This is a genomic window from Leclercia sp. Marseille-Q4284 (assembly GCF_916618945.1).
GTDB classification, from domain to species: Bacteria; Pseudomonadota; Gammaproteobacteria; order Enterobacterales; family Enterobacteriaceae; genus Enterobacter; species Enterobacter tamurae.
Window position 1 is genome coordinate 805,798 of record NZ_CAKAKG010000001.1, and the last position, 57,671, is coordinate 863,468.

A 57,671-nucleotide genomic window follows, 5' to 3' on the forward strand; every position below is an offset into this window, starting at 1 on the left:
AGGCACCGAGATGCTGAACGCGTTCTTCCGTAGCGGGCTGAACTGCACCGTGCTGGCGTTAACGCTGAACACCTGCGCCTATACCACCGAGATCTTTGCCGGGGCGATCCGCTCCGTGCCACACGGTGAAATTGAGGCGGCGCGGGCCTACGGCTTCTCCTCCGTGAAGCTCTACCGCTGCATTATCCTGCCGTCGGCGCTGCGCATTGCGCTGCCTGCCTACAGCAATGAAGTAATTTTAATGCTGCACTCCACCGCGCTGGCCTTTACCGCCACCGTGCCGGATCTGCTGAAAATTGCCCGCGACATTAACTCGGCGACCTATCAGCCGTTTACCGCCTTCGGCATCGCGGCGGTGCTCTATTTAATCATTTCTTACGTCCTGATTAGCCTGTTCCGCAAAGCGGAAAAACGCTGGTTGCAGCATGTCAAACCTTCGACGCACTGAGAATTAAGATGGCTGAGAACAAATTAAACGTTATCGATTTGCACAAACGCTACGGCGAACATGAAGTGCTGAAAGGGGTGTCGCTGCAGGCAAATGCGGGCGATGTGATCAGTATTATCGGCTCGTCGGGGTCGGGTAAAAGTACCTTCCTGCGCTGCATCAACTTCCTCGAAAAGCCGAGCGCCGGCAAGATTGTGGTCAGCGGCGAGAACATCAACCTGGTGCAGGACAAAGACGGTCAGCTGAAGGTAGCGGACAAGCACCAGCTGCGGATGTTGCGTACCCGACTGACGATGGTGTTCCAGCACTTCAACCTCTGGAGCCACATGACGGTGCTGGAGAACGTGATGGAAGCGCCAGTGCAGGTGCTGGGCTTAAGCAAGCAGGAAGCCCGTGCCCGTGCGGAGAAATACCTGGCGAAAGTGGGTATCGACGCGCGCCAGCAGATTAAGTATCCGGTGCATCTCTCCGGCGGTCAGCAGCAGCGTGTCTCCATCGCCCGTGCGCTGGCGATGGAGCCGGAAGTGCTGCTGTTCGACGAACCCACCTCCGCGCTCGATCCTGAGCTGGTAGGCGAAGTGCTGCGCATCATGCAGCAGCTGGCCGAAGAGGGGAAAACGATGGTGGTGGTGACTCACGAGATGGGCTTCGCCCGTAACGTCTCCAACCACGTGATTTTCCTGCATCAGGGCGTAATCGAAGAGCAGGGCCACCCGGATGAGGTGCTGGCGAATCCGAAGAGCCCGCGTTTGCAGCAGTTCCTGAAGGGATCGTTGAAGTAGTTTTTGATGTTTATTCCCTCTCCCTTCGGGAGAGGGTCAGGGTGAGGGGATCAGGCCGCACCGTACTCCAGCCGGTAAACCCAGTCGTCATACCGCACGCCGTTAATCTCATACGCCTGTTCCAGCACCTGGGTACGTACAAAGCCCGCTTTCTCTAACACCCGCACCGAACCACCATTATCCGCCAGCACATACGCGTTAACCGCCTTTACGCCCACCCGAATAAAAGCATATTTACAGACGGCCTGCAGCGCCTCGCTGGCAATGCCCCGGCCCTGCGCGGCGGCGATCACCGTATAACCAATATCGGCTTCTTCAGGATATTTAGCGCTGATTTGCAGCCCAATATCCCCCAGCGGGGTGTCGTCATCCTGGGCTCGAATGACAAAGGTGTGCGGAGCCCTCAGGCGGGCAGCAAACAGGCGACGGGTCTCTTTTTCTGCGGCAATAGCGGCCATATAGCGCATGATTTCAGGCGATTCGCGAAGCCGCAGGAAGAAGGGCCAGTCAGCGGGCTCAAAAGGGGAAAGTGTCAGCCTGGGAGTGGTAATTGTGGCCATCGTAACGCCTTACTATGAGAACGGGCGGACCAATTTAACACAGCCGATCGGATAGATTTAACCTACCACATCTCCCAGGGCTTCTTCTAAGTCGTACCACCTGAAGGCAAACCCGGCCGCCTCCAGACGCTTCGGCAGCGCGCGCTGACCGCCCAGCACCAGCACCGAGGATTCTCCCATCAGCAGGCGGATAGCGGAGGCCGGAGCGCGAACCACGGCCGGGCGATGTACCGCATGCCCCAGGGCATGGGCGAACTGCTCGTTGCGAACCGGGTAGGGGGAGACCATATTGAACGGGCCGCGCAGATCGTTATCCAGCAGCCAGAGAATACCATTCACCATATCGTCGATATGGATCCACGCCAGATACTGACGACCATTGCCCATCGGGCCGCCGAGACCCAGCTTAAACACCGGCAGCATCTTCGCCAGAATCCCGCCTTTTGGTGCCAGCACTACGCCGGTGCGCAGCAGGCAAACACGGGTCTGCTCGCTCTGCGCCCCGCAGGCGATCTGCTCCCAGCGGGCGCACAGCTTATGGGTAAATTCGTTGTGCGGCGGCTCCTCTTCGGTGACCACCACTTCGCCTAAATCGCCGTAATAACCCGATGCTGAACCGGAGATAAACACCGACGGCGGCGTTTCGCTGGCCTTGAACATATCCACCAGTCGCTGGGTGATGTTCCAGCGGCTGTTGCACAGCCGCTGCTTATGTTCTTTCGTCCAGCGTTTGTCGGCGATGGGTTCCCCCGCCAGATTGATGACGGCATCAAAGCCGTTCAGATCCTGATGCTCGGTGAGCCCTTTCCAGATATCGATGCCGGAGCCGAGGGCCTGACGCGCTTTCTCGGGACTGCGCGTCACCACCGTAAGCTCATGGCCGAGCGTCTGCAAACGAGGGATCAGATGCCGGCCTATCAGGCCAGTACCACCGGTTATCAGGATCTTCATACAACCTCCAGGGTTACGCCTGGCGTTGCCAGCTTAACGCCATTGAGACGGAGTCGGCATAGCGCAGGGCGTGAAGTTTATCGATCTCTACTTCAGCATAGGTGACCCAGTGATGTTCACGTGCGATATCCAGCACATCCTGAGTTAATTTTTCCAGTAAAGAGAAGCGGTTACTCTCGACATGTTGAATGATGCTTTTGGTGACGGTGCGATAGTTCAGGGCGTCATTGATATCTTCACTGTCCCGGGCCTTGTCGGCCGGGTAGTGGATCACCACATTAACGACGATATCCTGACGGTTGGCACGCTCCTCCTCTTTGATGCCGATATAGGTGCGCAGGCGTAAATTTTTAATACGAATAATCGCGTCGTGCTGGGACATTGCAGGCTTCCTCGGTGTCATTATTGCCACCATGATACATGAGGAAACCGTTTATATCTGCTGCACTTTTTGCATCGCGCGCTCGGTTGCCGGACGGGTGCGGATGCGCTCAAACCAGTTGTTCACCGCAGGCCACGACGCCAGGTCGACGCGATGGTTTTCATGGGTATTGACCCACGGCCAGCAGGCGATATCCGCGATGCTGTAGTGCTCCCCTCCCAGCCACGGCGATCTCTCCAGACGTTTATTCAGCACGTTATAGAGCCGCTGCGTCTCAACCTGAAAACGTTCGATGGCGTAGGGGATGGGCTGCGGTGCAAAGTGGTTAAAATGATAGTTCTGACCAATCATCGGCCCCAGCCCGCCCACCTGCCAGAAGAGCCACTGCAGGGTGACGTGGCGTTCCCGTAATTCGCCGCTCAGCAGCTTGCCGCTTTTTTCCGCCAGGTAGAGCAGGATCTCACCGGACTCAAACAGGCTCAGCGGGGCACCGCCATCGTCCGGGTCATGATCGACGATGGCCGGGATTTTATTGTTAGGCGAAATGGCGAGAAACTCAGGGCGGAACTGTTCGCCTTTGCTGATATCAACCGGCAGGATGCGGTAATCCAGCTGGGCCTCCTCCAGAAAAAGCGTGATCTTATGCCCGTTGGGGGTGGGGGCGTAGTAAAGGTCAATCATCGCAACTCCTGTCATAACGATTATTGCGGCATAAGATCGATTATAGGTGGTGATGATAAATCGTGAGTTTTCATCAAGTGACAGCCGGGGCAGGAGGTTATATTTTGGATAGATACCCACCTTCCGAAGCGTTACGAGGATTTTATGAGCCAACCTGCGATTACCCTGTGGTCAGATGCCGATTATTACTCCCCTTACGTCATGAGCGTGTATGTCGCGCTGGCCGAGAAGGGATTGCCTTTTACCCTGAAGACCGTGGATCTCAGCCGGGGTGAAAATCGACAGCCGCAGTGGCGAGGCTATGCCCTGACCCGCCGCGTGCCGGTGCTGGAGATCGACGGCTTTGAACTCAGTGAATCCTCGGCCATTGCCGAATATCTGGAGGAGCATTTTGCCCCGCCGGAGTGGGAGCGGATCTTCCCTCACGATCGGCAAAAACGCGCTCGCGCACGCCAGATCCAGGCGTGGCTGCGCAGCGATCTGATGCCGATCCGTGAGGAGCGCTCTACCGACGTAGTGTTTGGCGGGGTGAAAAAACCGGCCCTCAGCGAAAATGCGCAGCGGGCGGCAAACCAGCTCTACGATGTTGCCTCGTCGCTGCTTGCCCACGGCCAGCAAAACCTCTTCGGAGAGTGGTGTATTGCCGATGCGGATCTGGCCCTGATGCTCAACCGTCTGGTGCTCAATGGCGACGACGTGCCCCAGCAGCTGGTGGATTACGCTAATTTCCAGTGGCAGCGGGCGTCCGTGCAGCGGTACGTGGCGTTGTCAGCGAAGCGGGCGGGCTAATATTCCGGTATAATGGGGCAGCTTTTCGACACAAGGAATTACTGATGAAGCTGATGTTTGCATCGGACATCCACGGCTCGCTGCCGGCGACCGAACGGGTGCTTTCGCTGTTTAACCAGAGCGGGGCGCAATGGCTGGTGATCCTCGGGGATGTACTGAACCACGGCCCGCGCAACCCGCTGCCCGAAGGCTACGCGCCTGCTGAGGTCGCCGATCGACTCAACGCCTACGCGTCGCGGATTATCGCCGTGCGCGGTAACTGCGACAGCGAAGTTGACCAGATGCTGCTGCACTTTCCCATCACCGCCCCCTGGCAGCAGATCCTGCTGGAGAACTGTCGGCTGTTTGTGACCCACGGTCATCTGTTTGGTCCGGATAACCTGCCCGCGCTGAATGCTGGCGATGTGCTGGTTTACGGCCATACTCATATTCCGGTAGCCGGGAAACAGGGCGACCTCATACACTTTAATCCTGGCTCGGTCAGCCTGCCCAAAGGCGGTTTTTCCCCCAGCTACGGCATGCTGGATGGAAACCATTTGTGCGTTATGACGCTGAATGATGGCCAGGTTATTGCGCAGTCAGAGATTAATCCGTAATTTACTCCTCAACAGTAAACGCGCCGCGAGAGCGCTTTAAAGAGAAGGTTTCCCGATGGTGGAGCAGAGTCATTTGGCAAGTACGGAATGGGTGGATATTGTCAACGAAGACAATGAGGTAATCGCACAGGCGAGCCGCGAGCAGATGCGGGCGCAGCGCCTTCGTCATCGCGCGACCTATATCGTCGTGCACGATGGGATGGGCAATATTCTGGTTCAGCGCCGTACCGAAACGAAAGACTTTATGCCCGGCATGCTCGATGCTACCGCCGGTGGCGTGGTGCAGGCCGATGAGCAGTTACTTGATTCCGCTCGCCGCGAAGCGGAAGAGGAGCTGGGGATTGCCGGCGTGCCGTTTGCCGAACATGGCCAGTTCTACTTTGAAGATAGCCACTGCCGCGTCTGGGGAGGCCTTTTCAGCTGTGTCTCCCACGGTCCGTTTGCGCTGCAGGAGGAAGAGGTGAGTGAAGTCTGCTGGATGACCCCGGCGGAGATCACTGCGCGTTGCGATGACTTCACGCCAGATTCGCTGAAAGCGCTGGCCCTGTGGATGAGCCGCAATGCCAGCAACGAGCCGGTTAAGCACGAAGAAGCTTAATCGCAACCATAAAAAAAGGCGACCCGCGGGTCGCCTTTTTACGTTGGGGTGTTGCTTACTGCTGGGAAGACTGGATCGCGGTCAGGGCGATGGTGTAGACGATATCGTCTACCAGCGCGCCACGAGACAGGTCGTTCACCGGCTTGCGCATACCCTGCAGCATCGGCCCGATAGAGATCAGGTCGGCTGAACGCTGTACCGCTTTGTAGGTGGTGTTACCGGTGTTCAGATCCGGGAAGATGAACACGGTAGCGCGACCCGCAACCGGCGAGTTCGGCGCTTTGGATTTCGCTACGTCAGCCATAACTGCGGCGTCATACTGCAGCGGGCCATCGATAACCAGATCCGGGCGTTTTTCCTGAGCAATACGGGTCGCTTCACGTACTTTCTCTACGTCGCTACCTGCACCAGAGGTACCGGTGGAGTAGGAGAGCATCGCTACGCGCGGTTCAATACCGAAGGCAATCGCGGAGTCAGCAGACTGGATTGCAATCTCGGCCAGCTGTTCAGCAGTTGGATCCGGGTTGATCGCACAGTCACCGTACACGTAAACCTGTTCCGGCAGCAGCATGAAGAACACGGACGAGACCAGCGAGCTGCCTGGTGCAGTTTTGATCAGCTGCAGCGGCGGACGGATGGTGTTCGCAGTAGTGTGAACCGCACCGGAAACCAGACCGTCAACTTCGTCCTGCTCCAGCATCAGCGTACCGAGAACCACGTTGTCTTCCAGCTGTTCGCGGGCAACGGCTTCAGTCATGCCCTTGCTCTTACGCAGCTCGACCAGACGGGCAACGTAGCTTTCGCGCACCACTTCCGGGTCCACGATTTCGATACCAGAACCCAGCTCAACGCCCTGAGAAGCAGCAACGCGGGTGATCTCATCCGGGTTACCCAGCAGCACGCAGGTAGCGATACCGCGCTCGGCACAGATGGCTGCGGCTTTAACGGTACGCGGTTCGTCGCCTTCTGGCAGCACAACGCGTTTGCCCGCTTTACGCGCCAGCTCGGTGAGCTGATAACGGAAGGCTGGTGGAGAGAGACGACGGCTGCGCTCGGAGGTCGCGGTCAGGGATTCAATCCAGTCGGCATTGATGCAACCGGCAACGTATTCCTGCACTTTCTCGATACGCTGATGGTCATCAACCGGTACTTCCAGGTTGAAGCTCTGCAGGCTCAGAGAGGTCTGCCAGGTGTTGGTGTCTACCATGAAGACCGGCAGGCCGGTGGCAAATGCGCGTTCGCACAGTTTGCTGACGCGTGGGTCCATTTCATAGGCACCAGTCAGCAGGATCGCACCGATTTCCACGCCGTTCATCGCCGCCAGGCAGGCTGCAACCAGCACGTCAGGACGGTCAGCGGAGGTCACCAGCAGGGAACCTGCACGGAAGTGTTCCAGCATGTGCGGAATGCTACGCGCACAGAAGGTCACGGACTTCACGCGACGGGTGTTGATATCGCCTTCGTTAACGATGGTGGCGTTCAGGTGACGCGCCATATCGATTGCACGGGTGGCGATCAGATCGAAGCTCCACTGCACCGCGCCCAGCACTGGCAGGGAGCTATACTCCTGCAGTTTAGCCGGATCGATTTTCACGACTTTCGCTTTGGACGAGTCGTCGAAAATTTCAGACAGGTCAGGGCGAGTACGGCCTTGCTCATCAACCGGGGCGTTCAGTTTGTTAACGATAACGCCGGTGATGTTGGCGTTTTTCGCGCCGCCGAAGCTGCTGCGGGTCAGCTCAATACGCTCTTTCAGCTGTTCCGGGGTATCGGTACCCTGGGACATGACGAACACGATTTCCGCGTTCAGCGTTTTGGCGATTTCGAAGTTCAGGGACTGAGCAAACTGATGCTTGCGCGTCGGAACCAGGCCTTCTACCAGCACCACTTCCGCATCCTGGGCGTTAGCGTGATAGTTAGCGATGATCTCTTCCATCAGCACGTCTTTCTGGTTGCTGGAGAGCAGAGACTCAACGTGGCTCATCTTCAGCGGTTCAGCGGCTGGCAGGTTAGAGTTCGCACGAACGATAGTGGTGGTCTGGTCTGGGGCATCGCCACCAGCACGTGGTTGAGCGATTGGCTTAAACACGCTCAGACGAACGCCTTTGCGTTCCATCGCACGGATCACACCGAGGCTGACGCTGGTCAGGCCTACGCTGGTTCCGGTCGGGATCAGCATAATAGTACGGGACACGATTTATCCTCTTTCGTTACCGCCGAAATCAGGCGGGCTACAAAACAGCACCGCCAGCATTGCTGGCGGTGTGGAATCAGGCAGTCAGACGGTTCGCGTCTTGCGCGATAACCAGCTCTTCGTTGGTTGGGATAACCATTGCCAGAGTGGTGCCTTCTTTGTTGATGAAGCCAGACTTACCGAAGCGCGCAGCAAGGTTACGTTCATGGTCAACGTCAAAGCCCAGCACGCCCAGTTTGCCCAGGGACAGCTCGCGCACCATTGCTGCGTTCTCACCGATACCACCGGTGAAGACCACGCCATCCAGACGACCGTCCATCAGTGCAGTGTAAGAACCGATGTACTTGGCCAGACGGTGGCAGTAAACGTCCATTGCACGTTTAGCGTCTTCTTTCTCGGCGTAGTTGTCTTCAACGTAGCGGCAGTCGCTGGTGACTTCGGTCAGACCCAGCAGGCCAGACTCTTTAGTCAGCATTTTGTTGATATCTTCAACGCTCATGCCCAGGGTATCGTGCAGATGGAAGATGATTGCCGGATCGATATCACCGGAGCGAGTACCCATCACCAGGCCTTCCAGCGGGGTCAGACCCATAGAGGTATCAACGCATTTGCCGTTACGGATAGCAGAAACGGAACCGCCGTTGCCCAGGTGGCAAGTAATGATGTTCACTTCTTCAACCGGCTTGTTCAGCATTTTCGCAGCTTCTTGCGTCACGTAGAAATGGCTGGTGCCGTGCGCGCCGTAGCGACGAACGCCGTGCTCTTTGTACAGTTTGTACGGCAGGGCATAGAGGTAAGACTCTTCCGGCATGGTCTGATGGAACGCGGTGTCGAATACGGCCACGTTTTTGTCTTTCAGATGCGGGAAGGATTTCAGTGCTTCAGCGATACCGATCAGGTGAGCCGGGTTATGCAGCGGTGCAAAAGAGGCGGAGTCTTTGATGCCCTGAATAACGGAGTCGTCGATGATTACAGACCTGGTGTACTTCTCGCCACCATGAACGATACGGTGACCGATAGCAGTCAGCTGAGCGGACAGTTCTGGTTTTTGTGCCAGAATAGTGTTAACGATAAAGTTCAGCGCTTCGCTGTGAGCGGCGCCTGCACCTAAAGCCGCTTCCTGTTTGCTGCCGTCCATTTTCCACTTAAGACGTGCTTCAGGAAGATGGAAACATTCGGCCAAACCAGAAAGGTACTCTTCACCGTTGATCGCATCGATGATAGCGAATTTAAGTGAGGAGCTACCGCAGTTCAGAACCAGTACTAACTTACTCGACATGGAAGTACCTATTATTGATACGTGGCTAAAAAAACGTCAGTGAGTCAAGGATCGTAGCGCAAGATATCGCTGACATTTATGATTAACATCATGCCCGAAGTACATTTCGGCATGACGAAAGGAATACATATGATTTTATGCCATTTTGCGCATTTTTCCGGCAATGGCATAATGTGCGATAATTTGACGAGTGAACATTCCTCGTCTAAGGCCTTTGCAGGCCGGCACAGGATACCCGATACTGGGTAGCGCTGACAAAAGTTTTTGAACGATGTCATGACCAGTTGTGGTTTTGCACGAATTTTTTAATCTTTATATGTGAAGTTGAGGTAAGCCATGTCGACACCCGTGAACCCTTCCGTGAGCTTTTTTAGCCTGTTTCGCCGGGGACAGCATTATTCGAAGACGTGGCCACTGGAAAAGCGGCTGGCACCCGTCTTCATTGAGAACCGCGTGATCCGCGCGACCCGCCACGCTATTCGGTTGATGCCGCCCCTCGCCGTTTTTACCCTGTGCTGGCAGATTGCACTGGGTGGGCAACTCGGACCTGCGGTGGCTACCGCGCTGTTCGCCCTGAGCCTGCCGATGCAGGGATTGTGGTGGCTGGGTAAACGCTCGGTAACGCCATTGCCGCCATCAGTGTTGTCCTGGTTCTATGAAGTTCGCGGCAAGTTGCAGGATGCCGGTCAGGCGCTGGCTCCGGTCGAGGGTAAACCCGACTATCAGGCGCTGGCCGATACCCTGAAGCGGGCATTCAAGCAACTTGATAAAACATTCCTCGATGACTTGTGATTGATCATCGAAACGATCGCTAAAAGAAGGCACAGTAACCCACCGTTACCGTGTCTTTTTTTTACGCTGCCATGTGCAACAGGAGTCGAAAGATGGAAATGACCCACGCTCAACGTCTGATTTTATCTAACCAGTACAAAATGATGACGATGCTTGATCCCGACAACGCCGAGCGCTATCGCCGCTTGCAGACTATCGTCGAACGTGGTTTCGGTTTACAGATGCGCGAGCTGGATCGCGAGTTTGGCGAACTTAAGGAAGAGACCTGTCGTACCGTTATCGACATCATGGAGATGTACCACGCCCTGCATGTTTCATGGACTAACCTGAAAGATGCCCAGACCATCGACGAACGTCGTGTCACCTTCCTGGGCTTTGATGCGGCCACCGAATCCCGTTACCTGAGCTATGTCCGCTTTATGGTTAATGTGGAAGGGCGCTACACCCATTTCGATGCCGGTACCCATGGCTTTAACGCCCAGACCCCGATGTGGGAAAAGTATCAGCGGATGCTCAGCGTATGGCACGCCTGCCCGCGTCAGTACCATCTGAGCAGCAATGAGATTCAACAAATTATTAACGCCTGACGGAGGTTGATGTGCAGTGTAAAGGTTTTCTGTTTGATCTGGACGGTACGCTGGTCGATTCGTTACCGGTGGTGGAGCGCTCCTGGTGTCGCTGGGCCGACCGGCATGGCATCGACCATCAGGAGGTGCTGAATTTTATCCATGGCAAACAGGCCATAACCTCTTTACGGCACTTTCTCCAGGGGAGAAGCGAAGCAGAGATCCAGGCGGAGTTTACCTGGCTTGAGCAGGTTGAAGCCACCGATACCGAGGGTATCACCGCGCTGCCGGGGGCGCTTGCGCTGCTCAAACACCTGAATGAAGCGGGGATCCCGTGGGCTATCGTCACCTCCGGCTCGGTTCCTGTGGCCCATGCCCGGCACAGAGCGGCAGGGTTGCCGGTACCGGAGGTGTTTATCACCGCAGAGCGGGTGACGCGCGGCAAGCCGGAGCCCGATGCCTTTTTACTCGGCGCGAAGCTGCTGGGGCTGGCGCCAGAAGCGTGCGTGGTGGTGGAAGATGCCGCCGCTGGTGTGCTGGCAGGTCTTAATGCCGGCTGCCATGTCATCGCCGTCAATGTTCCCGCCAACTCGCCGCGTCTGCAGGAGGCCGACCTCGTGCTCAGCACGCTGGAGGCCGTCGCCGTCAGCCGTACAGCCGACGGGAATGTAACCGTCTCCCAAAAAATGTAATCCCATGATATAGCCCCACATTGTTGGGGCTTTTTTATGGCACTATCGGCGTCACTCTCTTCTGACAAGGATCTGTTTTGAACGGTGAACTTATTTGGGTCTTAAGCCTGCTTCTTATCGCGATTATTCTGTTTGCGACCGGCAAAGTCCGCATGGATGCCGTGGCCCTGCTGGTGATCGTGGCCTTTGTGCTCAGCGGCACCTTAACCCTCCCGGAAGCCTTCTCTGGCTTTAGCGATCCCAACGTTATTTTAATTGCCGCTCTGTTTATCATCGGCGACGGCCTGGTGCGCACCGGCGTGGCGACCAGTATGGGCTCATGGCTGGTCAGCGTGGCGGGCAACAGCGAAACCAAAATGCTGATCTTTTTGATGCTTACCGTCGCCGGGCTGGGGGCGTTTATGAGCTCCACCGGGGTGGTGGCAATCTTTATTCCGGTGGTGCTGAGCGTCTCGATGCGCATGCAGATCTCGCCCTCGCGCCTGATGATGCCGCTCAGCTTCGCCGGGCTTATCAGCGGCATGATGACGCTGGTGGCCACGCCGCCGAACCTGGTGGTCAACAGTGAACTGCTGCGTGAGGGGCTGGAAGGCTTTGGCTTCTTTAGCGTGACGCCGCTGGGGCTGGTGATCCTTGTGCTGGGTATTATCTATATGCTGCTGACCCGCTTTGCCCTGAAGAGCGACAAGCAGGATAAACCTCGCGACGGCTGGAAGCGCCGCACCTTCCGCGATCTGATCAAAGAGTATCGCCTCACCGGACGGGCGCGTCGTCTGGCGATCCGCCCCGGCTCACCGCTGATCGGTCAGCGTCTGGACGATCTCAAACTTCGCGAACGCTACGGGGCCAACGTTATTGGTGTGGAACGCTGGCGTCGTTTTCGCCGGGTGATTGTGAACGTTAACGGCGTATCGGAGTTTCGCGCCCGGGACGTGCTGCTGATTGATATGTCCTCCGCGGATGTCGATCTGCGCGACTTTTGCAGCGAACAGTTGCTGGAGCCGATGGTTCTTCGCGGGGAGTACTTCTCCGATCAGGCGCTGGACGTGGGGATGGCGGAGGTGTCGCTGATCCCCGAGTCGGAGCTGCTCGGCAAAACCATCCGCGAAATAGGCTTTCGTACCCGTTACGGTCTGAACGTGGTGGGGTTAAAACGCGACGGTGTAGCGATGGACGGCTCGGTGGTGGACGAGCCGCTGGAACTGGGGGATATCTTCCTGGTGGTGGGCAACTGGAAGCTGATCACCCAGTTGGGTCAGAGAGGTCGCGATTTTGTGGTGCTCAATTTACCTATCGAAGTGAGCGATGCCTCTCCCGCCCACAGCCAGGCGCCGCACGCCATTTTCTGTCTGGTGTTGATGGTCGCCCTGATGCTGACCGACGAAATTCCTAATCCGGTGGCAGCGATCGTGGCCTGCCTGCTGATGGGCAAATTCCGCTGTATCGACGCTGAAAGCGCTTACAAAGCAATTCACTGGCCGAGCATCATTTTGATTGTCGGCATGATGCCCTTTGCGCTGGCGCTGCAAAAAACCGGTGGGGTCGATTTGGTGGTGAAAGGGTTGATGGAGCTGGGGGGCGGCTACGGCCCTTACATGATGCTGATGTGTCTGTTTGTCATGTGCGCCACCATCGGGCTGTTTATCTCCAACACCGCAACCGCGGTCCTGATGGCACCCATTGCGCTGGCGATGGCGAAATCAATGGGGGTATCGCCTTATCCCTTTGCGATGATGGTGGCGATGGCCGCGTCAGCCGCCTTTATGACGCCGGTCTCGTCACCGGTTAACACCCTGGTGCTGGGACCCGGCAAATACAGCTTCAGCGACTTCGTGAAGCTCGGCGTGCCCTTTACCATTCTGGTGATGGTGGTGTGTGTGGTGATGATCCCGGTGTTGTTCCCGTTTTAAAGCAGCGGGATACGGTTTTGTAGGCCGGGTAAGGCGCAGCCGCCACCCGGCAACACATTACAACGGCGAATCCTGGCTGATCTCATCCAACGACAGCTGGAAGCTCGGAACAAACACCTGCATAAAGTAGTCCATCTCCTGACTGCGGCGCGCCTCAAGGGTCTTTTCGAGGCGGGTTTTCGCCAGTAAAAACTCATGATTGCCGGCTGAAAGCTCTTCCAGACATTTCAGGTAGGCGCAGAGCGCGTCCGCCTGCTTGACGATCGACCGATCCTCTTCGCTGTAGCTCTGCTCGTCAATCAGCGGTTCGAAGATATCCCGCAGCTCTTCCGGCACCATATCGACCAGTTTTTGCTGAGCGATTTTCTCGATCGCTTTGTACTCCTGGGCAATTTGCGAATTGAAGTACTTCACCGGGGTCGGCAGATCGCCCGTCAGTACCTCAGAGGCATCATGGTACATCGCCAGCAGGGCGATACGTTCGGCATTGACCTGGCCGTTAAACTTGCGGTTTTTGATGGCTGCCAGCGCGTGGGCCACCATGGCAACCTGCAGACTATGCTCGGAGACGTTCTCGGTACGCACGTTACGCATCAGCGGCCAGCGATTAATCAGTTTCAGGCGGGAAAGATGGGCGAAGAAATGACTCTGACTCATAAGTTACCTTTGGTCTTGCACAGCGACAGGTTTCATTGTGAGGGGAGGGGCGGTGAGATGCAAATCGGGCTGCCAGTGGCAGCCCGAGGGTCATATTACTGATGGTATCCGCCGAGGAATCGCCCGAAGCGGCTGATGGCCATCTCCAGTTCATCCTCACGCGGCAGGGTAACGATGCGCACATGGTCCGGCCACGGCCAGTTAAATGCGGTGCCCTGCACCAGTAACACCTTTTCCTGCAGCAGGAAATCGAGGACCATCTTCTGATCGTCAAAGATGTTGAAGCGTTTGATATCAATTTTCGGGAACATATAGAGCGCGCCGTTTGGCTTCACGCAGGAGACGCCCGGAATATCGTTAATCAGCTCCCAGGCGCGTTGACGCTGCTCATACAGACGCCCGCCAGGCACGATAAATTCACTGATGCTCTGATAGCCGCCGAGTGCCGTCTGGATCGCATGCTGGGCCGGTACGTTGGCGCACAGACGCATGGAGGCCAGCATCTCCAGACCTTCGATATAGCCTTTGGCATGTTTCTTCGGCCCGTTCAGCACCATCCAGCCCTGACGGAAACCGGCGACGCGGTAGGTTTTGGACAGCCCGTTAAAGGTGACGGTCAACAGATCCGGCGCCAGCGCCGCAATGGAGTGGTGCTGCGCCGCGTCGTACAGGATTTTGTCGTAAATCTCGTCCGCGAAGATGATCAGGTTATGCTGGCGGGCCAGCTCGACAATCTCCAGCAGTAGCTCTTTAGAATAAACGGCACCGGTTGGGTTGTTCGGGTTGATGATGACGATCCCGCGGGTGCGCGGGGTGATTTTGGCTCGAATGTCATCCAGGTCCGGGAACCAGTCAGCGGATTCATCACACAGGTAGTGCACCGCTTTACCGCTGGAGAGCGACACCGCCGCGGTCCACAGCGGATAATCCGGTGCCGGAACCAGCATTTCGTCACCGCTGTTCAACAGGGCCTGCATCGCCTGGACGATCAGCTCGGAAACACCGTTACCAATATAGATATCTTCTACGGTGACATCGCGCATGCCCTGCGCCTGATAGTGCTGCATGATGGCTTTACGCGCAGAGTAAAGGCCTTTGGAGTCGCTGTAGCCTTGCGCCGTCGGCAGGTTGCGGATCACATCAACCAGAATTTCATCCGGTGCATCAAAACCAAATGGCGCCGGGTTGCCGATATTGAGCTTAAGTACTTTATTACCTTCTTCTTCGAGACGTTTTGCCTCTTTAAGAACCGGGCCACGAATGTCGTAACAAACGTTATCTAACTTGCTGGATTTTTCGATGGGTGACATGAATCTTTAACCTTTTCGCTGTTATTGCTACTTCCTGCCGTGGAAGTTAGCACGGAACAATGTACTCCTCGCTTGGCCGATTTTGAAGCGTTGGCAGAAGAAGATTTTGTCCATTCCCCGAAAGTGATATTGAAATTTTTAACTGTTTTTTAACTTTGCTTACATTTTATGGGCCATATTTTTATTGTTATTTGGTGATTTATTTTGGTTGTAGCGTATTAAAATGGATTTTACGCTGTAAAAAAGCCGCGTATTGAGCGACTTAGGCTGGCAGTGCTACAGTTTCCTACAGGAACATTTCGTAAAAGCTGAATGAAATGCAGTAGCGTTTACTTCCCTGCCTTTTTATATAAAGGTTGCCCGTGTGAATTTAATGTTAAGTATTATTAATCATTAAGTCTTGATCGAATTATTAGTTATTTCCAAATAAAGGCGAAATCGCAACTTTCGTTAATATAAATAAAATTAGTTTAGCGAGTTATCAATCAGGTTAAATCACTGGAAACGCAATAAGGCTTATAAATAAAAAGGTTTTAGGGTAAGATGTCACTGAGTTTAGCGAAGAAAGATAACAGGTCACTCCAGGCCTTGATACGTTAGCCTTTAATAGTTTATTGTTATTGTTAGAATTATCTCTGCCTTGAGAAGTTAAGTGACACCATTGCTGCTTAACCTGTACTGCGATAAAGTTGACGTTGGAAATGCATCTTCTTTTATGGAATTTACATCATCCGGCAAACATCTATATATCTCGAACGTTGTTGAGAATAAAAATATCGTCAGATAAGTTGTTTCTGACCACTGATATACCCAGCACAATTACATTACGCAGGCACAATGCCAGACCGGGACGTCAGAGGATTTTTTTCAGAAGGAACTGTATTACTTTTACGCACACAGCTTAAACCCGGGGCAGCTCCGTACGAGCAACCTGTAAGTGAAAAGATATGATTAATGCAAATCGTCCGATACTGAATCTCGACCTCGATCTGCTGAGAACCTTTGTGGCGGTCGCCGATCTGAACACCTTTGCTGCTGCCGCGGCCGCAGTTTGCCGTACCCAATCTGCGGTCAGTCAACAAATGCAACGACTGGAGCAACTGGTGGGTAAAGAGCTTTTTGCCCGTCATGGCCGCAATAAGCTGTTAACGGAACACGGGATTCAGCTGCTGGGTTATGCCAGAAAAATCCTACGTTTCAATGATGAAGCATGTACATCCTTAATGTTTAGTAATCTGCAGGGTGTCTTAACTTTAGGTGCGTCTGATGAGTCGGCGGATACTATTCTGCCGTTCCTGCTCAACCGCATCAGTTCGGTTTATCCGAAACTTGCGCTGGATGTCAGGGTTAAACGCAATGCCTATATGGTCGATATGCTGCAGGAGCAGGAGGTCGATCTGGTGGTCACTACTCACCGTACCGGCCAGTTTAACAGTCTGACGCTGCGTACTTCGCCGACGCACTGGTACTGTGCCGCAGAATTTTCTCTGCAGCGCGGGGAGCCGGTTCCGCTGGTGCTGCTGGACGATCCCAGCCCGTTCCGCGACATCGTGCTGGCCACGCTCAATGCCGCCAACGTGCCATGGCGACTCGCTTATGTAGCCTCAACGCTGCCTGCGGTTCGCGCAGCGGTGAAAGCGGGGCTTGGCGTCACGGCACGCCCGGTTGAGATGATGAGTCCGGATTTACGGGTATTAGGGAAAGCGGATGGATTGCCTGCGCTGCCGGATACGGAGTATATGCTGTGCCACAACCCGCTCAGCAATAATGAACTGGCGCAGACCATTTTTAACGCCATGGAAAACTACGACAACCCCTGGCAGTACAACAATGTTACTCCGCAAGGGGGGGGCGACTCCCTGGTGACAGAGCGCGATTTCGAGTAAACGAATCACTCATAATCTGATAACAATTGTACCAACGAAAAAGAACCACTGCGGCTGATGACCAGCAAAGTGGTTCTTTTTTTGCATATGCCCCCTGCTGTTGACCTTATTTTTTCGACAATCTTGTGCTTTATCAAACCGATAGTTGTCCATCCTGCCTTGCAAAACCTGCTTCCCCGCTTCTCTCTAATGTCAATGGGCATGTTAAAAAAGCAGCAAAGATGTTGCCGTTTTTTTGATTGAATTAACAAAAGCGTGTCACAGATCAAGAAAATACTCCTCTTTGGGGGGAGGAATCAGCGGCAAATCCTGTCAAAATAGACGGGTAATCTTTGTATTAGATTGCTACGGACTCGATTCAACACCCCCACGCCGGAACGCGCCTCACACTTTTTGAGGGTAAAGGGCATTAAATGTTAATGAAGATCGACCGATGTAATCTAATGTGAAGAAACTTTTGTTAAAGTTGACAAAAGGTTATAGAAAGGAGTAAAAAACCACATCATTTTGCTGTCTATGTCTCATTTTTCGACAGTTAGTGTACGGTTATTTGTTCCTCCCCATGAATCGATGTGATGCCCATCTGCCAGAAAGAGCAGGGTTTTCAGGTATCACTTTTGATGAGTAAGCAATGAGTATGTCAACATCCACAGAAGTCATCGCTCATCACTGGGCATTCGCAATCTTTCTTATCGTTGCCATTGGCCTGTGCTGCCTGATGCTTATCGGCGGCTGGTTCCTCGGCGGTCGCGCCCGGGCAAGGCACAAAAACACGCCATTTGAATCGGGTATCGATTCGGTAGGTACCGCGCGTTTACGCCTGTCCGCCAAGTTCTATCTGGTGGCCATGTTCTTCGTCATCTTTGATGTGGAAGCGCTTTACCTGTTCGCATGGTCGACCTCCATTCGTGAGAGTGGCTGGGTAGGCTTTGTCGAGGCCGCAATTTTCATTTTAGTGTTACTGGCCGGTCTGGTTTATCTGGTGCGTATCGGCGCGCTGGACTGGACACCTGCACGTTCACGCCGTGAACGTACCAACCCGGAAAACAGTATCTCTAATCGTCAGCAGTAACAGCGAGGCAATAAGATGGATTATACGCTCACCCGCATAGATCCTAACGGTGAGAATGACCGTTACCCCCTGCAAAAGCAGGAGATCGTAACCGACCCCCTGGAGCAAGAAGTCAATAAAAGCGTGTACATGGGCAAGCTCGAAAATGCCATGCACGATATGGTCAACTGGGGTCGTAAGAACTCCATCTGGCCATACAACTTTGGCCTTTCTTGCTGCTACGTTGAAATGGTGACGTCATTCACTGCGGTGCATGACGTTGCGCGTTTTGGTGCAGAAGTACTGCGTGCCTCTCCGCGTCAGGCTGACCTGATGGTGGTAGCGGGAACCTGCTTTACCAAGATGGCGCCGGTCATTCAGCGTCTGTACGACCAGATGCTCGAGCCTAAATGGGTTATCTCCATGGGTGCTTGTGCAAACTCTGGCGGTATGTACGACATTTATTCTGTTGTGCAAGGTGTAGATAAGTTCATCCCGGTGGACGTTTACATCCCGGGCTGCCCACCGCGTCCAGAAGCCTATATGCAGGCTCTGATGCTGTTGCAGGAGTCGATTGGCAAAGAACGCCGTCCGCTCTCCTGGGTCGTGGGCGACCAGGGCGTGTACCGCGCTAACATGCAGTCCGAACGCGAGCGTAAACGCGGCGAACGTATTGCAGTGACCAATCTGCGTACACCGGACGAAATTTAATTTGCGCCTGTGGGCATGGAGATAACCTTCGCATATCACTATTCAAATAGCGCGAAGCCACGCCCGACAGTCACCACGGACCTTTTGCAATGGTGAACACTATGACCGACTTAACCGCGCAAGACGCCGCCTGGCAAACACGGGATCATCTGGATGACCCGGTCATTGGCGAACTGCGCAACCGTTTTGGGCCGGATGCCTTTACTGTTCAGGCCACCCGCACCGGGGTACCCGTTGTTTGGGTGAAGCGTGAGCAGTTACTGGAAGTGGTTGATTTCCTAAAGAAACTGCCTAAACCTTACGTTATGCTGTTTGACTTACACGGCATGGACGAACGTCTGCGTACTCACCGCCACGGTTTACCCGCGGCGGATTTTTCCGTTTTCTACCACCTGCTCTCAATAGACCGCAACACGGATATCATGCTCAAGGTGGCGTTGTCTGAAAACGACATGCATCTGCCGACGATCACCAAACTTTTCCCGAACGCCAACTGGTATGAGCGTGAGACCTGGGAAATGTTCGGCATGACCTTTGACGGTCACCCGCACCTGACGCGCATCATGATGCCGCCAACCTGGACCGGTCACCCGCTGCGTAAAGACTACCCGGCGCGCGCCACCGAATTCGACCCGTTTGAGCTGACCAAAGCCAAACAGGATCTGGAGATGGAAGCGCTGACCTTCAAGCCGGAAGACTGGGGCATGAAGCGCGGTACCGACAACGAGGACTTCATGTTCCTCAACCTCGGTCCGAACCACCCGTCTGCGCACGGTGCATTCCGTATTATTCTTCAGCTTGATGGCGAAGAGATTGTCGACTGCGTGCCTGATATCGGTTACCACCACCGTGGTGCTGAGAAGATGGGCGAGCGTCAATCCTGGCACAGCTACATTCCGTATACCGACCGTATCGAGTACCTCGGCGGCTGCGTAAACGAAATGCCATACGTGCTGGCCGTTGAGAAACTGGCGGGTATCACCACCCCGGATCGCGTTAACGTGATCCGCGTGATGCTGTCAGAACTGTTCCGTATTAACAGCCACCTGCTGTATATCTCCACCTTCATTCAGGACGTCGGCGCGATGACCCCGGTCTTCTTCGCCTTTACCGATCGTCAGAAAATCTACGATCTGGTGGAAGCGATTACCGGTTTCCGTATGCACCCGGCCTGGTTCCGTATCGGCGGTGTGGCACACGATCTGCCGCGCGGCTGGGACCGTCTGCTGCGTGAATTCCTTGACTGGATGCCGAAGCGTCTGGCGTCGTACGAGAAAGCCGCGCTGCGTAACACTATCCTGATTGGCCGTTCTAAAGGCGTTGCTGCCTATGGCGCGAAAGAGGCGCTGGAGTGGGGTACAACAGGTGCAGGTCTGCGTGCCACCGGTATTGATTTCGACGTGCGTAAAGCCCGTCCTTACTCTGGCTACGAGAACTTCGACTTTGAAGTCCCGGTTGGCGGCGGTGTATCCGACTGCTACACCCGCGTGATGCTGAAAGTGGAAGAGCTGCGCCAGAGCCTGCGCATCCTTGAGCAGTGCCTCAATAACATGCCGGAAGGCCCGTTCAAAGCGGATCACCCGCTGACCACGCCGCCACCGAAAGAGCGCACGCTGCAGCATATCGAAACCCTGATCACGCACTTCCTGCAGGTTTCCTGGGGCCCGGTCATGCCGGCGCAAGAATCCTTCCAGATGATCGAAGCGACTAAGGGTATCAACAGTTACTACCTGACCAGCGACGGCAGCACCATGAGCTACCGTACTCGTGTGCGTACGCCAAGCTTCGCGCACCTGCAGCAGATCCCGGCCGCCATTCGCGGCAGTCTGGTCTCCGACCTGATTGTGTATCTGGGTAGTATCGATTTTGTTATGTCAGATGTGGACCGCTAATTATGCACGAGAATCAACAACCACAAACCGAGGCTTTTGAGCTGAGTGAAGCAGAACGTGCCGCCATTGAGCACGAGATGCACCACTACGAAGACCCACGTGCGGCGTCCATTGAAGCGCTGAAAATCGTACAGAAACAGCGTGGTTGGGTGCCGGATGGGGCGATCTATGAGATCGCAAAAGTGCTGGGTATTCCGGCAAGTGACGTAGAAGGCGTAGCCACGTTCTACAGCCAGATCTTCCGTCAGCCGGTTGGCCGCCATGTGATCCGCTACTGTGACAGCGTCGTTTGTCACATCACCGGTTATCAGGGCATCCAGGCCGCTATCGAGAAAAAGCTCGATATCAAGCCAGGGCAGACCACCTTTGATGGTCGCTTTACCCTGCTGCCAACCTGCTGCCTGGGCAACTGCGACAAGGGGCCGACCATGATGATTGATGAGGACACTCACAGCCATCTGACGCCGGAAGCCATTCCTGACCTGCTGGAGCAGTACAAATGAAAACTGTAATTCGTACTGCTGAGACTCATCCGCTGACCTGGCGTCTGCGCGATGACAAACAGCCGGTATGGCTTGAAGAATACGAGAGCAAAAACGGCTACGCCGGGGCGCGCAAAGCCCTGAGCGGTATGGCGCCGGACGAGATCGTTAATGCGGTAAAAGACGCTGGCCTGAAAGGGCGCGGCGGCGCAGGCTTTTCCACCGGTCTGAAGTGGAGCCTGATGCCGAAAGACGAATCCATGAACATCCGTTACCTGCTGTGTAACGCCGATGAAATGGAGCCTGGCACCTATAAAGACCGCCTGCTGATGGAGCAGCTGCCGCACCTGCTGGTGGAAGGCATGCTGATCTCCGCGTTCGCGCTGAAAGCCTACCGCGGCTACATCTTCCTGCGTGGCGAGTACATCGAAGCAGCAGAAAACCTGCGTCGCGCGATTGCCGAAGCCACTGAAGCGGGTCTGCTGGGCAAAAACATTCTCGGCACCGGTTTTGACTTCGAGCTGTTCGTGCACACCGGGGCAGGGCGTTATATCTGTGGTGAAGAGACCGCGCTGATTAACTCCCTCGAAGGCCGCCGTGCTAACCCGCGTTCCAAGCCACCGTTCCCGGCGAGCTCCGGCGTATGGGGTAAACCGACCTGCGTTAACAACGTCGAAACCCTGTGTAACGTTCCGGCCATCCTCGCTAACGGCGTGGAGTGGTATCAGGGCATCTCTACCAGTAAAGATGCCGGTACCAAGCTGATGGGCTTCTCCGGTCGCGTGAAGAATCCTGGCGTCTGGGAACTGCCGTTTGGCACCACCGCCCGTGAGATTCTGGAAGACTACGCCGGTGGCATGCGTGATGGCCTGAAATTCAAAGCCTGGCAGCCGGGTGGGGCAGGGACGGACTTCCTGACTGAATCCCATCTCGATCTGCCAATGGAATTCGAAAGCATTGGTAAAGCAGGCAGCCGTCTGGGTACGGCGCTGGCGATGGCCGTCGACCACGAGATCGGCATGGTACCGCTGGTGCGTAACCTGGAAGAGTTCTTCGCCCGTGAGTCCTGCGGCTGGTGTACACCGTGCCGTGATGGTCTGCCGTGGAGCGTGAAGATCCTGCGTGCTATCGAGCGTGGCGAAGGCCAGCCTGGTGATATCGAGACACTTGAGCAACTGTGTCGATTCCTGGGCCCGGGCAAAACCTTCTGTGCGCATGCGCCAGGTGCGGTTGAGCCGCTGCAGAGCGCGATTAAATATTTCCGCGACGAATTCGAAGCAGGCATCAAGCAGCCGTTCAGCAATACCCATTCAATCAATGGTATTCAGCCGAACCTGTTGAAAGCGCGCTGGTAAAAACAGAATTTTGATTAACGCTCGAAGTTAATTCGAGCCAACTGGAAGCATGCTAATGGCTACGATTCATGTAGACGGCAAAGAATACGAGGTCAATGGCGCGGACAACCTGCTGGAAGCTTGTCTGTCCCTCGGCCTTGATATTCCGTATTTTTGCTGGCATCCGGCGCTGGGGAGCGTCGGTGCTTGCCGCCAGTGTGCGGTGAAGCAATATCAAAACGCGGAAGACACGCGTGGTCGCCTGGTGATGTCCTGTATGACGCCAGCCACCGAAGGTACCTTTATTTCTATCGACGATACGGAAGCGAAACAGTTCCGTGAAAGCGTGGTGGAGTGGTTGATGACCAACCACCCGCACGATTGTCCGGTCTGTGAAGAGGGCGGTAACTGCCACCTTCAGGATATGACCGTGATGACCGGGCACAGCTTCCGTCGTTACCGTTTCACCAAGCGTACCCACCGTAACCAGGATCTGGGGCCGTTCATCTCTCACGAAATGAACCGCTGCATCGCCTGCTACCGCTGCGTGCGTTACTACAAAGACTACGCCGACGGCGAAGATCTGGGCGTCTATGGCGCACATGACAACGTCTACTTCGGTCGTCCGGAAGACGGTGTGCTGGAGAGCGAATTCTCCGGTAACCTGGTCGAAATCTGTCCGACCGGCGTCTTCACCGATAAAACGCACTCCGAGCGTTACAACCGTAAGTGGGACATGCAGTTTGCGCCAAGCATCTGCCAGCAGTGCTCCCTCGGCTGTAACACCAGCCCGGGTGAACGCTATGGCGAACTGCGTCGTATCGAAAACCGTTACAACGGTACCGTTAACCACTACTTCCTCTGCGACCGCGGTCGTTTCGGCTATGGCTATGTGAACCTGAAAGACCGTCCGCGTCAGCCGGTTCAGCGCCGTGGCGACGACGTCATCACCCTGAACGCCGAGCAGGCGATGCAGGGCGCGGCGGACATTCTGCGCCAGTCGAAGAAAGTGATCGGTATCGGCTCCCCGCGTGCCAGCGTCGAAAGCAACTTCGCGCTGCGTGAGCTGGTGGGTGCGGATAACTTCTACACCGGTATCGCTCAGGGCGAGCAGGAACGTCTGCAGCTGGTGCTGAAAGTGCTGCGCGAAGGCGGGGTTCATACTCCGGCCCTGCGCGAAATCGAATCCTATGATGCGGTTCTGGTATTGGGTGAAGATTTAACCCAGACCGGCGCTCGCGCTGCCCTGGCGGTTCGTCAGGCGGTGAAAGGGAAGGCGCGTGAAATGGCAGCGGCCCAGAAAGTGGCTGACTGGCAGATCGCAGCGATCCTCAACATCGGTCAGCGCGCCAAACATCCGCTGTTTGTCACTAACGTCGACAATACCCGTCTGGACGACATCGCGGCCTGGACCTACCGTGCCCCGGTTGAAGATCAGGCGCGCCTCGGCTTTGCTATCGCTCACGCGCTGGACAGCAGCTCCCCGGCCGTTGAACTGGATCGCGATCTGCAGAACAAGGTTGACGTGATCGTGCAGGCGCTGGCCGGTGCGAAGAAACCGCTGATCATTTCCGGTACTAACGCCGGTAGCGCAGAGATCATTGAAGCGGCTGCCAACGTGGCTAAAGCCCTGAAAGGTCGCGGTGCTGACGTTGGCGTGACCATGATTGCCCGTGCGGTAAACAGCATCGGTCTGGGCATGATTGGCGGCGGCTCTCTGGAAGAAGCGTTAAGCGAACTGGAATCCGGTTCTGCTGACGCGGTGGTGGTGCTGGAAAACGACCTGCATCGTCATGCTTCTGCTGCCCGCGTAGATGCCGCTCTGTCTAAAGCGCCGCTGGTGATGGTTATCGACCATCAGCGCACGGCAATCATGGACAAAGCGCATCTGGTGCTCTCTGCGGCAAGCTTCGCCGAAAGCGACGGCACCGTGGTGAACAACGAAGGCCGCGCCCAGCGCTTCTTCCAGGTTTATGACCCGGCCTACTACGACAGCAACATCGTGATGCTGGAAAGCTGGCGTTGGCTGCACTCCCTGCACAGCACCGTGCTGAGCCGTGAAGTGGACTGGACCCAGCTCGACCACGTGATCGACGCTGCCGTGGCACAACTGCCGCAGCTGGCAGGCATTAAAGATGCGGCACCGGAAGCCAGCTTCCGTATTCGCGGCCAGAAACTGGCCCGTGAACCACACCGCTACAGCGGTCGTACCGCGATGCGTGCCAACATCAGCGTGCATGAACCGCGCCAACCGCAGGACAAAGACACCATGTTCGCCTTCTCGATGGAAGGGAACAACCAGCCGTCTGCACCGCGTTCGCAGATCCCATTCGCATGGGCGCCAGGCTGGAACTCCCCGCAGGCATGGAACAAGTTCCAGGCGGAAGTGGGCGGTTCTCTGCGTCACGGCGATCCGGGCGTACGTCTGTTTGAAGCAAGCGAAACCGGTCTCGAGTTCTTCTCCACCGTGCCGGCACGCTTCCAGGCGGAAGAGGGCAACTGGCGTATTGCACCGTACTACCATCTGTTTGGTAGCGACGAAATGTCCCAGCGTTCCCCGGTCTTCCAGACCCGTATGCCGCAGCCGTACATCAAGCTCAATCCGGCAGATGCCGCGAAGCTTGGCGTCAACGCAGGCGCGAACATCAGCTTTAGCTATGAAGGCCAGACAATCAGCCTGCCGCTGATTATCTCTGAAGGTCTGACAGCAGGGCAGGTGGGTCTGCCGATGGGTCTGCCTGGCATCGCGCCAGTGCTGGCGGGTGCGCGCCTTGATAACCTGCAGGAGGCAAAAGCATGAGTTGGTTTACGCCCGATCTTATCGACATCCTGCTGAGCATCCTGAAAGCGGTTGTTATTCTGCTGGTGGTCGTTACCTGCGGCGCGTTCATGAGCTTTGGTGAACGTCGTCTGCTCGGTCTGTTCCAGAACCGTTACGGACCGAACCGCGTGGGCTGGGGTGGTTCACTCCAGCTGGTCGCGGACATGATCAAGATGTTCTTTAAAGAGGACTGGGTCCCGCGCTTCTCGGATCGCGTGATCTTTACTCTGGCACCGATGATCGCCTTTACCTCGCTGCTGCTGGCGTTTGCTATCGTTCCGGTCAGCCCGACCTGGGTTGTGGCGGATCTGAACATCGGGATCCTGTTCTTCCTGATGATGGCAGGCCTCGCGGTCTACGCGGTGCTGTTCGCCGGCTGGTCCAGTAACAACAAATACTCCCTGCTGGGTGCGATGCGTGCGTCTGCGCAGACCCTGAGCTACGAAGTGTTCCTGGGTCTCTCCCTGATGGGCGTGGTGGCGCAGGCCGGTTCATTCAACATGACCGACATCGTCAACAACCAGGCCGACATCTGGAACGTGATCCCGCAGTTCTTCGGTTTTGTGACCTTTGCTATCGCGGGCGTGGCGGTGTGTCACCGTCACCCGTTTGACCAGCCAGAAGCCGAACAGGAACTGGCCGACGGTTACCACATTGAATATTCCGGCATGAAGTTCGGTCTGTTCTTTGTGGGCGAGTACATCGGTATCGTCACCATTTCCGCGTTGATGGTAACGCTGTTCTTTGGTGGCTGGCATGGCCCGTTCTTACCGCCGTTCATCTGGTTCGCGCTGAAAACCGCGTTCTTCATGATGATGTTCATTTTGATTCGTGCGTCCTTACCGCGTCCGCGTTATGACCAGGTAATGTCCTTCGGCTGGAAAGTGTGCCTGCCGCTGACGCTCGTCAACTTGTTGGTAACGGCGGCTGTCATTCTCTGGCAGCAGCCATAAGGGGCTTTAGACCATGACCTTGAAAGAAATTTTGGTAGGCACCGGCACCCAGTTGCGCAGCATCTGGATGATCGGCCTGCACGCGTTTGCCAAACGCGAAACCCGGATGTACCCGGAAGAGCCGGTATATCTGCCGCCGCGCTACCGTGGCCGTATCGTGCTGACGCGCGATCCGGACGGTTCGGAGCGCTGCGTTGCCTGTAACCTGTGTGCGGTAGCCTGTCCGGTCGGCTGTATCTCTCTGCAAAAAGCCGAGACGGTAGACGGTCGCTGGTACCCGGAGTTCTTCCGCATCAACTTCTCACGCTGCATCTTCTGCGGTCTGTGTGAAGAAGCGTGCCCGACCACGGCGATTCAGTTGACCCCGGACTTCGAGCTGGGCGAATACAAGCGTCAGGATCTGGTGTACGAAAAAGAGGATCTGCTGATTTCCGGTCCGGGCAAATACCCGGAATATAACTTCTACCGGATGGCGGGTATGGCAATCGACGGCAAAGATAAGGGCGAAGCAGAGAACGAAGCCAAGCCTATCGACGTCAAGAGCCTGTTACCGTAAGGAGAGGGGCAATGGAATTCGCTTTTTATATCTGTGGCCTGATCGCCATCCTGGCTACGCTGCGAGTGATTACGCACACCAACCCGGTGCATGCGCTGCTCTATTTAATCATTTCGCTGCTGGCCATCTCCGGGGTGTTCTTTGCGCTGGGCGCACACTTTGCGGGTGCGCTTGAAATCATCGTTTACGCCGGGGCCATTATGGTTCTGTTCGTCTTCGTGGTGATGATGCTGAACCTCGGCGGCTCGGAAATCGAACAGGAACGTCAGTGGCTGAAACCGCAGGTGTGGATTGGTCCGGCAATTTTGTCGGCCATCATGCTGGCGGTGATCGTTTACGCCATTCTGGGCGTTAACGACCAGGGTATCGACGGTACGCCAATCAGCGCCAAAGCGGTGGGTATCACCCTGTTCGGGCCATACGTACTGGCGGTTGAACTGGCCTCGATGCTGCTGCTGGCAGGCCTGGTCGTGGCATTCCACGTCGGTCGCGAAGAGCGTGCTGGCGAGGTGCTGAGCAACCGCAAGGACGACAGCGCGAAAAGAAAAACGGAGGAACGCGCATGATCCCTTTACAACACGGACTGATCCTCGCAGCGATTTTATTCGTGCTGGGCTTAACCGGTCTGGTTATCCGCCGCAATCTGCTGTTTATGCTGATTGGCCTGGAGATCATGATCAACGCTGCCGCGCTGGCCTTTGTGGTCGCCGGTAGCTACTGGGGCCAGACCGATGGTCAGGTGATGTACATTCTCGCCATCAGCCTTGCGGCTGCCGAAGCGAGTATTGGCCTGGCGCTGTTACTGCAGCTCCACCGTCGCCGCCAGAACCTGAACATCGATTCAGTAAGTGAGTTGCGTGGATGAACATGCTTGCCTTAACCATTATTTTTCCGCTGATCGGCTTCCTGCTGCTGGCATTTTCTCGCGGCCGCTGGTCTGAGAATCTGTCTGCAACCATCGGGATGGGCTCAATCGGTCTGGCTGCGCTGGTCACAGCGTATGCGGGTATCGACTTCTTCAGTAACGGACGTCAGGCCTACAGCGTGCCGCTGTGGACCTGGATGTCGGTCGGTGATTTCAACATCGGTTTCAACCTGGTGCTGGATGGTCTCTCTCTGACCATGCTCTCCGTGGTGACCGGCGTGGGCTTCCTGATCCACATGTTCGCCTCCTGGTATATGCGCGGTGAAGAGGGTTACTCCCGCTTCTTCGCCTACACCAACCTGTTTATCGCCAGCATGGTGGTTCTGGTGCTGGCCGATAACCTGCTGCTGATGTATCTCGGCTGGGAAGGCGTAGGTCTCTGTTCTTACCTGCTGATCGGTTTCTACTATACCGATCCGAAGAATGGCGCAGCGGCAATGAAAGCGTTCGTCGTGACCCGTGTGGGTGACGTCTTCCTCGCCTTCGCGCTGTTCATTCTCTACAACGAACTGGGCACGCTGAACTTCCGCGAAATGGTGGAACTGGCGCCAGCGCACTTCGAAGCAGGCAACAACATGCTGTGGTGGGCAACCCTGATGCTGCTGGGTGGTGCTGTGGGTAAATCCGCACAGCTGCCGTTGCAGACCTGGCTTGCTGACGCGATGGCGGGTCCAACCCCTGTCTCCGCGCTGATCCACGCCGCGACCATGGTGACCGCCGGTGTCTACCTGATTGCGCGTACCCACGGTCTGTTCCTGATGACCCCGGAAATCCTGCATCTGGTGGGTATCGTAGGTGCGGTAACGCTGGTGCTGGCAGGCTTTGCTGCGCTGGTGCAAACCGACATTAAACGCGTTCTCGCTTACTCCACCATGAGCCAGATTGGCTACATGTTCCTGGCGCTGGGCGTCCAGGCGTGGGATGCGGCGATTTTCCATCTGATGACGCATGCGTTCTTTAAAGCGCTGTTGTTCCTCTCGTCTGGTTCGGTGATCCTCGCCTGCCACCACGAGCAGAACATCTTCAAGATGGGCGGTCTGCGCAAATCCATTCCGCTGGTTTACGTCTGCTTCCTGGTAGGCGGCGCGGCGCTGTCGGCACTGCCGCTTATCACCGCGGGCTTCTTCAGTAAGGACGAAATCCTTGCGGGCGCCATGGCAAATGGTCATATCAATCTGATGGTTGCGGGTCTGGTCGGTGCATTCATGACCTCTCTGTATACCTTCCGTATGATTTTCATCGTCTTCCACGGTAAAGAACAAATTCACGCTCACGCAGGGAAGGGGATCACCCACCACCTGCCGCTGATTGTGCTGCTGGTACTCTCCACCTTCGTTGGCGCGATGATTGTGCCACCGCTGCAGGGCGTACTGCCGGACACCACCGAGCTTGAGCACGGTCGCGTTCTGACGCTTGAAATCACCTCGGGTGTGGTCGCCATTGCGGGCATCCTGATTGCTGCATGGCTGTGGCTCGGTAAACGTACGCTGGTAACTGCCGTTGCCAACAGCGCGCCGGGCCGTCTGCTGGGCACCTGGTGGTACAACGCGTGGGGCTTCGACTGGCTGTACGACATGATCTTCGTGAAACCTTTCCTCGGCATTGCGTGGCTGATTAAACGCGATCCGCTGAACTCACTGATGAACACCCCGGCAATCCTCTCCCGCTTTGCAGGTAAAGGCCTGCTGTTCAGCGAGAACGGGTATCTGCGCTGGTATGTGGCGTCCATGAGCATCGGTGCGGTTGTGGTGCTGGCGCTGCTGATGGTGTTGCGTTGATCGTTAAGTGAATTTAATTCGAATTCGTTGAAAATCAGGCCCCTTCCGGGGGCCTTAAAAAGGAATGCAAATCGCCATGTTACTACCCTGGCTAATATTAATTCCCTTTATCGGTGGGTTCCTGTGCTGGCAGACCGAACGCTTTGGCGTGAAGATGCCGCGCTGGATTGCGCTGATCACCATGGGATTGACGCTTGCGCTTGGCCTGCAACTCTGGTTGCAGGGCGGCTACTCTCTGACCCAGTCCGCGGGTATTCCGCAATGGCAGTCTGAATTCATTCTGCCGTGGATCCCGCGTTTCGGTATCACCATTCACCTGGCGATTGATGGTCTGTCGCTGCTGATGGTGGTGCTGACCGGTCTGCTCGGCGTTCTGGCGGTGCTGTGCTCCTGGCGAGAAATCGAAAAATACCAGGGCTTCTTCCACCTGAACCTGATGTGGATCCTGGGCGGCGTGATCGGCGTGTTCCTTGCCATCGACATGTTCCTGTTCTTCTTCTTCTGGGAGATGATGCTGGTGCCGATGTACTTCCTGATCGCGCTGTGGGGCCATAAGGCGTCCGACGGTAAAACGCGTATCACGGCGGCAACCAAGTTCTTCATCTACACCCAGGCGAGTGGTCTGGTGATGTTGATTGCCATCCTGGCGCTGGTGTTCGTGCACTACAACGCGACCGGCGTCTGGACCTTCAACTATCAGGACCTGCTGAAGACCCCGATGTCCCACGGCGTTGAATATCTGCTGATGCTGGGCTTCTTCATCGCGTTTGCGGTGAAAATGCCGGTGGTGCCACTGCACGGCTGGCTGCCGGATGCGCACTCCCAGGCACCAACGGCCGGTTCCGTTGACCTGGCGGGCATCCTGCTGAAAACGGCGGCCTACGGTCTGCTGCGTTTCGCCCTGCCGCTGTTCCCGAATGCCTCCGCAGAGTTCGCCCCGATTGCCATGTGGCTCGGCGTGATCGGTATCTTCTACGGTGCCTGGATGGCCTTCACCCAGTACGACATCAAACGTCTGATTGCCTACACCTCCGTCTCCCACATGGGCTTCGTGCTGATTGCTATCTACACCGGTAGCCAGCTGGCGTACCAGGGCGCGGTGATCCAGATGATTGCTCACGGTCTGTCTGCAGCCGGTCTCTTCATCCTGTGCGGCCAGCTGTATGAACGCCTGCACACTCGTGACATGCGTCAGATGGGTGGCCTGTGGGGCAAAATGAAATGGCTGCCAGCGATGTCGATGTTCTTCGCGGTGGCTACCCTGGGGATGCCGGGTACCGGTAACTTCGTCGGCGAATTCATGATCCTGTTCGGCAGCTTCAAAGTGGTGCCGCTGATCACCGTGGTCTCTACCTTCGGTCTGGTGTTCGCTTCGGTTTACTCCCTGGCGATGCTGCACCGCGCTTACTTCGGTAAAGCGAAGAGTGAAATCGCTGCCAAAGAGCTGCCGGGGATGTCGCTGCGCGAGCTGTTCATCATCCTGCTGCTGGTCGTACTGCTGGTGCTGCTGGGCTTCTATCCGCAGCCGATTCTGGATACCTCGCACTCCGCGATGGGTAACATCCAGCAGTGGTTTGTTAATTCTGCTTCTACTACAAGGCCGTAAATCGCCATGACAATAACTCCACAACAACTGATTGCGCTGCTACCGCTGCTGATCGTCGGATTGACGGTGGTGGTTGTGATGCTCTCCATTGCGTGGCGACGCAATCACTTCCTGAATGCCACGCTGGCGGTTCTGGGTCTGAACGCTGCGTTAGTCTCCCTCTGGTTTGTTGGCCAGGCGGGCGCGATGGATGTCACTCCGCTGATGCGCGTTGACGGCTTCGCCATGCTGTACACCGGGCTGGTGCTGTTAGCCAGTCTGGCGACCTGTACCTTTGCTTACCCGTGGCTGGAAGGCTACAACGACAACAGAGAAGAGTTTTACCTGCTGGTTCTGATTGCTGCCCTCGGCGGTATTCTGCTGGCGAATGCGAACCATCTGGCGGCGCTGTTCCTCGGTATTGAGCTGATCTCTCTCCCGCTGTTCGGCCTGATCGGTTATGCCTTCCGTCAGAAGCGCTCTCTGGAAGCGAGTATCAAGTACACGATCCTGTCTGCTGCTGCGTCGTCCTTCCTGCTGTTCGGTATTGCGCTGATCTATGCTCAGTCCGGGAACCTCTCCTTCATGGCGCTCGGCAAGAGCCTCGGCGACGGCATGCTGCACGAGCCGCTGCTGCTGGCGGGTCTGGGCATGATGATTGTTGGCCTCGGCTTTAAACTCTCTCTGGTGCCGTTCCACCTGTGGACGCCAGACGTTTACCAGGGCGCGCCGGCACCAGTATCCACCTTCCTGGCGACGGCGAGCAAAATCGCTATCTTCGGTGTGGTGATGCGTCTGTTCCTGTACGCACCGGTAGGCGAGAGCGAAGCGGTGCGTGTGGTGCTGGGTATTATTGCCTTTGTCTCCATCATCTTCGGTAACCTGATGGCGCTGAGCCAGACCAATATCAAGCGTCTGCTCGGTTACTCCTCCATCTCGCACCTGGGCTATCTGCTGGTGGCGCTGATTGCGCTGCAAAGCGGCTCCATGTCGATGGAAACCGTGGGCGTTTACCTGGCCGGTTATCTGTTCAGCAGCCTTGGCGCGTTCGGCGTGGTAAGCCTGATGTCCAGCCCGTACCGTGGCCCGGATGCGGATTCACTGTTCTCCTACCGTGGTCTGTTCTGGCACCGTCCGATCCTCTCTGCGGTGATGACGGTGATGATGCTCTCCCTGGCGGGTATCCCGATGACGCTCGGCTTTATCGGTAAGTTCTACGTGCTGGCCGTGGGTGTGCAGGCGGGTCTGTGGTGGCTGACGGCGGGTGTCGTTATCGGCTCCGCGATTGGTCTCTACTACTACCTGCGCGTTGCCGTGAGCCTGTACCTGAGTGCACCTCAGCAGCTCAACCGCGATGCGCCAGGCAACTGGCAGTACAGCGCCGGGGGTATTGTGGTGCTGATCTCTGCGCTGCTGGTACTGATCTTCGGTATCTATCCGCAGCCGCTGATTACCATCGTGCAGCACGCGATGCCGCTGATGTAGAAAACAAAAAACCCGCCTCGGCGGGTTTTTTTATGGTTTGCGCCCTCTCCCTGTGGGAGAGGGACGGGGTGAGGGCACCAGCCCGCAGCAGTCTTAAGCCAGCTGCTTACGACTAATCAACGGCCCATCAATCTTCTTCGTTGAACGCTCCAGCACCTCTTCAATCACCGATGACAACTCGTTCAGCTCGAACTTCGCCACATAGCCATCGGCTTTCACCTTACGGATATGGTCTTCGTTGGCGTTGCCGGACAGGGAAGAGTGGATCACCACCGGAATGTCTTTCAGGATCGCATCGGATTTGATTTTACGGGTCAGGGTAAAGCCGTCCATCTCCGGCATCTCGAGGTCGGTCAGCACCAGGGCGATCTTATCGGTGATCGGCACCCCTTCCGCCTGAGCCTGTGCCGCGAGAACGCCAATCTTTTCCCACGCCTCTTTGCCAGTGATATGCATCAGCGCCGGGATCGCCATCGCCTGCAAGCCTTTCTCCAGCATCGAGCGCGCCACTTTGGAGTCTTCCGCCACAATCGCCACGGCACCCGGCTTGATGTTGAACTGGGTGGTCTTCAGGTCGGTGGCATGCAGGTCGTGATTGGCCGGGGTGATGTCATACAGGATCTGCTCCACGTCCAGCACCATCGCCAGATCGTTGGTGTCGGTCTTTTCGTCCAGACAGGCAATGCTGGTGATATAGCGTCCGCTGACCGCGGTTTCCGCCGCATGCACTTGCTTCCAGTCCAGTCGCATAATGTTCTCCACCGACTCGACGGCAAAAGCCTGCACGCTGCGGGCATACTCGGTGATCAGCAGAATGTTCAGACCCGTTGTCGGCTTGCAGCCTGCCACAGCGGCGAGGTCGATAACCGGGATCACCTGGTCACGAATATTAACCATCCCCATCAGGGGTGACTTCATGCCCGCCGGCTTGGTGAACGCTGGCATGGGCACAATCTCGCGAAGCTTAAAGACGTTGATGCCGAACAGCTCAGATTTGTTTTCGTTCATTGAGGTGCCGAGACGGAACAGCAACAGCTCAAAACGGTTCGACAGGGTCAGATTTGCCCTGTCATCAATGTCTTTCTGGAAATTATCCATTCTACCCTCGAGTGAAAAATACCTGCCTGTTAGGGGTTATCGGCAGACTCGGGGAAAACCAGAGCATTAAACACGCATCGCGGCAAAATCTTCTGCCAGCTGACAGTCGGCAAACAGGGCGCGGCACTCTGCCAGCAGCATGGCGCAGCCCTCTGCGTCATAGCGGGAGCTGACATGGGTGATGACCAGTTTCTTCACCTGCGCGTCGCAGGCAAGCCTGGCCGCCTGACGCGTTGAACTGTGACCGCGGCTGTTGGCCTTCTCCTCCATCGCGGCCTCAAGCGTGGCCTCATGCACCAGCAGATCGACACCCTGAGCCAGCGCGAGAGCGCTCTCGCAGGGGGCGGTATCGCCGAAAATAGCCAGCTTCTTGCCCGGGCGCGGTGGGGAGAGATAGTCGGCGCCATCGATCGTCCGTCCATCCTCGAGGGTAATGCGTTCCCCGCGCTTCAGCTGCTGGAACAGCGGGCCAAAAGGCACCCCGGCGGCAACCAGCGCTGCGCCATCGAGGGCGCCGGGTCTATCGTGTTCCTCAATGCGATAGCCGTAACACTCCACGGGGTGATTCATCGCCGCGGCGGTCACGGTATATGCCTCATCGCTGAACACCACCCCGGCGCTTATCTCGACAATCTCGAGGGGATAATCGGTCCAGGATCCGCTGATGCGCAGGCTGGTTTCGACAAACTCACGGATACCGGATGGGCCGTAAATGGTCAGCGGATGGATATTGCCCGCCATCGAGCGGCTGCACAGCAGCCCCGGCAGGCCAAAGAGGTGATCGCCATGCAGGTGGGTAATAAAGATTTTATCCAGCTTGCCGGGATGGCTGGCGGTGCGCAGCAGCTGGTGCTGCGTCCCTTCGCCGCAGTCAAACATCCACAATCCGCCGCGGGTCGGGTGCTGTAAATCCAGCAGAATTGAGGTGACGTTGCGCGACCGGGTTGGCACGCCAGCGGATGTTCCTAAAAAAAGCAGTTCCATAATGCATTCAGCCTCTGTGCCCGGGACGAAAAGTCATTAGTATAACGGCTACCGACACGATAAGGAGACCCCGATGATCCAGTGGCAAGATCTGCACCATAGCGAGCTGACCGTTCCCACTCTCTACGCTTTACTTCAGCTGCGCTGCGACGTCTTTGTGGTGGAACAAACCTGCCCTTACCAGGACATAGACGGCGACGACCTGGTGGGGGAGAACCGCCATATCCTCGGCTGGAAAGATAACCAGCTGGTAGCTTATGCGAGGATTCTGAAAAGCGACGACGATTTTTCCCCCGTTGTGATTGGCCGGGTGATTGTCAGCAGTCAGGCCCGGGGCGAAAAACTGGGTTATACCCTGATGGAGCAAACGCTGCGCTCCTGCGAAAAGCACTGGCCGAACAAGGCGTTATACCTGGGGGCTCAGGCGCATTTGCAGCCGTTTTATGCCCATTTTGGCTTTGCGCCGGTGACCGAAATCTACGATGAAGATGGCATCCCGCATATCGGAATGGCCAAAGAGACGGAACAAGCGTAGCAGGCAGAATCGGCAGGGATTGTCTATAGTTAGCGGACTGATGCAACCACAAGGAGAAAACTATGTCCTTCCAATCTTCGGAAACGCATGTTGATGATGATCTGACGCTGTTAAGTGAAACGCTGGAAGAAGTCCTTCGTTCTTCAGGCGATCCGGCCGATCAAAAGTACATTGAGCTGAAGGCGCGTGCCGAACAGGCGCTTCACGACGTGAAGACGCGCGTGAGCCATGCGTCGGATACTTACTATTATCGCGCTAAAAAAGCGGTCTATCGTGCAGACGATTATGTCCGTGAAAAACCATGGCAGGGTATTGGGGTAGGTGCCGCCGCCGGTCTGGTGCTCGGTCTGCTGCTCGCCCGCCGTTAATTCAACACGCACGCTTCTCCCTGCCAAATCGTGGGTACTGCTTTTTCAGGCAACTACCCCGTATAATGTGAGGTTTTTGAGCCGGGAGAAGTTCGCGTGCACTCGATTTCCACCGCACTGGCAGGCCTTTGCCATCAGTTAGCAGACGATTTTCCTGATGCGCCTGGTCTGCATCACCTTGATGTCTCCTTTGCGCTCAACGACGCGTTTGACCCTCTCGCCTGGCTGAATGCCCAGCAGATTTTCCCTCAGTTTTACTGGCAGCAGCGTAACGGCGATGAAGAGTACGCCGCGCTGGGCGCGACGAAACACTTCTCCTCTCTCACTACTGCCCGTCAATTTTTACACTGTTATCCGCAATGTCCTGACCTTCGGGCGGTGGGCGTCAATGCGTTCGATCCGCACAAGGGCAACCTGTTCCTGCCGCGTCTGCTGTGGCAACGTCACGGCGGAACCGCGACGCTGCGGCTGATCCTCTGCAGCGCCACCTCGCTGAAAAACGATGCGCAATGCGCGCGCGAATTCATAGGCTCCCTCCAGGAGAGTCAGCCCGTTGACGCCGTTGTCCAGCCGGTAGTGAGCGAAACCCATCGGCCTGAGAAATCCGGCTGGCTGGCGTTGGTCACCCGGGCAACCGACGCCATTGCCCGGGGCGAGTTCGACAAAGTAGTGCTGGCCCGGGCAACGGATCTGCAGTTCAACCTGCCGGTTAATCCTGCCGCCCTGATGGCCGCCAGCCGTCGGGTGAATTTCCAGTGCTACCACTTCTTTATTCGTTTTGATGCGACTCATGCCTTTCTCGGTTCGTCGCCGGAACGGCTGTGGCGGCGACGCGGAACCCTGCTTCGCACCGAGGCGCTGGCCGGTACGGTCGCCAGCCATCCTGATGATACCCAGGCTGCCCGCCTGGGCGAATGGCTGATGAATGACGATAAAAACCAGCGGGAAAATATGCTGGTGGTCGAGGATATCTGTCAGCGCCTGCAGCGCGATGGCGGGGTACTTGACGTCCTGCCGCCGCAAATCGTGCGTTTGCGTAAGGTTCAGCATCTGCGCCGCTGCATCTGGACGGCGCTGCAGCAGCCGGATGATGAACAGTGCCTGATGCGGTTGCAACCTACCGCGGCCGTCGCCGGTCTGCCGCGACATATTGCGTGGGAGTTTATCGCCCGCACCGAACCCTTTGACCGGGAGTGGTATGCCGGTTCCGCCGGATATCTGTCATTAGCGCAAAGCGAGTTCTGCGTGGCGTTACGCTCGGCAAGCGTGCAGGGGAGCAGCGTGCGCCTGTACGCCGGCGCGGGAATTGTGAGTGGTTCTGACCCTGAACAGGAGTGGCAGGAGATTGAAAATAAAGCCGCCGGACTGCGCTCTCTGCTCCTAAAGGATTAATACTGAGTCGTACTTACCCGACTCATATCAAAATTACATCTTTTTCTATTATTTATACTACGTCGTAATATTGATACCGGACAATTCCATGTCAGTGAGTTCCTTTAACCGGCGCTGGGCGGCGGTGATCCTTGAAGCCCTGACCCGCCATGGCGTCAGGCACGTTTGCATCGCACCCGGTTCGCGTTCAACGCCGCTGACCCTGGCTGCTGCGGAGAACCGCGCCTTTATTCATCACACCCACTTTGATGAGCGCGGTCTTGGGCATCTGGCGCTGGGGCTGGCGAAAGCCAGTAACGCCCCGGTGGCGGTGATTGTCACCTCCGGTACGGCGGTGGCGAACCTCTATCCGGCGCTGATTGAGGCCGGGCTGACCGGCGAAAAACTGGTCCTGCTGACGGCGGATCGTCCCCCGGAGCTGATCGACTGTGGCGCAAACCAGGCCATTCGCCAGCCGGGGCTTTTTGCCTCTCACCCCACGGAAACGCTCTCCCTGCCGCGTCCCACCCGGGATATCCCCGCCCGCTGGCTGGTCTCCACGGTGGATAACGCCCTTGGCGCCCTGCGTGCGGGCGCGCTGCACATTAACTGTCCCTTTGCCGAGCCGCTGTATGGCGAAATGGACGAAACCGATCTTGCCTGGCAGCAGGCGCTGGGCGACTGGTGGCAGAGCGATAAACCCTGGCTGAGCACCCCGGCAGAACTCTCAAGCCCTAAACAGCGCGACTGGTTCTTCTGGCGGCAAAAACGCGGCGTAGTGCTCGCGGGCAGGATGAACGCGGCGGAAGGTAAAAAGGTGGCGGAGTGGGCGCAAACCCTCGGCTGGCCGCTGATTGGCGACGTGCTCTCCCAGACCGGGCAGCCGCTGCCGTGCGCCGATCTGTGGCTCGGCAATGCGAAAGCCGTCACCGAGCTGGAGCAGGCGCAGATTGTGGTCCAGCTGGGCGGCAGTCTGACGGGGAAACGACTGCTGCAGTGGCAGGCCACCTGCACGCCGGAAGAGTACTGGCTGGTGGACCCGCGGGAAGGTCGGCTGGATCCAGCCCACCATCGCGGCCGTCGGCTGGTGTCGAATGTAGCCGACTGGCTGGAACTGCATCCGGCGGAAAAACGTGCCCCCTGGGCCGCGGCGATCCCGGAGCTCTCCCGTCAGGCCTGGCAGTTGACGGCGCAACACAGCGAAGAATTTGGCGAGGCGCAGCTGGCGCACCAGATTCGTCGCTATCTGCCCGAGCAGGGGCAACTGTTTGTCGGCAACAGTCTGGTGGTGCGTCTGATTGATGCGCTTTCCCGCCTGCCGGCAGGCTATCCGGTGTTCAGTAACCGTGGCGCCAGCGGCATTGACGGGCTGATCTCCACCGCAGCCGGCGTCCAGCGCGCCAACGCCCGGCCGACGCTGGCGATCGTTGGCGATCTGTCGGCGCTGTACGATCTCAACGCCCTGGCGCTGTTACGTCAGGCCTCGGCGCCCTTTGTGCTGCTGGTGATTAACAATAACGGCGGGCAGATTTTCTCCCTGCTGCCGACACCCCAGAGTGAGCGGGAGCGCTTCTATCTGATGCCGCAGAACGTGCAGTTTGAACATGCCGCGGCGATGTTCAGCCTCCGCTATCAGCGCCCGACGAACTGGGCCGAGCTGGAGAGCGCCCTGAATACGGCGTGGAGCAAACCTCGCGCCACGCTTATCGAAGTGGTGGTCAACGACAGCGACGGCGCGCAGATGCTGCAGAGCCTGCTGGCGCAGGTAAGCCATCTATGATCCTGCAAGGGACGCCCTGCGCTGGTGCGCCAGGAAAACCCTGGCTGGTGTTCCTGCACGGCTTTTCCGGCGATCGCCGTGAATGGCAGCTGGCAGGAGAGAGGCTGGGTGACTATCCCCAGCTGTATCTCGATCTGCCGGGCCACGGTGAATCAGCGTCCATTGCGGTGAGCGGTTTCAGCGACCTGAGCGATCTGCTGAATCGCACCCTTGTTAGTTACAACATACTCAATTACTGGCTGGTGGGGTACTCCCTTGGCGGCCGCATTGCGATGTATCACGCCTGCCAGCGCCCAAAAGGGCTGCAGGGGCTGATTGTTGAAGGGGCGCATCCGGGGTTACGAGATGACCAGGAAAAAGCAAGCCGCCGCGCCTCAGATGCCCATTGGGCCGCGCGTTTTCGCCATGAACCCTTAGAGGCGGTGTTTGCCGACTGGTATCAACAGCCGGTCTTCGCGTCGTTAACCGACGTGCAGCGTCAGGCGCTGGTGGCCCTGCGCAGCCGCAACAACGGCACGACCCTCGCCGCGATGTTGCAGGCAACTTCCCTGGCCGAACAACCCGATTTACGGCCTGCGCTCGCTGAGGGCGTGGCCCCTTTTTTCTATCTGTATGGCGAGCGGGATGAGAAGTTCAGGGCGATTGCCCGGGAACTGCCCGCCATCGGCCATCAAATTTCCCATGCCGGACATAACGCCCATCGGGAAAATCCCGATGCGGTGGCCGAGCGTCTGGCCCAGATACTCCGTCTACCCATAAAGGACACTCTATGATCTACCCTGATGAAAACATGCTCTACGCACCGGTGGAATGGCAGGACTGCTCCGAAGGTTACACCGACATTCGTTACCACAAATCGGCGGACGGGATCGCCAAAATCACCATCAACCGTCCCGAAGTGCGTAACGCGTTTCGTCCGGTCACCGTCAAGGAGATGATCAATGCTCTGTCGGATGCCCGTTACGACGACAACATCGGCGTGATTGTTCTCACCGGGGAAGGCGAAAAAGCCTTCTGCGCCGGGGGCGATCAGAAAGTGCGTGGCGACTACGGCGGATACCAGGATGACTCCGGCGTACATCACCTGAACGTCCTCGACTTCCAGCGCCAGATCCGCACCTGCCCGAAACCGGTAGTGGCGATGGTTGCTGGCTTTTCCATCGGCGGGGGTCACGTGCTGCACATGATGTGCGACCTGACGATTGCCGCAGAGAACGCCATTTTCGGCCAGACCGGCCCGAAAGTCGGCTCCTTCGACGGCGGCTGGGGAGCGTCCTACATGGCCCGCATCGTCGGTCAGAAAAAAGCGCGTGAGATCTGGTTCCTGTGCCGTCAGTACAACGCTCAGGAAGCGCTGGATATGGGCCTGGTTAACACCGTGGTGCCGATTGCTGACCTGGAAAAAGAGACCGTCCGCTGGTGCCGTGAGATGCTGCAAAACAGTCCGATGGCGCTGCGCTGCCTGAAGGCGGCGCTGAACGCCGACTGCGACGGCCAGGCCGGGCTGCAGGAGCTGGCGGGCAATGCCACCATGCTGTTCTACATGACCGAAGAGGGTCAGGAGGGACGCAACGCCTTCAACGAGAAGCGTCAGCCGGACTTCAGTAAATACAAACGGAATCCGTAATGCGCAGCGTACAGATCTACCGCTGGCAGCTACCGATGGACGCGGGTGTGGTGCTGCGCGAACGGCGGTTAAAAACCCGCGACGGTCTGTTCGTTCATCTGCAGCAGGGCGATCGACACGGGTGGGGAGAAGTCTCCCCTCTGCCGGGCTTCAGCCGCGAATCGCTGGAGGAGGCCGAAGCCGCCCTGCGGGCGTGGACTCTCGCCTGGCGCGACGGCGAAGCGCCTCTGCTGCCAGGCCTGCCTGCGGTGGACTTTGGCATCAGCTGCGCGCTGGCGGAGCTGGACGGTTCCCTGCCGGAAGAGGCGGATTATCGCGCGGCCCCGCTTTGCACCGGGGATCCTGACGAACTTTTTGCCATTCTCGCCGCTATGCCGGGCGAGAAGGTGGCGAAGATCAAGGTGGGTCTGTACGAAGCGGTGCGCGACGGGATGGTGGCGAATCTGCTGCTGGAGGCTATCCCGGATCTGCGTCTGCGCCTGGATGCCAACCGCGCCTGGACGCCGCTGAAAGCGCAGCAGTTCGCGAAGTACGTTAACCCGGCCTACCGGGACCGCATTGCCTTTCTCGAGGAGCCCTGCAAAACGCGGGCGGACTCGCTGGCATTTGCCCGCGAGACAGGAATTGCCATCGCCTGGGATGAAAGCCTGCGTGAAGACGATTTTGAATGGATTGCCCAACCGGGCGTTCGCGCGGCGGTGATCAAACCCACCCTCACCGGCAGTATCGCGAAGGTGCGTGAGCAGGTAGAAGCAGCTCATGCCCTCGGGCTGACGGCGGTGATCAGCTCCTCGATTGAGTCGAGCCTCGGCCTGACCCAGCTGGCGCGGATTGCCGCGCAGTTCACGCCGGGCACCGTTCCCGGCCTGGATACCCTGAACCTGATGCAGGCGCAGTTACTGCGGCCCTGGCCAGGCAACACCTTGCCGTGTCGGGATCGCGAGGCGCTGGAGCCGCTGCTATGACCTTTTTCGACTGGCCGTGGCGGCACTGGTGTACTGTCCATCCTGAAAAAACAGCCCTGCGGCTTAACGGCGAATGCCTGACCTGGCGCGAACTCTGCCAGCGTATCGATGCGCTGGCGAGCGGTTTTGTCCTGCAGGGGGTAAGGGAAGGGGATGGGGTAATGCTGCAGGCGCATAATCATCCCGACACGCTGCTGGCGTGGCTGGCGCTATTGCAGTGTGGGGCGCGGATCCTGCCGGTGAACCCGCAGCTGCCCCGTTCCGTGGTGGAGATCCTGCTCCCGCCCCTGACGCTGCGGTTTGCGCTGGTGCTTAACGGCGAGGGCGGTTATGCCAGCCTGTCTGCCCTGAAAATGGATCGGCATAAGGGGAGTACTGGCGCGGCCTGGCAGCCTGAACGACTGGCGACCATGACCTTAACTTCGGGTTCGACGGGGCTGCCGAAAGCGGCGGTGCACACCTGTGCTGCGCACCTTGCCAGCGCTGAAGGCGTGCTGGCCCTTCTGCCCTACGCCGGGGAGGACGACTGGCTGCTCTCCCTGCCGCTGTTCCATGTCTCTGGACAGGGGATCCTGTGGCGCTGGTTGCTGGCGGGCGCCCGCCTGACCGTCTGTGAAAAACAGCCTCTGGAGCAGATGCTGCAGGGCTGTACCCATGCTTCTCTGGTGCCGACGCAGCTCTGGCGCCTGCTCAACGGTGAGGAAAAGGTTGCGCTAAAAGCGGTACTGCTGGGTGGCGCGGCGATCCCGGGGGAGTTAACCCTGCGGGCTACCAGCCGGGGCATACGCAGCTGGTGCGGGTATGGCCTGACGGAGTTTGCCTCCACGGTCTGCGCCAAAGAGGCGGATGGCCAGGCGGATGTCGGCTATCCGCTGCCGGGTCGGGAAGTGAAGCTGGTGGAGGGGGAAGTGTGGTTAAAGGCCGCCAGCATGGCCAGCGGCTACTGGCGTGATGGCCAGCTTGTCCCCATCGCCAATGCGCAAGGCTGGTTCGCCACCCGCGATCGCGGTGAGATAGTGGACGGACGCCTGACGATCCTCGGTCGCATGGATAACCTCTTTTTCAGCGGCGGGGAGGGGATCCAGCCGGAAGAGCTGGAGCGGGTGATCGGTACTCATCCTCAGGTCAGCCAGGTGTATGTCGTTCCCCTCGATGACGTCGAATTTGGACAGCGGCCCGTAGCGGTCGTCGAGTGCGAAGCGGGAGTGGATATCGCGCAACTGCCACACTGGGTCGGCGATAAGCTGGCACGCTTTCAGCAGCCGGTGCACTGGCTGGTCCTCCCGGCCGAACTGAAAAATGGCGGGATTAAGATCTCCCGACGCGCTTTGCAACAGTGGGTTTATCAGTCGTTGAAAGGTTGATTTGCGAGCCTGCTCGGGAAAGGAAATCAACAAGCTTACCTGCAGCGCACGCTGTGCTATTTTCCGGCGAAAGGAACTGGCGCAAGGGAAAATATGCACAGCCCATCAACACCTACGCCGCATGACGCGGTATTTCGTCATATTCTGTCGCAGCCGGAAACGGCGCGTGATTTTTTAGCGATTCATTTGCCTGAAAAATTACGCGCGCTCTGTGATTTATCGTCGTTGCGGCTGGAGTCGGGCAGCTTTGTCGAAGAGGATCTTCGTCTCAGTTACGCCGATCTCCTCTGGTCCGTTAATACCGCTTCCGGCGAGGGGTATATTTATGTGCTGATCGAGCATCAAAGCTCCCCGGATCGGCATATGGCCTTTCGCCTGATGCGTTACGCGATTGCTGCCATGCAGCGACATCTCGACAAAGGGCATCGTGAACTGCCGCTAGTGATCCCTTTGCTGTTTTATCATGGTCGGGTCTCGCCTTATCCCTGGTCGCTGCGCTGGCTCGACGGCTTTCAGGTGCCTGAGCAGGCCGAATCCCTCTACACCGGGCCCTTTCCCCTGATTGACATCACCTGCCTGCCCGACGAAAGCATCATGGAACACCGCCGGATTGCGATGCTGGAACTGCTGCAAAAGCATGTCCGACAGCGGGACATGCTGGAACTCCATGAGCAACTGGTCAGGCTGTTGACGCTGGGATACACTGGCAACGCCCAGCTCAAAACGTTGCTCAACTATCTTCTCAAGGCCGGTCATACCGCCGATCCCGCAGCGTTTTTGCAGGCATTAGCAAACAGGACTAAGGATCATCAGCATAAGGAGACGTTAATGAATATTGCGCAATATCTCCGGGAAGAGGGCATGGCCCAGGGATTAAATCAGGGGCTGAGTCAGGTTAGAGCGGAAGGCATCGAACAGGAGGCGCTTCGCATCGCGAAGGTGATGCTGGAAAAGGGCCTGCCGCCGGAGACTGTCACTCAACTGACCGGGCTGGCACCCGAGATTGTCGAGCAGGCCAGACATTAATCCTGCAACAGAAAACGGGAGCCTGGGCTCCCGTTCTGTTTTTACTTCTCTTCGGCTAAGCGCATCAGCGCTGCCTGAACACCCGCCCCGTAGTCAGGATGAACCTCGCTGAACAGGGCAATCTGGCGCGCCTGAATAAATGCCGGCACATCCCGCATATCCCCGGCGATACGTGCAAACATCCGCTGATGCTCTTCCGGGCTCAGCAGTTCAAACAGCTTGCGCGGCTGGCTGAAGTAGTCCGTATCTTCACGATGATTCCAGTGGTCAGCGGCACCCTCAAGCGACAATGGCGGCTCGCTGAAGTCCGGCTGTTCCTGGAAGACGCCAAAGCTGTTTGGCTCATAGGTAGCACCGTTGCCGCTGTTGCCATCCACACGCATCGCACCGTCGCGATGGTAGTTATGGAACGGACAGCGCGGGGCGTTCACCGGGATCTGATGATGGTTAACGCCTAAACGGTAGCGGTGGGCATCGCCGTAGGAGAAGAGACGCCCCTGCAACATGCGATCCGGTGAGAAGCCAATCCCCGGCACCACGTTAGCAGGCGACATCGCCACCTGCTCAACTTCTGCAAAGTAGTTATCCGGGTTACGGTTCAGCTCCAGCACGCCCACTTCCATCAGCGGATAGTCGCCGTGCGGCCAGACTTTGGTCAGATCGAAGGGGTTGTACGGCACCTTCGCAGCATCGCTTTCCGGCATGATCTGCACGTAAAACGTCCAGCGTGGGAAATCGCCTTTTTCGATAGAGGTAAAGAGATCGCGCTGGGAACTCTCGCGATCTTCTGCGACCAGGCGTTTGGCTTCATCATCCTGCAGGTTAGCAATCCCCTGTTGGGACTTGAGGTGGAATTTCACCCAGAAGCGTTCGTTGTTGTGGTTAATAAAGCTGAAGGCGTGGCTGCCAAAGCCGTGCATGGTGCGATAGGAGCACGGCAGGCCGCGATCGCTGAAGTCAATGGTGAGCTGGTGCAGCGTTTCTGGCAGTTGAGAGAAGAAATCCCATTTGTAAGTCGGATTACGCAGGTTGGTACGCGGATCGCGTTTTACCACGTGATTCAGATCCGGGAACTTCAGCGGATCGCGCAGGTAGAAGATGGGCGTGTTATTTCCGACCAGATCCCAGTTACCTTCTTCGGTATAAAACTTGATGGAGAAGCCGCGGATATCGCGTTCGGCATCGGCGGCGCCGCGTTCACCCGCAACGGTGGAGAAGCGCACAAAGAGATCGGTTTTTTTACCGACGGCGGAAAACAGCTTCGCCCGGCTAAAGGCGGTGATATCCTGGGTCACGGTAAAGGTACCGTAGGCGCCTGAACCTTTGGCGTGCATCCGACGTTCCGGGATCACCTCCCGGTCGAAATGCGCCAGTTTTTCCAGAAACCAGACATCCTGCAGCAGCATTGGTCCACGTGGGCCCGCCGTAGCAACATTATTGTTATGAACCACGGGGCAGCCGGAGGCGGTGGTTAAACCTTTCTTGCTCATGTTTTCTCCCTGATGTGTGAGTATTGGTCTTTAAATTTCCGTTTTGAGCGAAAGATAATCTAAAGAAGTTAGTCAGGGTGGGTATTGATCGGACGCAACCTAATCGGGCGTAAAGTGTTTCTCAGAATTTAACATTGTTAAAACCTGTAAGTATCAACTGGTTACAATCTAATTTTTTTATTACATCACCTCAGCGTTGATCCCTGGCCGACTCACGTTAAAATCACGCGTTTTTGGAATTTATCTCAATAATTGTGCGGGATCACGACAATGAAAAAAGTGGCATTACTGGGCCTTGGCGGCCTGATGTTCGTTTCTGCGGCAGCAAACGCAATTTCCATCAGCGGCCAGGCCGGTGAGGACTACACCAATGTTGGCGTCGGTTTTGGCACGGAAACGTCGGGCCTGTTTGCGACCGGCAACTGGACCAATAACGACGATGAGGGTGACGTGGCCAGCGTTGGCCTGGGCCTGAACGTGCCTCTCGGTCCGTTCCTCGCCACCGTGGGCGGGAAAGGTATCTACACCCACCCGAAAGACAGCGATGAAGGCTATGCGGCAGCAGTAGGCGGCGGCCTGCAGTGGAAAATTGGCGACAGTTTCGGTCTGTTTGGCGAGTATTACTACTCCCCGGACTCCCTCTCCAGCGGTATCGATAGCTACGAAGAGGCCAACGCCGGTGCGCGCTGGACCATCATGCGCCCGATCACTATTGAGGCGGGCTACCGTTACCTGAACCTGGCGGGCAAAGACGGCAACCGTGACAACGCGATTGCCGATGGCCCGTACGTGGGCGTGAGCGCAGGCTTCTGATCCCCCGGCGCGGCGTTCTGCCGCGCCTGTTTCTCTCTTCCCCCAACAGCCGATTGCGCTATAGTGTTTTCACCACAAATGCGGGAGAACACAATGATAAACGTGGAGATGCTGTCCACTGGCGATGAAGTGCTGCATGGACAAATCACTGATACCAATGCGGCCTGGCTGGCGGATATTTTCTTTGAGCAGGGATTACCGTTAACGCGGCGTAATACGGTGGGCGACTCGCTGGAGGCGCTGGTCAACGTTCTGCGTGAGCGTAGCGAACAGGCAGATGTGCTGATTGTTAACGGTGGCCTCGGCCCCACCAGCGACGACCTGAGCGCGCTGGCCGCCGCCACGGCGAAAGGCGAAGCGCTGGTGCTGCACACCGAGTGGCTCAGCCATATGGAGCGGTTCTTCAGCGATCGCGGCAAGGTGATGGCTCCCAGCAACCGCAAGCAGGCAGAAATTCCGGCCAGCGCGGAGCTGGTTGATAATCCGGTCGGCACCGCCTGCGGCTTTGCCGTTCAGCTTAATCGCTGCCTGATGTTCTTCACTCCCGGCGTCCCGTCTGAATTTAAGGTGATGGTGGAAAAAGAGATCCTGCCGCGTCTGCGTCAGCGTTTCACCCTACCGGAACCGCCAATCTGTTTGCGTCTCACCACCTTTGGCCGCTCGGAGAGTGACCTGGCCCAGAGCCTCGATCATCTGACGTTGCCGCCAGGTGTGACCATGGGCTATCGCTCCTCGATGCCGATTATCGAACTGAAATTAACCGGTCCGGCAACCGAGAAGGCTGCCATGCTGGCCCTGTGGCCTGAGGTGCAGCGCGTGGCGGGTGAGAACCTGATCTTCGAAGGCACCGAAGGGCTCCCGGCGCAAATCGCCCGCCATCTACAGGCCCGCCAGCTGAGCCTGACCCTGAGCGAGCAATTTACCGGTGGCCTGCTGGCGTTACAGCTCTCCCGGGTAAGCGCTCCACTGCTGGCCAGCGAGGTAGTACCTTCTCAGGAAGAGACCCTGGCGCAAACTGCCCACTGGGTGGCCGAGCGGCGTGTGAAACATTTTGCCGGTCTGGCACTGGCGGTGTCGGGTGCGGAAGAGGATCATCTCAACTTTGCCCTGGCTACCCCGGAAGGCACCCACGCCCTGCGGGTGAAAATGAGCACAACGCGCTACAGCCTGGCAGTCCGTCAGGAGGTCTGCGCGATGATGGCGCTGAACATGCTGCGCCGCTGGCTGAACGATAAGCCGGTGGCCAGCGAGCATGGCTGGATCAACGTCGTCGAATCGCTGTACGTTGAGTAAAACCTGTGCCGGGGCCTTTCCCCGGCACGTTCAGCCCAGCGCCTTCGCCAGCAGGGTAATCGGATGTTCACAGCGCTTGCGGGTGGACATCTCAATCTGCCACTTGCAGGTTTCGCAGTCGGTCACCACGATATCCGCGCCGCTCTCTTCAATCTGGCGGAACAGCGGGGCGCCAATCGCCTGTGACGTTTCGTAGTTTTCACGCTTAAAGCCGTAGGTTCCCGCAATACCGCAGCAGCGCGAATCCAGCACCGTCAGCTCAAGGCCCGGAATCAACCGCAGCAGTTCAAGCGTATAGAGCGACCAGCCCATTTTCTCCATATGACAGGGTGTGTGATACACCACTTTCAGGGGCAATTTCCCCAGCGGCAACGTCTGCCCGCTATCCAGTTTGCGCCACAGGTAACGTGTCGCCAGCTCGATGTGCTCGCGCAGGCCGGTATTATCTACGTCCAGCAGATGCGGATACTCATCGCGCAGGGTGAAGGCGCAGGTGGACGAGGTCGCCAGCACCGGAATACCTTTGTCGATAATGGCTTCCCGCAGCGACGCGACATTGCTTCTGGCCTGCCTGCGCGCTTTATCGGTAAACCCGTTGGCAATCAGCGGTACGCCGCAGCACTTCTCTTTATTCAGTAGTTGAATGCCTGTTCCGATGGCGTTAAGCACCTTCAGCAGATCTTTACCCAGCTGCGGGTGGTTGTAGTTCACATAGCAGCCGTGGAAAAAGGCCACCTGGTCGGTAAACTTCGCCTGCTCCGCCGCGACGGACTTGTACCAGCGGCGGAAGGTGCCGTGAGAATATTTGGGCAGACTGCGGTGATGGTCTATCTTCAGCGTGGCATCCAGCAGCTGGCGCACCGGTTTGAGAGAGGTCGCTGCATTCACCAGCGGGGCAAACGGCGTCGACAGGCTGCCCATCAGGTCGGTGTGGCTCAGAATGGCGTCCCGCAAGGACGGTTTTTGCGTGCTATAGCGCGCCCGGGCGCGCTGGATGATATCGCCGATCTTGACATCGGACGGACAGGCCACCTCGCAGCGTTTACAGTTAATGCAGTATTTCAGCGCCTCGTCGTACAGCTTGCCGTCCTTCAGGCGCAAACGCTCGCCGTCCGGTCCGGCCTGTTTCGGACCAGGATAGCGCGGATTTACGCCGCTGACCGGACAGACGGTGGTACACACCGTGCATTTGATGCAGCTTTCAAAACGGGTATCGTTCATCGTTCAGCCTCCGTGCGCTGGCTAATCTGCTCTGCGACATACAGTGCCGTCACGGCGCAGACGCCGCCACCGCATCCCTGGGCGACAGGATCGTATCCGCCCAGCAGCGAGCCGATGGCAAAGAGATTACTGACTGGCTTACCGGCAAGTTGCGGATGTAGCTGATTATCGGCAATCACGCCGAACTGTTGCCAGGGCTGCGGCGAGAAGAAATCACTCTGATACCAGTCCGCGCGGGAGGCGCTTTGCCGCACATCCAGCCCCATAATGGCTTCCCGGATGCCATCCCGGCTGCTCAGCAGTCCGTTACTGAAGAAACTGCCGCTTGCCAGCACCGTATAGCGGGCACGAAGCGGAATATCATCGTGGTTGCGCGTCCAGATTTCACTTATCGCGCCGTCCGTCAGCGTCATTTTCTTCACCTCATCCCCCGCCATCCAGACGCCACCCTGCGCAACAAATTTGCGCTGCAGCTGGGTATGCAGGCGAATGCCGGGTACGGAAGGGGGCAGGGTTGGCAGCAGACCGAGGGTGCAGGGCAGACGATCTGATAGCCAGTGCCAGAGGCGGTTGTCGCGTAAGCCAAAGCAGGCGGGCATCAACAGCGCGTCACAGCTTTCGCCGAGCGGCCTGAGCGCGTCATACAGCAGCGGCCATTTATCTTCGTTATCAAGAAAGCGGGCGATATTCACCGCGCGAAACTCACTCGGGTTGTCGCGCAGGATATCCAGCTCGGGCAGCTCTATCTCTGCCGTTTCGGCATTAACCCCCTGACGGCAAAGTGACGCCGCCGCGAGATGGGGCTGAAAATCCAGAAAACCGCTGATACCCACGACCCGCACACGCGCGGCATTAAACGGGGCAACGGGTACCTCCTCCGGACTGAGCCAGGCGGAGCGCAGGGTGCCGAGCGGCGTGACGCGCTGATGATTTTGCCTGGCGCTCCCCTTCAGGCGTGCGCCGCAGTCCGCCAGTAGCGCTTCGGCTTCCAGCGCAAAGCGGTCAATATGCTGCGCGCCAGTCAGGTGATAGGGGTGCTCTGGCGGCAGTTGATCGCGGTACGCTTCGTCTATCAGATCCAGAGAGCCCGACGAGAAGTGCAGGGCGCTCTGGCCCCGGGTGATAATGGCGCAACGCAGCCCCTGCCTCGTCAGTTTGATGCCACAGAGCAGGCCCGCCAGCCCGCCGCCGACAATCACGGTATCAAATTTCATCCTGTTGCTCCTTTTCAAGACCGCAAAGCCCCTGGTAGACCCAGCGGGTAAACTCGCTTTCACGCAGGGCATCACCCCAGGCGACAGGCTGAATGCCCTTCCAGCGCTCGTTTAAAAATGCGCTAAGCTGATCGAGCGACTGGGTGGCGGTAGTGGTATGAAAACGTTGCAATAGCCCGGCGGCACGACAGGCGCAGAGCTCTCCCTGGCAGGTCCCCATTCCGACGCGGGTGCGGCGACGGAGGTCGAGCAGGCTATTGACCGTCAGGTTCTCCACCGCGTATTGCACTTCCCCGGCGGTAACGGCTTCACATTCGCATACCAGGCTGCGGCTCAGTCGCCCTTCGCCCAGCCAGGCCGGCGTCCTGTCGCCATGGCGATAGATAGCCGAACCACGCAGGGGGGCAGGGAGGGAGATGATTTTTTGTAGCGTTTTCTCAGTGGACTGCCGCGATCCGGGCAGAGGCTGTTCTGCCGTCACGCACGATTGGGTATTGCCCAGCTTGCGGCAGACGGCATCGGTTGCCCACTCGGCCATCAGACGATAGGTCATCAGCTTGCCACCGGTGATAGTGATAAACCCGTCCAGACCGTCACGCGCGGCATGGTCGAGCAGCACAATGCCACGGCTGACGTTACGTCCGCTCGGGTCGTTGTCGCTGGCGACCAGCGGACGTACGCCCGCGTAGGCGCGCAGAATACGCGTCTGCGCCATCACCGGGGCCAGTTTTTCCCCTTCGCGTAGCAGGATGTCGACCTCTTCGGCGGTCACGCGGTTGTAATCAATCTCGCTGTAGTCCACGTGGGTTGAGGTTGTACCTATTAACGAAATGGTATCGCCCGGGACGAGGATATCGGCGTCAGAGGGTATGCGGCAGCGGTTGATCACGTGGTTATTGATGCGATGGTCGAGGATCAGCAGCGAGCCTTTCGCCGGGAACATGCGCACCGACAGGTCGGCGTATTCCGCAATGCGCTGCCCCCAGATCCCCGCCGCGTTGACCACGACGGCGGCATACAGCTCGCCGTGTTCGTTGTATTGCGTGTTAAACACCCGCACGCCGCAGATGCGATTACCTTCCCGGATAAGCCCGGTCACGTCGTGCCCGGTGAGGATACGCGCGCCATGCTCGCGGGCGTCCAGCATATTGGCGGCGGTCAGGCGGAACGGATCGACGGTGCCGTCAGGGACTTTCACCGCGCCGATAAGCGCCGGGTTAACCGAAGGTTCCAGCCGCCGCGCCAGCGCCGGGTCCATAGCCTCAGCCTGAATGCCAGCTGCATGACAGGCGGTGATAAAGGTGTCCTGAAAGGCGAGATCATCCTCGGGAAGGGTGATAAAAAGGCCGTCGGTCGGTTCAATACAGTGGCGGGCTATACGCCTGAGGATCTGGTTTTCAGCAATACATTCGCGCGCGGATTCAGCGTCGGTGACCGCATACCGCGCGCCGCTGTGCAGCAGGCCGTGGTTACGCCCGGTTGCGCCTGTCGCAATATCATGGCGCTCCAGAAGCGTGACGCTTAAGCCGCGAAGGGCGCAATCGCGTGCGATCCCGGCGCCGGTAGCGCCACCACCAATGATTATCACATCGCTGAACCGAGGATCGTGAATGGTCATTGTCATCCCTCTGTGTTCGTTTTTTTATCATTTAGCCACACTAAAACTGTGGTTTGTTTGATTTCGAGCACAAACGAGCGATATTCGAAAGTGAAACGTGATTTCATGAGCTTTTTTGCGCATTCTGTCATATTTCTGTAACAATCTGTGCGTTGATTCACAGTAACAATCACTGAGATTTCTTAACATCGCGGCCTCGCTGGAGTCGGGGGCAGTTAAGCCCCTGTAAATTCAATACCTGGCCACGGAGGCTGTTATGCTCAGTATCTTCAAACCTGCGCCGCATCGGGCGCGTCTGCCAGAGGCAGAAATTGATCCGCTATACCGCCGTCTGCGTTGGCAAATCTTCCTGGGGATCTTCTTCGGGTACGCGGCGTACTATCTTGTGCGTAAAAACTTTGCGCTTGCCATGCCGTATCTGGTGGAGCAGGGCTTTTCCCGTGGCGATCTGGGGTTCGCGCTGTCAGGGATCTCTATCGCCTACGGTTTTTCCAAATTCATTATGGGTTCAGTGTCCGATCGCTCGAATCCGCGCGTCTTCCTGCCTGCCGGTCTGATCCTGGCGGCAGCGGTCATGCTGTTTATGGGCTTTGTGCCGTGGGCAACCTCCAGCATTGCCGTCATGTTCGTCCTGCTGTTCCTCTGCGGCTGGTTCCAGGGGATGGGATGGCCGCCATGCGGACGTACCATGGTGCACTGGTGGTCGCAGAAAGAGCGTGGCGGGATCGTGTCGGTGTGGAACTGCGCGCATAACGTGGGGGGCGGTCTTCCGCCTCTGCTGTTCCTGCTGGGGATGGCCTGGTTCAACGACTGGCACGCTGCGCTTTATATGCCGGCCTTTGGTGCGATCGTGGTGGCGATTATTGCCTTTGCGCTGATGCGCGATACGCCACAGTCCTGCGGCCTGCCGCCGATTGAAGAGTACAAAAATGACTATCCGGATGATTACAGTGAGAAGCACGAAGAAGAGCTGACGGCAAAACAGATCTTCATGAAGTATGTGCTGCCCAACAAACTGCTGTGGTACATCGCGGTGGCGAACGTGTTCGTTTACCTGCTGCGCTACGGCATTCTGGACTGGTCCCCGACCTACCTGAAAGAGGTGAAGCACTTCACGCTGGATAAATCATCCTGGGCCTACTTCCTGTATGAATACGCCGGGATCCCGGGCACGCTGATTTGCGGCTGGATGTCGGACAAGGTGTTCAAAGGTAACCGCGGTGCGACGGGCGTCTTCTTTATGACCCTGGTGACCATCGCCACCGTCGTGTACTGGCTCAACCCGCCGGGCAACCCGGGTGTGGATATGGCCTGCATGATCGTCATCGGCTTCCTGATTTATGGTCCGGTTATGCTGATCGGCCTGCATGCCCTGGAGCTGGCACCGAAAAAAGCGGCAGGCACGGCGGCAGGCTTTACCGGTCTGTTCGGCTATCTGGGCGGTTCGGTCGCGGCGAGCGCCATCGTGGGCTATACCGTTGACTTCTTCGGCTGGGACGGCGGATTTATGGTGATGATCGGCGGTAGCGTACTGGCGGTACTGCTGCTGATTGTCGTGATGATCGGTGAGAAACGTCATCACGCGGAAGTGCTGGCACGTCGTCAATAAGGAACATTGCCATGAAATTATCTCACTTAACAACCGGTCTGCTGCTGGCGGGCCTGATGACAGGGTCCGCGCTGGCGGCGGATAAAATCGTTATCGCCCATCGCGGTGCCAGCGGCTATCTGCCGGAGCATACGCTACCGGCGAAAGCGATGGCCTATGCACAGGGCGCGGATTATCTGGAGCAGGATCTGGTGATGACGAAGGACGACCAGCTGGTCGTCCTGCATGACCACTATCTTGATCGCGTGACGGACGTGGCGGAGCGTTTCCCGGACCGTGCGCGCCAGGATGGCCGGTTCTACGCCATTGATTTTACCCTGGCGGAGATCCGTTCCCTGAAGTTTACCGAAGGTTTCGAGATTGAAAATGGCAAGAAGGTGCAGGTTTATCCGGGACGTTTCCCGATGGGAAAATCTGACTTCCGCATCCATACCTTCCAGGAAGAGATTGAGTTTGTTCAGGGGCTGAACCACTCAACCGGTAAAAATATCGGTATCTATCCGGAAATCAAAGCGCCGTGGTTCCACCACCAGGAAGGGAAAGACATTGCCGCGAAAACGCTGGAGGTGCTGAAACACTATGGCTACACCAGCAAGAAGGACAAGGTGTATCTGCAGTGTTTTGACGCCGCTGAGCTGAAGCGCATCAAAACCGAGCTGGAGCCGAAGATGGGGATGGATCTCAATCTGGTGCAGCTGATTGCTTACACTAACTGGAATGAAACCCAGGAGAAGCAGCCGGACGGGACGTGGGTGAACTACAGCTACGACTGGATGTTCAAACCGGGTGCGATGAAGCAGATTGCGCAGTATGCCGACGGCATCGGGCCGGATTACCACATGCTGGTGGCAGAGGGTTCCACGCCGGGCCACGTGAAGTTGACGACGATGGTGAAAGAGGCGCATGCCAGCAAGATGCAGGTCCATCCTTATACGGTGCGCGCGGACCAGTTGCCGGAATATGCGACGGATGTGAATCAGCTTTATGAGGTGTTGTACAACCAGGCGGGTGTGGACGGATTGTTTACAGATTTCCCGGATAAAGCGGTGACGTTCTTAAAATAAAAAAAGGGCCGGAAGGCCCTTTTTTACATCTCGATCTCAATATCGCCTTTTGCCCTACAGCAGCAGGGCAAAATTTCCCCTTCGTTGATGAAGGCCAGCGGCTCGGTGATCCAGTCAACCTGGCCGGTCACCAGGCGGCAGCGGCAGGAGCCGCAGTAGCCTTCACGGCACTGGTATTCAACTGCAATCCGGTGGGATTCCAGTGCAATAAGCAGGGAAGGGTGTTCTTCCTGGCACAGGAGTTCTGTGCCAGTCAGGCGAAGCGTCACGCGGCTCATCAGAGCTGGAAGTCGCTCAAATCATCGGTGTTGACTTCGGAGTCAATCTGACCGACCAGGTAGGAGCTCACTTCCACTTCCTGCGGCGCCACCTGGACGTTATCGGACACCAGCCAGGTGTTGATCCACGGGATTGGGTTGGAGCGGGTCTGGAACGGCAGGTCAAGACCCACCGCCTGCATGCGTATGTTGGTGATGTACTCGACGTACTGGCAGAGAATATCTTTGTTCAGGCCGATCATCGAGCCGCCCTGGAACAGGTATTCTGCCCACTCTTTCTCCTGCTGCGCCGCCTGCACAAACAGGTCATAGCTCTCCTGCTTGCACTCTTCTGCAATCTCAGCCATCTCCGGATCGTCCACGCCGCTGCGCAGCAGGTTCAGCATATGCTGGGTGCCGGTCAGGTGCAGGGCTTCATCCCGGGCGATCAGACGGATGATTTTGGCATTGCCTTCCATCAACTCGCGTTCCGCGAAGGCGAAGGAGCAGGCGAAGCTGACGTAGAAACGGATCGCTTCAAGAGCGTTAACGCTCATCAGGCACAGGTAGAGTTTCTTCTTCAGCTCACGCAGGTTTACGGTGACGGTTTTGCCGTTCACGCTGTGGGTGCCTTCACCCAGCAGATGCCAGTAGCTGGTCATCTCAATCAGGTCATCATAGAAGTGCGCAATGCCCTGCGCGCGCTTCAGGATCTGATCGTTGGTGACGATATCATCGAACACAATCGCCGGATCGTTGACGATGTTACGGATGATGTGGGTGTAGGAGCGGGAGTGGATCGTCTCGGAGAAGGCCCAGGTCTCAACCCAGGTTTCCAGCTCCGGGATGGAGATCAGCGGCAGCAGCGCCACGTTCGGGCTACGACCCTGGATGGAGTCCAGCAGCGTCTGATACTTCAGATTGCTGAGGAAGATGTGCTTTTCATGCTCCGGCAGCGCCTGGAAGTCGATGCGATCGCGGGAAACGTCAACTTCTTCCGGACGCCAGAAGAAGGAGAGTTGCTTTTCAATCAGCTTTTCGAAGATGTCATATTTTTGCTGATCGTAGCGTGCCACGTTGACCGGCTGGCCGAAGAACATCGGCTCTTTGAGCTGGTCGTTTTTCGTCTGTGAAAAGGTGGTGTATGCCATGAGTGTGTCCTGTGAGAGATTTTGTAGATCGGGCAAACAAAATCGTAGGCCGGGTAAGCGTAGCGCCACCCGGCATTTACATTAAATCTTACATGCGCCGCTTTCGCAGCCATCATCCTGAATGGACGGGGCCATATCGTCCTGCGCATCTTCCGCACCGTCACGGGTGTTTTGATAGTACAGGGTCTTCACGCCAAATTTATAGGCGGTAAGCAGGTCTTTCAGCAGCTGCTGCATCGGCACTTTTCCGGACGGGAAGCGTGACGGATCGTAGTTGGTGTTGGCAGAGATCGACTGGTCGATAAACTTCTGCATGATGCCCACCAGCTGCAGGTAGCCGTCGTTATTTGGCATCTCCCACAGCAGCTCGTAGTTGTTTTTCAGCAGCTCGTAGTCCGGCACCACCTGGCGCAGGATCCCGTCTTTCGACGCTTTGATGCTGACGTGGCCGCGCGGCGGCTCGATGCCATTGGTGGCGTTGGAGATCTGCGAGGAGGTCTCGGACGGCATCAGGGCAGAGAGCGTGGAGTTACGCAGGCCGTGAGTCTTAATGGATTCGCGCAGAGCTTCCCAGTCAAGATGCAGCGGCTCGTTGGCGATCGCGTCCAGGTCTTTCTTGTAGGTGTCGATCGGCAGAATGCCTTTGGCGTAGGTGGTTTCGTTGAACCACGGGCAGGCGCCTTGCTCAATGGCCAGATCGTTGGAGGCTTTCAGCAGGTAATACTGAATGGCTTCGAAGGTCTGGTGCGTCAGATTGTTGGCGCTGCCGTCGGAATAACGCTTGCCGTTTTTCGCCAGCCAGTAGGCATAGTTGATCACACCGATGCCGAGGGTACGACGACCCATCGCACCACGTTTGGCCGCCGGGATTGGGTAATCCTGATAATCCAGCAGCGCATCCAGGGCACGGACCGCCAGCACTGCCAGCTCTTCCAGCTCGTCGAGGCTGTTAATCGCACCCAGGTTGAACGCGGAGAGCGTACACAGGGCGATCTCGCCGTTTTCGTCGTTCACATCTTCCAGCGGTTTGGTCGGCAGGGCGATCTCCAGGCACAGGTTGGACTGGCGCACTGGGGCAACGACCGGATCGAACGGGCTGTGGGTGTTGCAGTGGTCGACGTTCTGGATGTAGATACGGCCGGTCGAGGCGCGCTCCTGCATCATCAGGGAGAACAGTTCAACCGCCTTCACGCGCTGCTTACGAATACTGTCGTCCTGCTCGTACTGAACGTACAGGCGCTCGAACTCATCCTGATCGGCAAAGAAAGCGTCGTACAGGCCCGGGACGTCGGACGGGCTGAACAGGGTGATGTCGCCACCTTTCAGCAGACGGGTGTACATCAGCTTGTTGATCTGTACGCCGTAGTCCATGTGACGCACGCGGTTACCTTCCACGCCACGGTTGTTTTTCAGGACCAGCAGGCTTTCAACTTCCAGATGCCACATCGGGTAGAACAGGGTCGCTGCACCACCGCGCACGCCGCCCTGGGAGCAGGATTTGACTGCGGTCTGGAAGTGTTTGTAGAACGGGATACAGCCGGTGTGGAACGCTTCACCGCCGCGGATCGGGCTACCCAGGGCACGAATGCGACCGGCGTTGATGCCGATACCGGCGCGCTGGGAAACGTATTTCACAATGGCGCTGGAGGTGGCGTTAATAGAGTCCAGGCTGTCGCCGCACTCGATCAGCACGCAGGAGCTGAACTGGCGGGTTGGGGTGCGCACGCCGGACATGATCGGCGTTGGCAGAGAAATTTTGAACGTGGACACCGCATCGTAGAAACGCTTCACGTATTCCAGACGGGTATCGCGCGGATAGCCAGAGAACAGGCAGGCGGCAACCAGAATGTAGAGGAACTGGGCGCTCTCGTAGATTTCGCCGGTCACACGGTTCTGGACCAGGTATTTACCTTCCAGCTGCTTCACCGCGGCGTAGGAGAAGTTCATATCACGCCAGTGATCGATAAACCCGTCCATCTGCTTGAACTCTTCTTCCGTGTAGTCTTCCAGCAGATGCGTGTCGTATTTGCCCAGCTCTACCATCTTCACCACATGATCGAACAACGCTGGCGGCTCAAACTGGCCGTAAGCTTTTTTACGCAGGTGGAAAATGGCCAGACGGGCAGCGAGGTACTGATAATCCGGTGCTTCGCGGGAGATCAGATCCGCCGCAGCTT

General features: G+C 57.2%; 53 protein-coding genes (2 of these 53 only partly in view). 36 read left to right on the top strand and 17 right to left on the bottom strand.

The features are described 5' to 3' along the window. Both hisM and hisP read left to right on the top strand, forming a co-directional pair. Positions 1–448: the 3' portion of a histidine ABC transporter permease HisM gene (hisM, locus tag LG383_RS03715; RefSeq protein ID WP_106994730.1), read on the top strand. 266 nt of this gene lie to the left of the window's left edge; only the last 448 of its 714 coding nucleotides appear in the window; its start codon lies off the left edge, out of view; the stop codon is at positions 446–448. A gap of 8 nt (positions 449–456) precedes the next feature. Continuing rightward, positions 457–1,230, top strand: a complete 774-nt coding sequence (hisP, locus tag LG383_RS03720) for a histidine ABC transporter ATP-binding protein HisP (RefSeq protein WP_106994731.1) — start codon at positions 457–459, stop codon at positions 1,228–1,230. Positions 1,231–1,280: 50 nt separating this feature from the next. Here hisP and LG383_RS03725 read toward each other — a convergent pair whose 3' ends face one another. Genes LG383_RS03725 through yfcG form a run of 4 tightly spaced genes read right to left on the bottom strand, consistent with a single transcriptional unit; the run spans position 1,281 to position 3,804 of the window. Further along, on the bottom strand, positions 1,281–1,790 hold the full coding sequence (locus LG383_RS03725; RefSeq protein WP_106996041.1) for a GNAT family N-acetyltransferase: 510 nt from the start codon (positions 1,788–1,790) through the stop codon (positions 1,281–1,283). Between the two features lie 57 nt (positions 1,791–1,847). Then, complete coding sequence (locus LG383_RS03730) at positions 1,848–2,741, bottom strand: TIGR01777 family oxidoreductase (RefSeq protein ID WP_225758347.1); 894 nt, start codon at positions 2,739–2,741, stop codon at positions 1,848–1,850. Between the two features lie 13 nt (positions 2,742–2,754). Next, complete coding sequence (gene folX / locus LG383_RS03735) at positions 2,755–3,123, bottom strand: dihydroneopterin triphosphate 2'-epimerase (RefSeq protein ID WP_106996039.1); 369 nt, start codon at positions 3,121–3,123, stop codon at positions 2,755–2,757. Positions 3,124–3,174: 51 nt separating this feature from the next. After that, a complete protein-coding gene (yfcG, locus tag LG383_RS03740; protein WP_106996038.1) occupies positions 3,175–3,804 on the bottom strand; it encodes a GSH-dependent disulfide bond oxidoreductase in 630 nt (209 codons plus the stop codon). A 144-nt stretch (positions 3,805–3,948) separates the two neighbouring features. Between yfcG and yfcF the strand changes: the two genes are divergently transcribed. From yfcF to yfcD, 3 genes are read left to right on the top strand one after another with little or no spacing between them, the layout of a single operon-like run. Then, positions 3,949–4,593, top strand: a complete 645-nt coding sequence (yfcF, locus tag LG383_RS03745) for a glutathione transferase (protein ID WP_225758348.1) — start codon at positions 3,949–3,951, stop codon at positions 4,591–4,593. A 44-nt stretch (positions 4,594–4,637) separates the two neighbouring features. Continuing rightward, positions 4,638–5,189, top strand: a complete 552-nt coding sequence (gene yfcE, locus LG383_RS03750; protein WP_166183055.1) for a phosphodiesterase — start codon at positions 4,638–4,640, stop codon at positions 5,187–5,189. 55 nt (positions 5,190–5,244) lie between these two features. Further along, a complete protein-coding gene (yfcD, locus tag LG383_RS03755) occupies positions 5,245–5,787 on the top strand; it encodes an NUDIX hydrolase YfcD (protein WP_106996036.1) in 543 nt (180 codons plus the stop codon). A 55-nt stretch (positions 5,788–5,842) separates the two neighbouring features. On the opposite strand, the gene pta is transcribed toward yfcD, so the two are convergent. Both pta and ackA read right to left on the bottom strand, forming a co-directional pair. Then, the gene (gene pta, locus LG383_RS03760; protein ID WP_106996035.1) at positions 5,843–7,981 is read right to left on the bottom strand and encodes a phosphate acetyltransferase; all 2,139 of its coding nucleotides are present in this window, start codon (positions 7,979–7,981) and stop codon (positions 5,843–5,845) included. Positions 7,982–8,057: 76 nt separating this feature from the next. Then, complete coding sequence (gene ackA / locus LG383_RS03765; RefSeq protein WP_106996034.1) at positions 8,058–9,260, bottom strand: acetate kinase; 1,203 nt, start codon at positions 9,258–9,260, stop codon at positions 8,058–8,060. A gap of 336 nt (positions 9,261–9,596) precedes the next feature. Here ackA and yfbV point away from each other — a divergent pair, with 336 nt between their 5' ends. From yfbV to LG383_RS03785, 4 genes are all read left to right on the top strand, one after another. Further along, on the top strand, positions 9,597–10,052 hold the full coding sequence (gene yfbV / locus LG383_RS03770; protein ID WP_106996033.1) for a terminus macrodomain insulation protein YfbV: 456 nt from the start codon (positions 9,597–9,599) through the stop codon (positions 10,050–10,052). Positions 10,053–10,144: 92 nt separating this feature from the next. Next, on the top strand, positions 10,145–10,639 hold the full coding sequence (locus LG383_RS03775; protein ID WP_106996032.1) for a YfbU family protein: 495 nt from the start codon (positions 10,145–10,147) through the stop codon (positions 10,637–10,639). Positions 10,640–10,650: 11 nt separating this feature from the next. Then, on the top strand, positions 10,651–11,310 hold the full coding sequence (locus LG383_RS03780; protein WP_225758349.1) for a sugar phosphatase: 660 nt from the start codon (positions 10,651–10,653) through the stop codon (positions 11,308–11,310). A 77-nt stretch (positions 11,311–11,387) separates the two neighbouring features. After that, positions 11,388–13,220: an SLC13 family permease gene (locus LG383_RS03785; RefSeq protein WP_225758350.1), complete on the top strand. Its 1,833-nt coding sequence runs from the start codon at positions 11,388–11,390 to the stop codon at positions 13,218–13,220. A 57-nt stretch (positions 13,221–13,277) separates the two neighbouring features. Here LG383_RS03785 and yfbR read toward each other — a convergent pair whose 3' ends face one another. Both yfbR and LG383_RS03795 read right to left on the bottom strand, forming a co-directional pair. Then, positions 13,278–13,877, bottom strand: a complete 600-nt coding sequence (yfbR, locus tag LG383_RS03790) for a 5'-deoxynucleotidase (RefSeq protein WP_106996029.1) — start codon at positions 13,875–13,877, stop codon at positions 13,278–13,280. 95 nt (positions 13,878–13,972) lie between these two features. Then, positions 13,973–15,187: a pyridoxal phosphate-dependent aminotransferase gene (locus tag LG383_RS03795; protein WP_032612793.1), complete on the bottom strand. Its 1,215-nt coding sequence runs from the start codon at positions 15,185–15,187 to the stop codon at positions 13,973–13,975. A gap of 947 nt (positions 15,188–16,134) precedes the next feature. On the opposite strand from LG383_RS03795, the gene lrhA reads away from it, so the two are divergent. The 14 genes from lrhA to nuoN all read left to right on the top strand — a co-directional run bounded on the left by lrhA (position 16,135) and on the right by nuoN (position 32,646). Continuing rightward, a complete protein-coding gene (gene lrhA / locus LG383_RS03800; protein WP_225758351.1) occupies positions 16,135–17,073 on the top strand; it encodes a transcriptional regulator LrhA in 939 nt (312 codons plus the stop codon). A gap of 631 nt (positions 17,074–17,704) precedes the next feature. Then, positions 17,705–18,145, top strand: a complete 441-nt coding sequence (gene nuoA, locus LG383_RS03805; RefSeq protein WP_166183049.1) for an NADH-quinone oxidoreductase subunit NuoA — start codon at positions 17,705–17,707, stop codon at positions 18,143–18,145. Positions 18,146–18,160: 15 nt separating this feature from the next. Next, positions 18,161–18,835 (top strand): NADH-quinone oxidoreductase subunit NuoB, encoded by a 675-nt coding sequence (nuoB, locus tag LG383_RS03810; protein WP_032612787.1) that lies wholly within the window; start codon positions 18,161–18,163, stop codon positions 18,833–18,835. Between the two features lie 89 nt (positions 18,836–18,924). Beyond that, complete coding sequence (gene nuoC, locus LG383_RS03815) at positions 18,925–20,727, top strand: NADH-quinone oxidoreductase subunit C/D (protein ID WP_225758352.1); 1,803 nt, start codon at positions 18,925–18,927, stop codon at positions 20,725–20,727. A 2-nt stretch (positions 20,728–20,729) separates the two neighbouring features. Further along, positions 20,730–21,230: an NADH-quinone oxidoreductase subunit NuoE gene (gene nuoE, locus LG383_RS03820; protein WP_014071107.1), complete on the top strand. Its 501-nt coding sequence runs from the start codon at positions 20,730–20,732 to the stop codon at positions 21,228–21,230. Then, on the top strand, positions 21,227–22,564 hold the full coding sequence (gene nuoF, locus LG383_RS03825; RefSeq protein WP_225758353.1) for an NADH-quinone oxidoreductase subunit NuoF: 1,338 nt from the start codon (positions 21,227–21,229) through the stop codon (positions 22,562–22,564). Before nuoE ends, nuoF begins: the two co-directional genes overlap by 4 nt. 55 nt (positions 22,565–22,619) lie before the next feature. Then, complete coding sequence (nuoG, locus tag LG383_RS03830) at positions 22,620–25,343, top strand: NADH-quinone oxidoreductase subunit NuoG (protein ID WP_225758354.1); 2,724 nt, start codon at positions 22,620–22,622, stop codon at positions 25,341–25,343. After that, entirely contained in the window at positions 25,340–26,317 is a 978-nt protein-coding gene (nuoH, locus tag LG383_RS03835) for an NADH-quinone oxidoreductase subunit NuoH (RefSeq protein ID WP_106996023.1), read from the top strand. The genes nuoG and nuoH overlap by 4 nt, the downstream gene beginning before the upstream one ends. 13 nt (positions 26,318–26,330) lie before the next feature. Further along, complete coding sequence (gene nuoI / locus LG383_RS03840) at positions 26,331–26,873, top strand: NADH-quinone oxidoreductase subunit NuoI (RefSeq protein ID WP_225758355.1); 543 nt, start codon at positions 26,331–26,333, stop codon at positions 26,871–26,873. A gap of 11 nt (positions 26,874–26,884) precedes the next feature. After that, on the top strand, positions 26,885–27,439 hold the full coding sequence (gene nuoJ, locus LG383_RS03845; protein WP_106996022.1) for an NADH-quinone oxidoreductase subunit J: 555 nt from the start codon (positions 26,885–26,887) through the stop codon (positions 27,437–27,439). Then, positions 27,436–27,738 carry an NADH-quinone oxidoreductase subunit NuoK gene (gene nuoK, locus LG383_RS03850; RefSeq protein ID WP_032612773.1) on the top strand — a complete coding sequence of 101 codons (303 nt, stop codon included), beginning with the start codon at positions 27,436–27,438 and terminating at the stop codon, positions 27,736–27,738. The genes nuoJ and nuoK overlap by 4 nt, the downstream gene beginning before the upstream one ends. Then, positions 27,735–29,576: an NADH-quinone oxidoreductase subunit L gene (gene nuoL / locus LG383_RS03855; RefSeq protein WP_225758356.1), complete on the top strand. Its 1,842-nt coding sequence runs from the start codon at positions 27,735–27,737 to the stop codon at positions 29,574–29,576. Before nuoK ends, nuoL begins: the two co-directional genes overlap by 4 nt. Positions 29,577–29,652: 76 nt before the next feature. Continuing rightward, positions 29,653–31,182, top strand: a complete 1,530-nt coding sequence (gene nuoM, locus LG383_RS03860) for an NADH-quinone oxidoreductase subunit M (RefSeq protein WP_106996020.1) — start codon at positions 29,653–29,655, stop codon at positions 31,180–31,182. Between the two features lie 6 nt (positions 31,183–31,188). Then, positions 31,189–32,646, top strand: a complete 1,458-nt coding sequence (nuoN, locus tag LG383_RS03865; RefSeq protein WP_106996019.1) for an NADH-quinone oxidoreductase subunit NuoN — start codon at positions 31,189–31,191, stop codon at positions 32,644–32,646. Between the two features lie 93 nt (positions 32,647–32,739). On the opposite strand, the gene LG383_RS03870 is transcribed toward nuoN, so the two are convergent. Both LG383_RS03870 and rnz read right to left on the bottom strand, forming a co-directional pair. Further along, entirely contained in the window at positions 32,740–33,744 is a 1,005-nt protein-coding gene (locus tag LG383_RS03870) for a chemotaxis protein (RefSeq protein WP_106995420.1), read from the bottom strand. Between the two features lie 66 nt (positions 33,745–33,810). Then, complete coding sequence (gene rnz / locus LG383_RS03875; protein ID WP_225758357.1) at positions 33,811–34,728, bottom strand: ribonuclease Z; 918 nt, start codon at positions 34,726–34,728, stop codon at positions 33,811–33,813. A gap of 73 nt (positions 34,729–34,801) precedes the next feature. Here rnz and LG383_RS03880 point away from each other — a divergent pair, with 73 nt between their 5' ends. The 9 genes from LG383_RS03880 (at position 34,802) to LG383_RS03920 (ending at position 43,764) form a co-directional block, all read left to right on the top strand. Then, entirely contained in the window at positions 34,802–35,263 is a 462-nt protein-coding gene (locus tag LG383_RS03880) for a GNAT family N-acetyltransferase (RefSeq protein WP_225758358.1), read from the top strand. Between the two features lie 62 nt (positions 35,264–35,325). After that, positions 35,326–35,631: a stress response protein ElaB gene (elaB, locus tag LG383_RS03885; RefSeq protein WP_106995417.1), complete on the top strand. Its 306-nt coding sequence runs from the start codon at positions 35,326–35,328 to the stop codon at positions 35,629–35,631. Positions 35,632–35,727: 96 nt separating this feature from the next. Continuing rightward, positions 35,728–37,023 carry an isochorismate synthase MenF gene (gene menF, locus LG383_RS03890; protein WP_225758359.1) on the top strand — a complete coding sequence of 432 codons (1,296 nt, stop codon included), beginning with the start codon at positions 35,728–35,730 and terminating at the stop codon, positions 37,021–37,023. Positions 37,024–37,111: 88 nt separating this feature from the next. Then, on the top strand, positions 37,112–38,782 hold the full coding sequence (gene menD, locus LG383_RS03895; RefSeq protein WP_225758360.1) for a 2-succinyl-5-enolpyruvyl-6-hydroxy-3-cyclohexene-1-carboxylic-acid synthase: 1,671 nt from the start codon (positions 37,112–37,114) through the stop codon (positions 38,780–38,782). After that, positions 38,779–39,555 (top strand): 2-succinyl-6-hydroxy-2,4-cyclohexadiene-1-carboxylate synthase, encoded by a 777-nt coding sequence (gene menH / locus LG383_RS03900; protein WP_225758361.1) that lies wholly within the window; start codon positions 38,779–38,781, stop codon positions 39,553–39,555. The genes menD and menH overlap by 4 nt, the downstream gene beginning before the upstream one ends. Next, complete coding sequence (gene menB, locus LG383_RS03905) at positions 39,552–40,409, top strand: 1,4-dihydroxy-2-naphthoyl-CoA synthase (protein WP_225758362.1); 858 nt, start codon at positions 39,552–39,554, stop codon at positions 40,407–40,409. Before menH ends, menB begins: the two co-directional genes overlap by 4 nt. After that, positions 40,409–41,374, top strand: coding sequence for an o-succinylbenzoate synthase (menC, locus tag LG383_RS03910; RefSeq protein ID WP_225758363.1), 966 nt, complete (start codon positions 40,409–40,411; stop codon positions 41,372–41,374). Before menB ends, menC begins: the two co-directional genes overlap by 1 nt. Continuing rightward, positions 41,371–42,738, top strand: coding sequence for an o-succinylbenzoate--CoA ligase (gene menE, locus LG383_RS03915; protein WP_225758364.1), 1,368 nt, complete (start codon positions 41,371–41,373; stop codon positions 42,736–42,738). Before menC ends, menE begins: the two co-directional genes overlap by 4 nt. Before the next feature lie 93 nt (positions 42,739–42,831). Further along, positions 42,832–43,764, top strand: coding sequence for an Rpn family recombination-promoting nuclease/putative transposase (locus LG383_RS03920; RefSeq protein WP_225758365.1), 933 nt, complete (start codon positions 42,832–42,834; stop codon positions 43,762–43,764). A gap of 41 nt (positions 43,765–43,805) precedes the next feature. On the opposite strand, the gene LG383_RS03925 is transcribed toward LG383_RS03920, so the two are convergent. After that, the gene (locus tag LG383_RS03925) at positions 43,806–45,254 is read right to left on the bottom strand and encodes a catalase (protein ID WP_225758366.1); all 1,449 of its coding nucleotides are present in this window, start codon (positions 45,252–45,254) and stop codon (positions 43,806–43,808) included. A gap of 270 nt (positions 45,255–45,524) precedes the next feature. Here LG383_RS03925 and LG383_RS03930 point away from each other — a divergent pair, with 270 nt between their 5' ends. After that, positions 45,525–46,067, top strand: a complete 543-nt coding sequence (locus LG383_RS03930) for a YfaZ family outer membrane protein (RefSeq protein ID WP_225758367.1) — start codon at positions 45,525–45,527, stop codon at positions 46,065–46,067. Positions 46,068–46,160: 93 nt separating this feature from the next. Further along, entirely contained in the window at positions 46,161–47,360 is a 1,200-nt protein-coding gene (locus LG383_RS03935) for a nicotinamide mononucleotide deamidase-related protein YfaY (RefSeq protein WP_225758368.1), read from the top strand. Positions 47,361–47,390: 30 nt separating this feature from the next. On the opposite strand, the gene glpC is transcribed toward LG383_RS03935, so the two are convergent. The 3 genes from glpC to glpA are packed head-to-tail and all read right to left on the bottom strand — an operon-like array spanning position 47,391 to position 51,413. Then, positions 47,391–48,581 (bottom strand): anaerobic glycerol-3-phosphate dehydrogenase subunit GlpC, encoded by a 1,191-nt coding sequence (glpC, locus tag LG383_RS03940; RefSeq protein WP_225758369.1) that lies wholly within the window; start codon positions 48,579–48,581, stop codon positions 47,391–47,393. Continuing rightward, on the bottom strand, positions 48,578–49,795 hold the full coding sequence (gene glpB / locus LG383_RS03945; RefSeq protein WP_225758370.1) for a glycerol-3-phosphate dehydrogenase subunit GlpB: 1,218 nt from the start codon (positions 49,793–49,795) through the stop codon (positions 48,578–48,580). Before glpB ends, glpC begins: the two co-directional genes overlap by 4 nt. After that, positions 49,785–51,413: an anaerobic glycerol-3-phosphate dehydrogenase subunit A gene (gene glpA / locus LG383_RS03950; protein ID WP_225758371.1), complete on the bottom strand. Its 1,629-nt coding sequence runs from the start codon at positions 51,411–51,413 to the stop codon at positions 49,785–49,787. Before glpA ends, glpB begins: the two co-directional genes overlap by 11 nt. A 256-nt stretch (positions 51,414–51,669) precedes the next feature. Here glpA and glpT point away from each other — a divergent pair, with 256 nt between their 5' ends. Together glpT and glpQ are read left to right on the top strand one after the other, a co-directional pair. Then, positions 51,670–53,022 carry a glycerol-3-phosphate transporter gene (glpT, locus tag LG383_RS03955; RefSeq protein WP_106995404.1) on the top strand — a complete coding sequence of 451 codons (1,353 nt, stop codon included), beginning with the start codon at positions 51,670–51,672 and terminating at the stop codon, positions 53,020–53,022. Positions 53,023–53,033: 11 nt separating this feature from the next. Then, positions 53,034–54,086, top strand: coding sequence for a glycerophosphodiester phosphodiesterase (gene glpQ / locus LG383_RS03960; RefSeq protein ID WP_225758372.1), 1,053 nt, complete (start codon positions 53,034–53,036; stop codon positions 54,084–54,086). Positions 54,087–54,109: 23 nt separating this feature from the next. Here glpQ and yfaE read toward each other — a convergent pair whose 3' ends face one another. The 3 genes from yfaE to nrdA all read right to left on the bottom strand — a co-directional run. Beyond that, positions 54,110–54,364 carry a class I ribonucleotide reductase maintenance protein YfaE gene (gene yfaE, locus LG383_RS03965; protein WP_106995402.1) on the bottom strand — a complete coding sequence of 85 codons (255 nt, stop codon included), beginning with the start codon at positions 54,362–54,364 and terminating at the stop codon, positions 54,110–54,112. Next, entirely contained in the window at positions 54,364–55,494 is a 1,131-nt protein-coding gene (gene nrdB / locus LG383_RS03970; RefSeq protein ID WP_106995401.1) for a class Ia ribonucleoside-diphosphate reductase subunit beta, read from the bottom strand. The genes yfaE and nrdB overlap by 1 nt, the downstream gene beginning before the upstream one ends. A gap of 81 nt (positions 55,495–55,575) precedes the next feature. Further along, a protein-coding gene (gene nrdA, locus LG383_RS03975; protein WP_225758373.1) for a class 1a ribonucleoside-diphosphate reductase subunit alpha crosses the window boundary here: on the bottom strand, positions 55,576–57,671 show its 3' portion. Its footprint extends 190 nt past the window's final position; 2,096 of the gene's 2,286 nt are visible here — the last part of the coding sequence; its start codon lies off the right edge, out of view — the gene reads right to left on this strand; it ends in the stop codon at positions 55,576–55,578.

Coding starts and splice junctions, on each gene's coding strand:
- folX (WP_106996039.1), bottom strand. CDS start 3,123: ATGTCCCAGCACGACGCGATTATTCGTATTAAAAATTTACGCCTGCGC.
- menB (WP_225758362.1), top strand. CDS start 39,552: ATGATCTACCCTGATGAAAACATGCTCTACGCACCGGTGGAATGGCAG.
- glpC (WP_225758369.1), bottom strand. CDS start 48,581: ATGAACGATACCCGTTTTGAAAGCTGCATCAAATGCACGGTGTGTACC.
- yfcF (WP_225758348.1), top strand. CDS start 3,949: ATGAGCCAACCTGCGATTACCCTGTGGTCAGATGCCGATTATTACTCC.
- LG383_RS03925 (WP_225758366.1), bottom strand. CDS start 45,254: ATGAGCAAGAAAGGTTTAACCACCGCCTCCGGCTGCCCCGTGGTTCAT.
- nuoJ (WP_106996022.1), top strand. CDS start 26,885: ATGGAATTCGCTTTTTATATCTGTGGCCTGATCGCCATCCTGGCTACG.
- rnz (WP_225758357.1), bottom strand. CDS start 34,728: ATGGAACTGCTTTTTTTAGGAACATCCGCTGGCGTGCCAACCCGGTCG.
- nrdB (WP_106995401.1), bottom strand. CDS start 55,494: ATGGCATACACCACCTTTTCACAGACGAAAAACGACCAGCTCAAAGAG.
- nuoE (WP_014071107.1), top strand. CDS start 20,730: ATGCACGAGAATCAACAACCACAAACCGAGGCTTTTGAGCTGAGTGAA.
- nuoC (WP_225758352.1), top strand. CDS start 18,925: ATGGTGAACACTATGACCGACTTAACCGCGCAAGACGCCGCCTGGCAA.
- yfcD (WP_106996036.1), top strand. CDS start 5,245: ATGGTGGAGCAGAGTCATTTGGCAAGTACGGAATGGGTGGATATTGTC.
- nuoF (WP_225758353.1), top strand. CDS start 21,227: ATGAAAACTGTAATTCGTACTGCTGAGACTCATCCGCTGACCTGGCGT.
- ackA (WP_106996034.1), bottom strand. CDS start 9,260: ATGTCGAGTAAGTTAGTACTGGTTCTGAACTGCGGTAGCTCCTCACTT.
- nuoL (WP_225758356.1), top strand. CDS start 27,735: ATGAACATGCTTGCCTTAACCATTATTTTTCCGCTGATCGGCTTCCTG.
- nuoI (WP_225758355.1), top strand. CDS start 26,331: ATGACCTTGAAAGAAATTTTGGTAGGCACCGGCACCCAGTTGCGCAGC.
- glpA (WP_225758371.1), bottom strand. CDS start 51,413: ATGACCATTCACGATCCTCGGTTCAGCGATGTGATAATCATTGGTGGT.
- nuoA (WP_166183049.1), top strand. CDS start 17,705: ATGAGTATGTCAACATCCACAGAAGTCATCGCTCATCACTGGGCATTC.
- LG383_RS03795 (WP_032612793.1), bottom strand. CDS start 15,187: ATGTCACCCATCGAAAAATCCAGCAAGTTAGATAACGTTTGTTACGAC.
- nuoG (WP_225758354.1), top strand. CDS start 22,620: ATGGCTACGATTCATGTAGACGGCAAAGAATACGAGGTCAATGGCGCG.
- LG383_RS03870 (WP_106995420.1), bottom strand. CDS start 33,744: ATGGATAATTTCCAGAAAGACATTGATGACAGGGCAAATCTGACCCTG.
- yfaE (WP_106995402.1), bottom strand. CDS start 54,364: ATGAGCCGCGTGACGCTTCGCCTGACTGGCACAGAACTCCTGTGCCAG.
- menH (WP_225758361.1), top strand. CDS start 38,779: ATGATCCTGCAAGGGACGCCCTGCGCTGGTGCGCCAGGAAAACCCTGG.
- nuoK (WP_032612773.1), top strand. CDS start 27,436: ATGATCCCTTTACAACACGGACTGATCCTCGCAGCGATTTTATTCGTG.
- nuoB (WP_032612787.1), top strand. CDS start 18,161: ATGGATTATACGCTCACCCGCATAGATCCTAACGGTGAGAATGACCGT.
- menE (WP_225758364.1), top strand. CDS start 41,371: ATGACCTTTTTCGACTGGCCGTGGCGGCACTGGTGTACTGTCCATCCT.
- LG383_RS03880 (WP_225758358.1), top strand. CDS start 34,802: ATGATCCAGTGGCAAGATCTGCACCATAGCGAGCTGACCGTTCCCACT.
- glpB (WP_225758370.1), bottom strand. CDS start 49,795: ATGAAATTTGATACCGTGATTGTCGGCGGCGGGCTGGCGGGCCTGCTC.
- yfcE (WP_166183055.1), top strand. CDS start 4,638: ATGAAGCTGATGTTTGCATCGGACATCCACGGCTCGCTGCCGGCGACC.
- LG383_RS03935 (WP_225758368.1), top strand. CDS start 46,161: ATGATAAACGTGGAGATGCTGTCCACTGGCGATGAAGTGCTGCATGGA.
- LG383_RS03930 (WP_225758367.1), top strand. CDS start 45,525: ATGAAAAAAGTGGCATTACTGGGCCTTGGCGGCCTGATGTTCGTTTCT.
- lrhA (WP_225758351.1), top strand. CDS start 16,135: ATGATTAATGCAAATCGTCCGATACTGAATCTCGACCTCGATCTGCTG.
- LG383_RS03725 (WP_106996041.1), bottom strand. CDS start 1,790: ATGGCCACAATTACCACTCCCAGGCTGACACTTTCCCCTTTTGAGCCC.
- nuoM (WP_106996020.1), top strand. CDS start 29,653: ATGTTACTACCCTGGCTAATATTAATTCCCTTTATCGGTGGGTTCCTG.
- hisP (WP_106994731.1), top strand. CDS start 457: ATGGCTGAGAACAAATTAAACGTTATCGATTTGCACAAACGCTACGGC.
- menC (WP_225758363.1), top strand. CDS start 40,409: ATGCGCAGCGTACAGATCTACCGCTGGCAGCTACCGATGGACGCGGGT.
- yfbR (WP_106996029.1), bottom strand. CDS start 13,877: ATGAGTCAGAGTCATTTCTTCGCCCATCTTTCCCGCCTGAAACTGATT.
- LG383_RS03920 (WP_225758365.1), top strand. CDS start 42,832: ATGCACAGCCCATCAACACCTACGCCGCATGACGCGGTATTTCGTCAT.
- nuoH (WP_106996023.1), top strand. CDS start 25,340: ATGAGTTGGTTTACGCCCGATCTTATCGACATCCTGCTGAGCATCCTG.
- yfbV (WP_106996033.1), top strand. CDS start 9,597: ATGTCGACACCCGTGAACCCTTCCGTGAGCTTTTTTAGCCTGTTTCGC.
- menD (WP_225758360.1), top strand. CDS start 37,112: ATGTCAGTGAGTTCCTTTAACCGGCGCTGGGCGGCGGTGATCCTTGAA.
- elaB (WP_106995417.1), top strand. CDS start 35,326: ATGTCCTTCCAATCTTCGGAAACGCATGTTGATGATGATCTGACGCTG.
- glpQ (WP_225758372.1), top strand. CDS start 53,034: ATGAAATTATCTCACTTAACAACCGGTCTGCTGCTGGCGGGCCTGATG.
- yfcG (WP_106996038.1), bottom strand. CDS start 3,804: ATGATTGACCTTTACTACGCCCCCACCCCCAACGGGCATAAGATCACG.
- LG383_RS03730 (WP_225758347.1), bottom strand. CDS start 2,741: ATGAAGATCCTGATAACCGGTGGTACTGGCCTGATAGGCCGGCATCTG.
- nuoN (WP_106996019.1), top strand. CDS start 31,189: ATGACAATAACTCCACAACAACTGATTGCGCTGCTACCGCTGCTGATC.
- LG383_RS03775 (WP_106996032.1), top strand. CDS start 10,145: ATGGAAATGACCCACGCTCAACGTCTGATTTTATCTAACCAGTACAAA.
- glpT (WP_106995404.1), top strand. CDS start 51,670: ATGCTCAGTATCTTCAAACCTGCGCCGCATCGGGCGCGTCTGCCAGAG.